General features: G+C 37.6%; 39 protein-coding genes, 1 tRNA gene, 1 rRNA gene and 1 pseudogene. 30 read left to right on the top strand and 12 right to left on the bottom strand.

Translation table 11 applies throughout. The annotated features are described in order from the left end of the window. Nucleotides 1-11: 11 nt before the first annotated feature. Nucleotides 12-127: ribosomal RNA gene (gene rrf, locus GHI93_RS10305) — 5S ribosomal RNA — on the top strand. Nucleotides 128-201: 74 nt separating this feature from the next. Here the strand turns inward: rrf and GHI93_RS10300 are convergent. Beyond that, nucleotides 202-1125, bottom strand: a complete 924-nt coding sequence (locus GHI93_RS10300; RefSeq protein ID WP_153496975.1) for a LacI family DNA-binding transcriptional regulator — start codon at nucleotides 1123-1125, stop codon at nucleotides 202-204. Beyond that, nucleotides 1125-1934: a Cof-type HAD-IIB family hydrolase gene (locus GHI93_RS10295; protein ID WP_153496974.1), complete on the bottom strand. Its 810-nt coding sequence runs from the start codon at nucleotides 1932-1934 to the stop codon at nucleotides 1125-1127. Before GHI93_RS10295 ends, GHI93_RS10300 begins: the two co-directional genes overlap by 1 nt. A 245-nt stretch (nucleotides 1935-2179) precedes the next feature. Here GHI93_RS10295 and polA point away from each other — a divergent pair, with 245 nt between their 5' ends. Beyond that, nucleotides 2180-4813, top strand: a complete 2634-nt coding sequence (gene polA, locus GHI93_RS10290) for a DNA polymerase I (RefSeq protein WP_153496973.1) — start codon at nucleotides 2180-2182, stop codon at nucleotides 4811-4813. A gap of 84 nt (nucleotides 4814-4897) precedes the next feature. Here the strand turns inward: polA and GHI93_RS10285 are convergent, their stop codons facing one another. The 3 genes from GHI93_RS10285 to GHI93_RS10275 all read right to left on the bottom strand — a co-directional run bounded on the left by GHI93_RS10285 (nucleotide 4898) and on the right by GHI93_RS10275 (nucleotide 6349). Further along, nucleotides 4898-5128 carry a hypothetical protein gene (locus tag GHI93_RS10285; protein WP_153496972.1) on the bottom strand — a complete coding sequence of 77 codons (231 nt, stop codon included), beginning with the start codon at nucleotides 5126-5128 and terminating at the stop codon, nucleotides 4898-4900. Between the two features lie 11 nt (nucleotides 5129-5139). Beyond that, a complete protein-coding gene (locus GHI93_RS10280; RefSeq protein WP_153496971.1) occupies nucleotides 5140-5355 on the bottom strand; it encodes a hypothetical protein in 216 nt (71 codons plus the stop codon). Between the two features lie 214 nt (nucleotides 5356-5569). Beyond that, nucleotides 5570-6349 carry a DNA/RNA non-specific endonuclease gene (locus GHI93_RS10275; protein WP_246177083.1) on the bottom strand — a complete coding sequence of 260 codons (780 nt, stop codon included), beginning with the start codon at nucleotides 6347-6349 and terminating at the stop codon, nucleotides 5570-5572. 61 nt (nucleotides 6350-6410) lie between these two features. Here GHI93_RS10275 and GHI93_RS10270 point away from each other — a divergent pair, with 61 nt between their 5' ends. The 7 genes from GHI93_RS10270 to GHI93_RS10240 all read left to right on the top strand — a co-directional run bounded on the left by GHI93_RS10270 (nucleotide 6411) and on the right by GHI93_RS10240 (nucleotide 12783). After that, nucleotides 6411-6851, top strand: a complete 441-nt coding sequence (locus GHI93_RS10270; RefSeq protein WP_153496969.1) for a CoA-binding protein — start codon at nucleotides 6411-6413, stop codon at nucleotides 6849-6851. 123 nt (nucleotides 6852-6974) lie between these two features. Then, on the top strand, nucleotides 6975-8123 hold the full coding sequence (gene tgt, locus GHI93_RS10265; protein ID WP_153496968.1) for a tRNA guanosine(34) transglycosylase Tgt: 1149 nt from the start codon (nucleotides 6975-6977) through the stop codon (nucleotides 8121-8123). A 192-nt stretch (nucleotides 8124-8315) separates the two neighbouring features. Continuing rightward, nucleotides 8316-9296, top strand: coding sequence for a bile acid:sodium symporter family protein (locus GHI93_RS10260; RefSeq protein ID WP_153496967.1), 981 nt, complete (start codon nucleotides 8316-8318; stop codon nucleotides 9294-9296). 59 nt (nucleotides 9297-9355) lie between these two features. Beyond that, nucleotides 9356-9428, top strand: a tRNA-Thr gene (locus tag GHI93_RS10255). Nucleotides 9429-9549: 121 nt separating this feature from the next. Further along, a complete protein-coding gene (locus tag GHI93_RS10250) occupies nucleotides 9550-9900 on the top strand; it encodes a hypothetical protein (protein WP_153496966.1) in 351 nt (116 codons plus the stop codon). 99 nt (nucleotides 9901-9999) lie between these two features. Continuing rightward, nucleotides 10000-11943 carry an alpha-amylase family glycosyl hydrolase gene (locus GHI93_RS10245; RefSeq protein WP_153496965.1) on the top strand — a complete coding sequence of 648 codons (1944 nt, stop codon included), beginning with the start codon at nucleotides 10000-10002 and terminating at the stop codon, nucleotides 11941-11943. A 90-nt stretch (nucleotides 11944-12033) separates the two neighbouring features. Further along, the gene (locus tag GHI93_RS10240; protein WP_153496964.1) at nucleotides 12034-12783 is read left to right on the top strand and encodes a tRNA1(Val) (adenine(37)-N6)-methyltransferase; all 750 of its coding nucleotides are present in this window, start codon (nucleotides 12034-12036) and stop codon (nucleotides 12781-12783) included. Between the two features lie 69 nt (nucleotides 12784-12852). Here GHI93_RS10240 and GHI93_RS10235 read toward each other — a convergent pair whose 3' ends face one another. The 4 genes from GHI93_RS10235 to GHI93_RS10220 all read right to left on the bottom strand — a co-directional run bounded on the left by GHI93_RS10235 (nucleotide 12853) and on the right by GHI93_RS10220 (nucleotide 17312). Then, nucleotides 12853-13086, bottom strand: a complete 234-nt coding sequence (locus GHI93_RS10235; protein ID WP_054639182.1) for a DUF1797 family protein — start codon at nucleotides 13084-13086, stop codon at nucleotides 12853-12855. 33 nt (nucleotides 13087-13119) lie between these two features. After that, complete coding sequence (locus tag GHI93_RS10230) at nucleotides 13120-14454, bottom strand: glycosyltransferase family 4 protein (protein WP_153496963.1); 1335 nt, start codon at nucleotides 14452-14454, stop codon at nucleotides 13120-13122. Nucleotides 14455-14483: 29 nt separating this feature from the next. Continuing rightward, nucleotides 14484-15482, bottom strand: coding sequence for an LTA glycolipid anchor biosynthesis glycosyltransferase, IagA/BgsA family (locus GHI93_RS10225; RefSeq protein ID WP_153496962.1), 999 nt, complete (start codon nucleotides 15480-15482; stop codon nucleotides 14484-14486). Between the two features lie 612 nt (nucleotides 15483-16094). Then, entirely contained in the window at nucleotides 16095-17312 is a 1218-nt protein-coding gene (locus tag GHI93_RS10220; protein WP_153496961.1) for a S1C family serine protease, read from the bottom strand. 348 nt (nucleotides 17313-17660) lie between these two features. On the opposite strand from GHI93_RS10220, the gene rlmH reads away from it, so the two are divergent. From rlmH to comGB, 12 genes are all read left to right on the top strand, one after another. After that, complete coding sequence (gene rlmH, locus GHI93_RS10215; RefSeq protein WP_153496960.1) at nucleotides 17661-18140, top strand: 23S rRNA (pseudouridine(1915)-N(3))-methyltransferase RlmH; 480 nt, start codon at nucleotides 17661-17663, stop codon at nucleotides 18138-18140. A 125-nt stretch (nucleotides 18141-18265) separates the two neighbouring features. Continuing rightward, nucleotides 18266-19129: an ABC transporter ATP-binding protein gene (locus tag GHI93_RS10210; protein WP_153496959.1), complete on the top strand. Its 864-nt coding sequence runs from the start codon at nucleotides 18266-18268 to the stop codon at nucleotides 19127-19129. A 28-nt stretch (nucleotides 19130-19157) separates the two neighbouring features. Then, entirely contained in the window at nucleotides 19158-19910 is a 753-nt protein-coding gene (locus tag GHI93_RS10205) for an ABC transporter permease (protein ID WP_153496958.1), read from the top strand. Nucleotides 19911-20018: 108 nt separating this feature from the next. Then, nucleotides 20019-20342: a preprotein translocase subunit YajC gene (gene yajC, locus GHI93_RS10200; protein WP_153496957.1), complete on the top strand. Its 324-nt coding sequence runs from the start codon at nucleotides 20019-20021 to the stop codon at nucleotides 20340-20342. Between the two features lie 162 nt (nucleotides 20343-20504). Beyond that, nucleotides 20505-21245 (top strand): undecaprenyl pyrophosphate synthase, encoded by a 741-nt coding sequence (gene uppS / locus GHI93_RS10195; RefSeq protein WP_153496956.1) that lies wholly within the window; start codon nucleotides 20505-20507, stop codon nucleotides 21243-21245. Nucleotides 21246-21271: 26 nt separating this feature from the next. Next, nucleotides 21272-22069 (top strand): phosphatidate cytidylyltransferase, encoded by a 798-nt coding sequence (locus GHI93_RS10190; protein WP_153496955.1) that lies wholly within the window; start codon nucleotides 21272-21274, stop codon nucleotides 22067-22069. A gap of 22 nt (nucleotides 22070-22091) precedes the next feature. After that, complete coding sequence (rseP, locus tag GHI93_RS10185; protein WP_153496954.1) at nucleotides 22092-23351, top strand: RIP metalloprotease RseP; 1260 nt, start codon at nucleotides 22092-22094, stop codon at nucleotides 23349-23351. 34 nt (nucleotides 23352-23385) lie between these two features. Next, complete coding sequence (locus GHI93_RS10180; protein WP_153496953.1) at nucleotides 23386-25236, top strand: proline--tRNA ligase; 1851 nt, start codon at nucleotides 23386-23388, stop codon at nucleotides 25234-25236. Between the two features lie 123 nt (nucleotides 25237-25359). Continuing rightward, a complete protein-coding gene (locus GHI93_RS10175) occupies nucleotides 25360-30255 on the top strand; it encodes a PolC-type DNA polymerase III (RefSeq protein ID WP_153496976.1) in 4896 nt (1631 codons plus the stop codon). Between the two features lie 219 nt (nucleotides 30256-30474). Then, the gene (locus GHI93_RS10170) at nucleotides 30475-31392 is read left to right on the top strand and encodes a DMT family transporter (RefSeq protein WP_153496952.1); all 918 of its coding nucleotides are present in this window, start codon (nucleotides 30475-30477) and stop codon (nucleotides 31390-31392) included. A 100-nt stretch (nucleotides 31393-31492) separates the two neighbouring features. Next, entirely contained in the window at nucleotides 31493-32443 is a 951-nt protein-coding gene (gene comGA, locus GHI93_RS10165; RefSeq protein ID WP_153496951.1) for a competence type IV pilus ATPase ComGA, read from the top strand. Then, entirely contained in the window at nucleotides 32343-33404 is a 1062-nt protein-coding gene (gene comGB, locus GHI93_RS10160; RefSeq protein ID WP_153496950.1) for a competence type IV pilus assembly protein ComGB, read from the top strand. Before comGA ends, comGB begins: the two co-directional genes overlap by 101 nt. A 94-nt stretch (nucleotides 33405-33498) precedes the next feature. Here the strand turns inward: comGB and GHI93_RS10155 are convergent, their stop codons facing one another. The 3 genes from GHI93_RS10155 to GHI93_RS10145 all read right to left on the bottom strand — a co-directional run bounded on the left by GHI93_RS10155 (nucleotide 33499) and on the right by GHI93_RS10145 (nucleotide 36545). After that, nucleotides 33499-34956 carry a recombinase family protein gene (locus GHI93_RS10155; protein WP_153496949.1) on the bottom strand — a complete coding sequence of 486 codons (1458 nt, stop codon included), beginning with the start codon at nucleotides 34954-34956 and terminating at the stop codon, nucleotides 33499-33501. 124 nt (nucleotides 34957-35080) lie between these two features. Next, on the bottom strand, nucleotides 35081-35698 hold the full coding sequence (locus tag GHI93_RS10150) for an OB-fold protein (protein WP_153496948.1): 618 nt from the start codon (nucleotides 35696-35698) through the stop codon (nucleotides 35081-35083). Nucleotides 35699-35753: 55 nt separating this feature from the next. After that, nucleotides 35754-36545 carry a LexA family transcriptional regulator gene (locus GHI93_RS10145; RefSeq protein ID WP_153496947.1) on the bottom strand — a complete coding sequence of 264 codons (792 nt, stop codon included), beginning with the start codon at nucleotides 36543-36545 and terminating at the stop codon, nucleotides 35754-35756. A 316-nt stretch (nucleotides 36546-36861) separates the two neighbouring features. On the opposite strand from GHI93_RS10145, the gene GHI93_RS10140 reads away from it, so the two are divergent. The 9 genes and pseudogenes from GHI93_RS10140 to GHI93_RS13300 all read left to right on the top strand — a co-directional run. Next, nucleotides 36862-37092: a helix-turn-helix domain-containing protein gene (locus GHI93_RS10140; RefSeq protein ID WP_153496946.1), complete on the top strand. Its 231-nt coding sequence runs from the start codon at nucleotides 36862-36864 to the stop codon at nucleotides 37090-37092. Between the two features lie 16 nt (nucleotides 37093-37108). Beyond that, the gene (locus tag GHI93_RS10135) at nucleotides 37109-37297 is read left to right on the top strand and encodes a hypothetical protein (RefSeq protein ID WP_153496945.1); all 189 of its coding nucleotides are present in this window, start codon (nucleotides 37109-37111) and stop codon (nucleotides 37295-37297) included. Nucleotides 37298-37311: 14 nt separating this feature from the next. Then, nucleotides 37312-38061, top strand: coding sequence for a phage antirepressor KilAC domain-containing protein (locus GHI93_RS10130; protein WP_153496944.1), 750 nt, complete (start codon nucleotides 37312-37314; stop codon nucleotides 38059-38061). Nucleotides 38062-38089: 28 nt separating this feature from the next. Continuing rightward, entirely contained in the window at nucleotides 38090-38362 is a 273-nt protein-coding gene (locus GHI93_RS10125) for a hypothetical protein (RefSeq protein WP_153496943.1), read from the top strand. 83 nt (nucleotides 38363-38445) lie between these two features. After that, complete coding sequence (bet, locus tag GHI93_RS10120; RefSeq protein WP_153496942.1) at nucleotides 38446-39198, top strand: phage recombination protein Bet; 753 nt, start codon at nucleotides 38446-38448, stop codon at nucleotides 39196-39198. A 1-nt stretch (nucleotide 39199) separates the two neighbouring features. After that, complete coding sequence (locus GHI93_RS10115; RefSeq protein WP_153496941.1) at nucleotides 39200-40192, top strand: DUF1351 domain-containing protein; 993 nt, start codon at nucleotides 39200-39202, stop codon at nucleotides 40190-40192. A 189-nt stretch (nucleotides 40193-40381) separates the two neighbouring features. Further along, the gene (locus GHI93_RS10110; RefSeq protein ID WP_153496940.1) at nucleotides 40382-41173 is read left to right on the top strand and encodes a phage replisome organizer protein; all 792 of its coding nucleotides are present in this window, start codon (nucleotides 40382-40384) and stop codon (nucleotides 41171-41173) included. A 3-nt stretch (nucleotides 41174-41176) separates the two neighbouring features. Further along, entirely contained in the window at nucleotides 41177-41860 is a 684-nt protein-coding gene (locus tag GHI93_RS10105; RefSeq protein WP_153496939.1) for a hypothetical protein, read from the top strand. After that, nucleotides 41850-41927, top strand: a pseudogene (locus GHI93_RS13300) (RusA family crossover junction endodeoxyribonuclease); the annotation flags it as partial. The gene GHI93_RS10105 and the pseudogene GHI93_RS13300, both read left to right, overlap by 11 nt.

Below are 41927 nucleotides of genomic sequence, written 5' to 3'. Positions count from 1 at the left end.
TTCGAGAATGATTTAGTGCCCATAGCGTTGGAGATACACCTGTTCCCATGCCGAACACAGTAGTTAAGTCCTTCTGCGCCGGAAGTAGTTGGGGGTCGCCCCCTGCAAGATAGGGTCGGTGCTAAGTTGAATTAAAGGAGCTATGGCTTCTTTTTTTTGTGCTGTTTTTGTGTGAAGATAAAAAGCCCCAAAGGGACTTTTTTATCGGTGAAGAATGAATTCTGATTTTATAGCAAGTTGTTTTATCTCTTTTGAAATGGCGAGTTCAAATGCTAAGCGTCCAATTTGTAAAAAGTGATTATCAACGCTGGGGAGTTTTAATAGTTTTCCTGCAATCAAAGCTTCTTGACCAATAATAATTGGTTTAGGTAGTTTATTTTCTTCAAACCAGCACCATACATTTGCAGCAATATCATCTGAATTGGCAAAAATACTGTCAAATTGAGTGAGTTCAGGTCCTAACTTGTAACCGTCTGTTGAAAAAACCGCTCCGGTTTTTATTTGTTCAGGTCTAACCATTTGTTGATAGGTTTCAGTATAAGTTTGGAGTGTGACGGAAGTAGTTGGACTTTTATAGCGCGAAAAAAGAAAACCTACATTTGTACAATTTTGTTTTTTAAGCCATTGAAAAGCATCACGATAACCGATTTCTCTTTCTGCATAGCTGGCTGAAATTGTTTTGGATTTGGGATTGTGGCATAAGATAATTGGTCCATATTTTTGATAGTTAAGGACTGTTTCTTCAGATATCTTTCTGGAAGTAAAGATCAGGGCTTCAAATGCTTTTTTACGGAGTTGCTCTAAGTATTGAAGTTCTAAATTTTGATCGTAATTTGAAGGAAGAATGACAATTTTATAGCCAGTTTCAAAGCTTTTATCAAGAATTCCTTCTAAAATCTGGCTGAAAAATGGGTGTTTAACATAGGGGAGAACAACTCCGATGTTTTTGGTCGTTCCGAAAGCAAGTTCTTGAGCAATCGCATTAGGCGTATAATCCAATTCATTTGCCAAATCTTGTATAATTTTTCGAGCTTCAAAAGAAACATAACCATTTCCAGAGAGGGCACGTGAAACGGTAGCTTTGGAAAAGCCACTGAGTTTTGCTAAATCGGTTAGTGAGGTCATTAAATTACCTGTTCATTAAATGTATTGATGGCTGATATGGCTTTTGCCACACCATGTTCTGTATTCTTTGCTACTACCATTTTAACATGTTTTTTTACTTCTGAGTCAGCGTTATCTACTGCGATAGCTAAACCTGCGACTTTAAGGAGCGGAATATCGTTTTGGTCATCACCAATTGCAGCAATTTGTGTAAAATCTAAATCTTCATCGTCAAGGATGGACTGGACTGCAGTGGCCTTTGTTCTCTTATTAGAAGTAATTTCTAAATAGTGCTGAGCGCTTTGTTGAATGGAGAGATTTGGGATTTCCAGCTGATTAAGTTGGTTTTGAAGTTGAAAAAGATCGTTTTGGTCAAAGCCAATGATCATTATTTTGTAGATTTCTGATTGTCCATCGAATGGTTTGATTCTTGGCGCGATGCCTGTCAGTGCTTTTTGAATGAACGTTCCTTTATCTTGTTTGTTGGTGTACCAGTGAGCAAGACTATACCAGTTTAGGCTTAGTTTTGGGAATTCTTTTGAAACGTAAGCTAAAATTTGGAAGACTGCTTCTGAGTTTAGGGGGAATTTATCTAAGATTTGGATGCCGAATTGATTTTGTGTGAATGTTAAATTTCCATTGAATGCAATTTGAGGGGTGGAAAGTTGTAGTGTGTCTAATACGTCATTCATTTCTATCGGGCTGCGCGCTGAAACTAAGGTAATTGGAAGCGTACTATAATGGATGGCCCAATGATTTGTATCGGATAAAACTCCGTGTGAGTCTAGCAATGTGCCATCCATATCTGTAAAAATGTGTTTAATTTTCATTTTGTGAAGCTCCTTTTCTTTGATACTTCTATTCTAATTTATGAAACGCGTTCCATGTCAAGGAATATTGTTTTTATTTTTGCTGATGGAAGTGTTTTTCATAAAATTGGTGAAAGTTGAGCAATTCCAAAAGGAGTGTTTAAAATGTTATAATTTAGTAAAGTTCAATTTTTTATGATTTGAGAGAGAAATTGATTTGAATGAATAGGAAAACAGAACAAGCGTAGAAAAAAGGGAGAATAGAGATGGAAAATAAAAATAAATTATTATTGATTGATGGGTCGTCGGTGGCTTTTAGAGCGTTTTTTGCATTATATCAACAGATTGATCGGTTTATCGCTCCTTCTGGATTGCATACGAATGCGATTTATGGTTTTCATTTGATGTTGACCAATTTGATGGAGCGAATTCAACCGACGCATGTGTTGATTGCTTTTGATGCGGGGAAAACGACGTTTCGGACGGCGATGTTTGAAGATTATAAGGGGGGAAGATCTAAAACTCCAGATGAATTTAGGGAACAGATTCCGTTTATTAAGGAAATGATTGATAAGCTTGGATTGGCTCATTATCAATTGGTTGATTATGAGGCAGATGATATTATTGGAACTTTGGATAAAATGGCTGAAGCACCAGATGTTTCGTTTGATGTGACCATCGTCACTGGAGATAAGGATATGATCCAGTTGGTAGATGGAAATACGACTGTTGAGATTTCAAAAAAGGGTGTAGCGGAATTTGAAGCGTGGACGCCAGAGTATTTGAAGGATAAAATGGGGCTGACACCCACTCAATTCATTGATTTAAAAGCTTTAATGGGAGATGCGTCGGATAATTATCCTGGCGTGACGAAGGTTGGGGAAAAAACAGCTCTGAATTTATTACATGAATGGGGCTCTTTGGAGCAATTGTATGACCATGTTGATGAACTGAAAAAGTCGAAGATGAAGGAACATTTGATTGCAGATCGAAAAATGGCATTTTTATCTCAAAAATTGGCCACGATCAATGTGTCATCGCCAATTGAAATTGGGCTTGAGGATACGATTTATCGTGGACCAAAAGTGGAAGAACTCTTGGCGTTTTATGATGAAATGGGATTTGCGCAATTTAAGCAAAAATTAGGAGGACAATTAGAAAAAAGTGGTGATGATCATCCTGTTGCGGTGAAAAAGGTAGCGTATCAGGTCGTTGTCAGTGCTGACGAAATAAAAGTGAAGCCAGATGATTTCTTTTATCTTGAAATTCTTGGGGGAAATTATCATAAAGAAGAGGTGATTGGTTTTGCTTGGGGAAATGAAAACGAGCATTTTGTTTCAAAAAATCTGTCATTACTGACAGCATTTGATTTTCCTGAAAACACGTATGATTTCAAGAAAAATCGGGTATTATTGAATCGTTTGGGGATTAAACTTCCGCTTGCAAAATTTGATGCAATGCTTGCAAAGTACTTGATTTCGACAACTGAGGATAATAGAATTTCAACAATTTCAAAACTTTATGCAGATGCAAGCTTGAAGTCTGACGAGGAAATTTATGGGAAAGGGGCAAAATTGGCAGTACCAGATGACGCGGAATTGTTTGGTACACTTGCTCAAAAAATTCATACTTTAGCGGTTTCAAAAGAAAAAATGATTGCGGCACTAGAAGAAAACGAGCAGTTGTCATTACTGACAGCAATGGAATTGCCTCTTTCTGAGGTACTTGCAAAAATGGAAATAACGGGAATTGCGGTCAATAAAGCAACGCTTGAAACGATTGGGCGTGAAAATGAAACCCGTCTGTCAGCACTGACAGAAGAAATTTATGCGCTTGCAGGTGAGGAATTTAACATCAATTCGCCTAAACAGTTGGGAGTCATTTTGTTTGAAAAGTTAAATTTGCCCCATGGAAAAAAGACGAAAACGGGTTATTCGACAGCCGTGGATGTGTTGGAAAATCTCGCAGTGACTTCTGATGTTGTGGCAAAAATTTTGGAATATCGTCAAGTTTCAAAAGTGCAATCGACTTATGTGAAGGGCTTGATTCCACAAATCGCATCGGATGGAAAAATTCATACGCGTTACGTGCAAGATTTGACACAAACGGGCCGGTTATCATCAGTAGAGCCAAATCTTCAAAATATTCCTGTGCGTCTCAATGAGGGAAGAAAAATCCGTAAAGCATTTATTCCAAGTGAACATGCGACATTATTGAGCTCGGATTATTCACAAGTTGAGCTCAGAGTGCTTGCACACGTTGCGAAAGATCCGAATTTGATTGCTGCGTTCAAAGCGGACGCGGACATCCACACAAGTACGGCCATGCGTGTTTTCAATATTGCATCAGCAAATGAGGTGAGTGCAAATGATCGGCGTCAAGCAAAAGCGGTCAATTTTGGGATTTCTTATGGAGAGACAGAGTATGGGCTTGCAAAACGACTCGGAATTCCAAATAAAGAAGCAGCTGAGATTATCTCAACTTATTTTGAACGCTATCCAGAAGTCGCGCATTATATTGAAAATACGAAGCGTGAAGCCAAAGATAAAGGGTATGTCAGTACGATGTTCAATCGCAGACGGAAACTTTTGGATATTAATTCAAGGAATTTCAATATCCGAAATGCCGCAGAACGTCAAGCCATTAATGCACCAATTCAAGGGTCTGCAGGTGATATTTTAAAAATCGCCATGATTAATTTGGATCGTGCTTTAGAAACGCAACATCTAAACGCAAAACTTTTATTGCAAGTGCATGATGAAATCATTCTTGATGTCCCCAATGATGAATTGGATCAGGTAAAAGCTTTGGTCCGTGAAACAATGGAACAAGCCGTTGAATTGACTGTTCCGCTTAAAGTCGATGAAAACATCGGCGCTACGTGGTATGAAGCAAAATAGGAGATTTTGTCAGTACTGACAAGGCTAAATAGGAATCAAAAAAACGCTGTCAGTGCTGACAACGTTTTTTCATGGAGCGATTGTTTAGCGTTTTAAAGGATTCATCCACCAAATGACGCCGGCAATCACGAGAATCAAAAGCCAAAAATAGGGATTAAAGAGCAGGAGAATCCCGCTAATCACAAGGCGAATGACAAATAATACGAGAAGAATTGGAAGGATAAACCGCCAAAAAATATGAAACGCAAGGATCCCAAAATGAACGAAAAAAAGTGATAGAATCAAGGCAAACAGAATGAATGAACCAAAAAACATGACTTACCTCCTTAATAGTTTCTCTTTTGAGAGGAAACTGTGACAATCAACCAAGTGAAAAATCCAACACTCAATAGCAACATCCAAAAATGCAAGTTAAAAAGCAAAAGAATGCTTGAAAAGATGAGTTTGAGTGCAATAATGGCGATAACAAGTGGAAGGATGAACTTGAAAAAACCTCTCAGCACTGCAAAAACAAGTAAAAATAAGATGAAAAGAATCAACATCGTTTTTCTCCAGTAATGGCCGTATTGGCTTGATAATTTTTTTATAACAAGATGTCAGCATAAATGTGGTAAAAAATGTCAAAAAAGAAGGATTTTTTTGCTTTTGTGCAAGCCGGTTCAAAAATTCAGACTTTTTGATTACTTTTTATTTGTGCTGACTCAATTATAACAAGAAAAAAGACTGTTTTTTTCAGTCTTTTGTATGATTTTTTATTCAGTAAGCTTTCTTGACGGTATTTATCGCAGTTCCAGTATCGTAATTTATTTTTGCATTCGGAGATTGATTTTGTAAAATCACTTCTGTCGTGCCATTTTTACCCTTCTTTTCAAGCGGACCACCAAGTGTGATGGAAAGAAGCTGCCCTTTTTGATCCATGCCGACATAAGACAGGCGGATTTGACGAGGCACAAGTTCATTGCCATGATAAAGCGGTGTGACTTGATAATCAAGGTAATAATGTGGATGATTGGCAAGCCAACTGTCTAAACGATTTTCATAATATAGCATGCTTGTGCTGTTTGAATCATTCATGCCAGAGTAGTTTCCACCATTAAAGCACATGGTTTCTGGCACAAGATTTTTTGGCTCATTATTCAAACCAGAAAATTGATAACCCACGAGATGTCCTCGACTCATCAACCATGCTTTTTGGGTCTGTCCATCACTCGTTTTGTAATAGAAATGATAATTATGCCAACCGACAGGATTGTAAGTCAACGGCTCACGTTTGAGGTGTGGTTCTTGCGCATTTTTAAGTTGAATATGCGCATTTGTCGCACGAGAAAGAGAATCAAGTCTTCCAAGTACCATCTGACGTTGATTTTTAAAAGGCAGTGGTTTTTCTTCAATCGCACTTGAAAGAGCTTCTGTAGCAGCAGGTGAAGCCGAGTGTGGCGTCGTGAGTATTTGCGTTGCAAAATAACCCAAAGTCGCAAGGAGCAAAATAATGAGCGGGTAAAGCACACTTTTTTGGTTTTTTCTAAGTTTATTCATATCCATATTATAGCAAATGCGATATAATATTACTTATAAAATACAATAAAAGGAGAAAAAGATGAGTGACGCATTTGAAAATCCATCACAAGAACAAATTTTTCAGTATTTGAAGGAGGCGAAAACCATTGCTGTGGTTGGAATTTCTGACAAAATAGATCGCACTTCTTATCTCATCGCACAAGGTCTGCAAAAAAATGGGTATCGTTTAGCATTGGTAAATCCAATTTTGGCAGGAAAAACAGTGCTTGGTGAAAAAGTATATGAAAAACTTCAGGACATTCCATTTCATATTGACATTGTCGATGTGTTTAGACGCAGTGAATTTTTAGCAGATGTTGCAAGAGATTTTATTGAGACAGATGCAGGAGTTTTTTGGGCGCAATTGGGTCTTGAATCTCAAGAAGCTGAGCAGATACTTCGAGCTGCCAGAAGAAATAAAATCGTCATGAATCGTTGCATTAAAATCGAGTATGCTTATTCAGGTCTTGGAAAAAAATAAAATGTGATCTGAGCATTTTATTCTGTCAGTACTGACAGAATTTTTTTTGTGGCGTAAAATAGCATTACCGCAAGATTTTTGATATACTTGTAAGAGCTATTATTATATTTTAAGGAAAATTCGATGACAAATCATGCGATAAAATATCGTTTAATAAAAAAAGAAAAACACACTGGCGCACGGCTTGGTGAAATTATCACTCCGCACGGCACATTTCCAACACCTATGTTTATGCCTGTCGGTACGCAAGCGACAGTCAAAACTCAGTCCCCTGAGGAATTAAAAGAAATTGGTTCTGGAATTATTCTCTCCAATACCTATCATTTATGGAATCGTCCTGGAGATGAATTGATTGCTCAAGCAGGAGGACTGCACAAATTTATGAACTGGGATCAGCCGATTTTGACGGACTCTGGTGGATTTCAAGTCTATTCTTTAGTTGAAAATAAAAAAAACATTACAGAAGAAGGGGTGAAATTTAAGAGTCATTTGGATGGACGTGCGTTATTTATGTCTCCTGAAACGTCAATTGGCATTCAAAATAATCTTGGTTCTGATATCATGATGAGTTTTGATGAGTGTCCGCAGTTTTATCAACCTTATGATTATGTGAAAAATTCGATTGAGCGCACATCACGCTGGGCAGAACGCGGCTTACGCGCTCATCAACGCTGGCATGATCAAGGTCTCTTTGGTATTGTTCAAGGCGCTGGATTCAAGGATTTGCGTGAGCAGTCTGCACGGGATTTGACGAGTATGGATTTTTCAGGGTATTCGATTGGTGGACTTGCGGTTGGGGAGTCGCATAAAGAAATGAATGCGGTGCTTGATTATACGACAGTGTTGCTGCCAGAAGATAAACCACGTTATTTGATGGGTGTCGGTGCGCCAGATAGTTTAATTGATGGCGTCATTCGCGGGGTGGACATGTTTGATTGTGTTTTGCCGACCAGAATCGCACGCAATGGCACGTTGATGACCCACTTTGGGCGCGTGAATATCAAGAATGCCAAGTATGAATATGATTTTACCACGCTTGATCCCATGTGCGATTGTTATACCTGCAAAAACTACACGAGAGCTTACTTACGACACTTAATCAAAGCAGATGAAACGTTTGGACTTCGCTTGTGTTCTTATCACAATCTGTATTTCTTAGTTCATTTGATGATGGAGGTGCGTCAAGCCATTATTAATGATAATTTATTGGAATTCCGTGAAGCGTTCTGTGAGCGCTATGGCTATAATTTACCAAATGCAAAAGATTTTTAAAAATTAAAAAAGCAGCAAAAGATGCTTCAGATTAAAGTCAATCCTTCCGTTTGTCTTTTTCTGAAGTTTTTTTGATAAAACTACGCTTATTTTTGACTTTATATTTTATAATGATATAATATATTTTATTGAATTCAAAATAAATATACTGAATTCGGAATTGTTCAAATATTTATATCAAAGGAGTTTATAATGAGCGGTATTGTTAAAACCAGTCGATTAATCAGTAAATGGTTTACACTTTTAGTTATTTTATGGGCAGCATTCAATTACTTTTTTCCAAAAACCAGTCTTTGGTTTGCTCCTAATGTCTCTTATTTATTGAGTGTGATTCTCTTTAGAATGGGACTGACACTCACAAAAGAAGATTTTGCACGGATTGCAAAACAACCCATCGCAGTTATTCTAGGAACCGTCGCGCATTATGTGATTATGCCGCTTATTGCTTTTATTTTAGTTCAAATTTTTCATTTGACAGGATCAGCAGCAGTTGGTGTCATCTTAGTAGGATCTTGTCCTTCGGGGACTTCATCTGGCGTCATGGCGTTTCTTGCGAAAGGAGATGTCGCACTAGATGTCTCGATTGAAACCCTCTCAACACTTTTAGCACCCGTGATGATTCCATTTTTACTTACTGTTTATGCTGGAAAATATGTTCATATCCCTACAACGGATTTATTTATTAGTACATTAGAAATCGTTGTTGCACCGATTATTTTAGGAGTTTTGGTGCATACTTTTCTTAGAAAACCCGTTGAAAAAGTTACTCCAGTGATGCCACTCATCTCACAGGTCGCGATTTTAGCGATTATTGGTGTCGTTTTTTCAGCCAATCATGCTCATCTTTTTACCACAGAAACAGCGATTATCATTCCTGTTGTCATGCTGCATAATTTATCAGGCTATGGCCTTGGCTACTTGTTTAGTAAAGTCATTCATCTCAATAAATCACAGCAAAAAGCCATTACATTTGAAGTTGGGATGCAAGATTCAAGTTTAGGTGCGACACTTGCAATGAAGTATTTTGTCCCTGCTGCAGCGATTCCGTCCACGCTTTTTTCAATCTGGCATAATATTTCAGGCTCTGTTTTATCCTCTTATTGGCGCACTCAGAGTGAGAAAAAAGAAAAGAGGACTCAACCAAAAACGCTCATTCATCCTCTTGCGCATTGAACCTTGCAAATAAAATAAAAATTTGCTATAATAAAAAAGTTGTTGATCAACAAATTTGTGCCGACTTAGCTCAGTCGGTAGAGCACTTCACTCGTAACGAAGGGGTCGTAGGTTCGATTCCTATAGTCGGCATCACATTTGCTTTCACGCAATTTGAAAACACGTTTACAGACGTGTTTTTTTCTTTTTGTCAGTACTGACAAAAATTTTAAGGTATAATAAAACTAAGAAATTAATTTGAACGGAGTGGAAAATGAATTACGATGTATTTTTGAAAAGTAAACGCATTGCACAGCAGTGGGGAGAAGCACAAGCGATATTTAAAACGAGTGAACATTTAGAGGAAATAACTTATTATTTTTCTCTATTATCAGAGTTTTATAATTATATTCAGCTGCTAGAAAAAGAAACATTTGAAAATAAGGAGAATTTAATTGATCATTCTTTTGAGGCATTAGAAAAACATCCGTCACAGCCAAATGCGTACAGTGAAATTCCACAGCTCAAGAGTTCTAAAATTATGCCAGACACTTATGATTCGCATTTGAAACAGCAGGCTGTCAGTACTGACGAAGAAGATCCTTGGTTTGGTTTTTCAGATTAATTGAAAAAAAGGACATAAAAATTATGAAAACCTTTCCAAAAGTGATAAAATGGTGCTAAGAACTAAGAAGTAAGAAGTAAGAAATAAAAGGAGAAGCTTATGCCACTAAATATTTTAGATTATGATCCTTATCTTGAACCCTTTAAAGAAGATCTTTCCTTGCGCTTATTTGAGTATGCGCGGACAAAAAAGAGGTTACTTGGGGTGAATGGTAGTTTATCTGATTTCGCGAACGGCTACAAATATTTCGGATTTCAGCAAGAAGAAAATCGCTGGACCTTTAGAGAATGGGCGCCTGCTGCCAAACGTGCTTTTTTGGTCGGGGATTTCAATAATTGGGAAAATGATTTTGAACTCAAAGCAGCTTATGGTGGAGTTTGGGAGATTTCAAGTCCTGGGACGTTACCTGTAGGATCAAAAGTCAAAGTGAAACTGATTTTGGAAAATGGTCAGACGGTTTATCGGGTGCCTTCTTATGCGATGTATGCCATACCAAACGAGACTGCACAGCTGGATGGTGTGATTGTGAATCCACAGTACCATTTTAAAAATAAAACTCCTCAAATAAAAGAGGCCCCCCTGATTTATGAAGCTCATATCGGCATCTCAACAGAGGAATATCGTATCAATACTTACAAAGCATTTACGCGCGACGTTCTACCAAGAATCAAAAAAGCGGGATACAATACGATTCAGCTCATGGCAATTATGGAGCATCCACTTTATGCAAGTTTTGGTTATCAAGTGTCTAATTTCTTTGCGATTTCAAGTCGTTTTGGTCAACCAGAAGATCTGATGGAGTTGATTGATGTGGCGCATGGTTTGGGAATGCGCGTGTTGCTTGACGTTGTACATTCGCATGCCGTAAAAAATGTGGGAGACGGACTTAATCTTTTTGATGGCACAACAGCTCAGTACTTTCATGAAGGAGCGCGCGGGGAACATTCGGCTTGGAATACGAAATTATTTAATTATGGAAAAGATGAAGTGATTCATTTCTTACTGTCTAATCTGAAGTTTTGGATGGAAACGTATCATTTCGATGGTTTTAGATTCGATGGAGTGACTTCAATGCTCTATCATGATCATGGTTTAGGAACAGCTTTCACGGATTATAGCAAATATTTTTCACTAAATACAGATGTTGAAGCGGTGACTTATCTGATGCTCGCACAAGAGTTGATTCATCAGATTAATCCACAAGCGCTGACGATTGCTGAGGATATGTCTGCAATGCCAGGAATGGCGTTACCAATTTCATCGGGCGGAATTGGTTTTGATTATCGTTTGTCAATGGGGATTCCAGATTTTTGGATCAAACAACTCAAAGAAAAAACAGATGATACGCTCGATTTGATGGGGCTGTGGTGGGAATTAACAACGCGGCGCCCAGGGGAGAAAAATATCGGGTATGCTGAAAGTCATGACCAAGCGCTCGTCGGAGATAAAACAATCATGATGTGGCTTGCCAATGATGAAATTTACTGGAAAATGGACATCAACAGCCCTTCTTTAATCATTGATCGCGCCATTGCACTGCATAAATTAATTCGACTCGTGACGTTTAGTTTAGCTGGTGAGGGCTACTTAAATTTCATGGGAAATGAATTTGGCCACCCAGAATGGCTCGATTTTCCACGTCCAGGCAATGGAGACGATTATCAGCACGCACGAAGACAATGGTCATTATCAGAAGATCCACAGTTACGCTTCAAGTATTTATTGGCCTTTGATCAGGATATGATTGATTTAGAGCATCGCTTTAAATTTCTCAATCAAACGGATCAATTATCACAAAAATGGATCAAAAACGAAGATAAGCTTCTGGCTTACCAAAAAGGAGACTTACTTTTTGTCTTTAATTTTCATCCAAGCTATGAGCAAACCTTGTCATTACTGACAAAAGAAAAACCTGAGCTGATTTTTGATACGGATGACAATAAATACGGCGGCTTTGGCCCTCGCAGCAGTTTTGGATGGTCAAAAGGGGAGCTTCACCTCGTCCTTGCTCCACGAACCGCAATGGTCTTCAAAATCAAATAAAACAAAGAATAAAAAAGCTGTTTACAGTTTTTTTATTCTTTGTTGATACTGTTTCCCGCATTTGTGCAAACATCTTGGTATAATAAAATCATGGAAAAAATTGAATTAAATTCAGATGAGCGCATTGATGAAATTGCCGCTTCTGGTGTGAAAATTATACAGAGTAAAGAAGTCTTTAGTTTCAGTATTGACGCAATTTTATTGGCAAGATTTCCGCGCTTACCCAAACAGGGGCAAATTGTTGATTTGTGTGCTGGTAATGGAGCGGTCGGACTTTTTGCAAGTCATAAAACAAAAGCGCAGATTATTGAATTAGAGCTTCAAGCACGTTTAGCAGACATGGCAGCGCGCTCAATCAAGCTGAATCAATTGGCCACACAAATGTCTGTCATTAATGACAATCTTAATCAAGCGCTCACTTATTTGAGCCATTCAAGTACAGATCTTATTTTTTGTAATCCTCCTTATTTTAAAGTGGATCACGCAAGTCATCTCAATGACAGTAAGCACTATACACTTGCTCGACATGAACTTGCAACAAATTTGGACGAAATTTTTGAAATTTCAAAACAACTTCTCAAATCAAACGGACATCTGGCAATGGTTCATCGTCCAGAGCGTTTTTTTGAAATCGTCGATAAAATGCGTGCTCACAACTTACAGCCAAAATGGATTCAATTTGTTTACCCCAAAGCAGATACACCCGCAAATATCTTATTAATTGATGCCATCAAAGATGGAAAACCTGGGGGAGAAATTTTTTTACCTCCTCTCATTGTTCATCATGATGATGGGACATACACAGACGCCATCAACGAAATTTATTATGGCACACACTAAAAGCGTAGCACAGTTGCTACGTTTTTTTGTCAGTACTGACAAAAATAAAAAAACGGCGATGGCCGTTTATTAATAAATCATATCGTAAATTTCGATTGCTACAAGGTCGATGTCATCAAATAAAGCGGCATCTTTTTGCTTGGGATAACGAATAGAGAAAACACCGTTTCCTTCTTCGTCAGTCGCAAAACTAACGGTAGCCATAATTTCGCCTTCGCGCTCAAAGTTATATGTTTCCTTTGGATCACCACTTTCAACCAGACGATTTAAGCGATTCATAATCGCTAATAAATGTGATTTCATTTTTTCATTTCCTTTCAAATCAGCGAGTTGACCTCACTCTTTGTCCTTATCTATTTTAACATAAGTCTGCCAATTTTTTGCAAGTTTACTCGCTTTTCTAGCAAAATATTTTGCACGAATTTGTTCGCGTTTAATGCTTCGTGTCACATGGAGTGGCATTTGGCGAACTACATCTTCCATTTTAGCAGGAAGTCGATTTTCTTCCAAGTGTTTTCGTGTTTTGTATTCAATGATGACATCAAGATAGAAAAGATAGACCTGTTTTGCAAAATTTTCTGCAGAGATCTCATAAAGCTTGTCATTAAAGCGATCCAACTGAATCGGTGTCCATTCGCTCAAAGCTGTGCATATCGTTTTTCCGATTTCTGTTTCATTTGCAAATAAACGCCCAAACTCAGGGTCATCAATTAATCCTTCCAAATAAGGATTGTCACAAGCTAAAACGCGTGTTCCAGCAGCAATGGCTTCAAGATAAGTCAACCCTTGCGTTTCAGAAGTTGAAGCAGAAATAAAGAAGTCTGCCATTTTATAATAATAAGCTGTTTGTTCATTAGGAACTTGTCCAGTAAAAATTACAGACTGATTTAAGTTTAAATCATCCACTAACGTCTTTAGTGCGCTCTCATAAGGACCATGTCCAACAATCACCAACTTCACAGGAAAAGATTCAAGCACCTCAGGTAAAGCACGAATGACTGCTTGAATATTTTTTTCAGCAGCGATGCGTGAAAGTGAGAGTAAAATCATTTCGTCAGGTTTAATTCCCAATGCTTCACGTCGTGTTGCAACGTCAAGATCTGTGATGTCAGGACGTTTAAATCGATTGATTTCAATTCCTGTTGGAATCACACGTTTTGGAATTGTTACACCATAACTATTGACTGTATCAAGAACCATCTCACTTGGACAAATAATTCCTTCTGTGCCCCGCAAGAAGTTTCGGATGATGTATTTGACCATGCTTGGCCGAATCAACCGTCCTTTTGCAATGTAATGAACATAATCTTCGTATTTCGTGTGCAAGGTGTGAATGACAGGGATTCGAAGCTGTTGAGCGACCATTTTTCCAAGTAAGCCCATCCCAAACTCTGTTTGTGTATGGATGATGTCTAAATGATATTCTTGTGCAATCAAATAAGCTGCAAAAACACCTTTAACGACTATTTTACGCTCCGCAAGAGAAACAAAAGGAATGGACTGCAGCCGGATGATATTGTGCTCATGATCTACATCCGCATTTTCGTCTGTGGTTGTAAAAATATAAACTTCATGTCCAAGTTTTTCTAGTTCTAGTGTTAGTGTTTGAATACTTGTCGCTACACCGCTCACTTGCGGAAGATAGCTGTCTGTAAATAAACCGACTCTCATAAAAGTCACCGCTCCTCATTTAATATTCATTATTGATTATAAACGTGTTGATACGCTTTGAGCAGCTGTTGGGCAGAGCGTTCAATACTTCTTGCTTGAGCGACTTGATAGCCATGCTCAGTCTTATCAACAGTGCCGTTTAGGACTTCTGTGATGGCTTTGGTAAACCCATCCACATCCGTTGCCATGCTGCTTGATGCTTCATCCAACCATCCTTTATAGACTGGAATATCACGTACGACGACGTTTTGATGACTCGCCAGTGCTTCAAGCACAACAATTCCTTCGGTCTCTTCACGAGAAGGGAAAAAGAAACAATCGGCTGCTGTCATGGCTCCTTCAAAAACATCGCCTGAGATATATCCTGGGAATTCGACATTTTTTGGATGATTTTTTTTCACAATGCGTCTGACCCAGCCTGGAATGGTCCAAAGATTTTGATAACCAAACCAAATGAAACGGACATTTGGCATTTTTTGGGCTACTTTTACGAAATCATCAATTCCTTTACGCTTGAAATAAAGCGCTGCAGTAATCACCACTTTTTCACCAGGTTGAATATTGAAATGGGAAATAAATGCCGCTTCTTTTTGAGCGGAGCGCTCATATTTTTGTAAATTAATGCCGTTTGAGATTGGTATAATCGGACACGTCACGCCATAAGATTGAATCAAATGCTTGGAGTATTCCGTTGGTGTGATGATCAAATCTGCTGCATTATAAAAATGCATCAAATAGCGTTTAAAAAGTGGTGCGACCAAATTTGAAAAAAGAAAAGAATCTTGAAAATCTTCTTTGGTTGAATGACCGTGAAAAATTACTTTTTTTCCTGCTTTTTTTGCGTCTTTAAGGATTTTCCAACTTTTAAAACCATACGTATTCAAGTGTAAAATATCATAGTCATCTTCTGGATTTTTTGTCCAATCGATGTGCATTAAATCAAGTGCACGTTGTTGATGCTTCATTGCTCGACCGATTCCTGAATGACTCAAAAAATCTTCGGCTTCTAAATATAATAAAATTTTCATGCTTACTTTCTATTCTACCACAAAATCACTAAGAATTGATAAGAGATTTTAAGACTTAAGTATGAAAATAAAAAATTTTTTAAGAAAGTCGTGCGATAAAGTAAAGCGGAGATAAGAAAGTTCCAAACTGAAAAAAAGTTGCGTGCGTTATACTAAAACGAAAAATGACCTGTTGCGCTTTGGGAGTTTATATGTTTCATTTCATTCATTGGTCTTGATTTTATTGTATCTTGTGTTTCATGTGTTTCATGTGTTTTATTTTAAAGTGGGCGGGGTGAAGGGTGAGAAGAAGTGAATGATTATAAGAAAGTTAACGCAAGCATGTCTCCTAAAGTAATTTTAAACAGTTCTGAAAACGAGCATCATCTTTACTCCATAGTCTGTTTTTTGGCGCTGGGATTGCGATAAGGATTTTCATTGACACTTATCGTACATTTTATGCACGGACGTACACGCACTTACTGATATGCGCTGGATTTTTAATTCCGTTTCTCTTTTCATTAATTTCAAATCGTATTTGATCCTAAACATTCCACATTTTTTTATTTTTGTTTGTTCTTTATTTTTGACTGCACTTTGAGATTAAAAAAACGCTCTGATGAGAGCATTTTTTTATGGATTGCTAGAGGATTTAGTGGGGTTCTTTAAATCACTACTTGATTTATTCAATTTGAGTGAAGCGGTGTGTGCTTTGCCGTCACGATAATAGGTGATAGAAAGCGTATCTCCAACGCTATATTTATAAAGCGCGCTTTGGAGATCTGTTGATGAGGTAATCGTCGTATCTCCGATTTTGGTGATGACATCTCCTTGTTTTAGACCTCCCTCAGCTGCAGGCATACCTGATTGGACACTATTAACAACAACTCCACCAGTGACACTTTCTGGTAGTTTGAGTTTTGCAAGATCATCAGTGTTAAAGTTTGCAAGATCATACATGGTAATGCCAAGTGCTGGACGAATTACTTTTCCGTCTTTTTCCAATTTTGCAATGATATTAACAACATCATTGGATGGGATAGCAAACCCCATCCCTTCGACTGTGGTGCTGCCATCTTCTGTGGTGGTTAATTTACTTTGAGTGATGCCGATGACTTGTCCTTCGATATTAATCAAAGCCCCTCCAGAATTCCCTGGATTAATGGAAGCATCAGTTTGGATGGCATTGATATTGACATTTTGATTTTCAGAATTGGTCATTGACACTTGCCGGTTGATTGCTGAAACGATCCCTTCGGTCGCTGTATTTGCAAACTGACTTCCAAGAGGGGAACCCACAGCAATTGTAGGTTCTCCAATCGTCAATTTGCTTGAATCAGCGAAAGTGGCTACTGTTTTGACGTATTTTGCGTCTATTTTGAGGACAGCAAGATCGGTATAGGAATCTGCTCCAACAACGGTTGCTTTGACGCGCTGTCCACCAGCCATAAGGACTTCAAGAGAAGTATTGCCTTCAATGACGTGATTGTTCGTGACGATATAGGCTGTATTGCCATCTTTTTTGTAAATGACGCCTGAGCCTTCACTGGCAGGACCAGAAGAGGCTTGCGATTGGCTATTGTTGCTGTTGCCAAAAATGGAGTCATAAATATCCCCTGAATTGCTAGATTGTTGATAATTGAGGACAGAAACGACTGCATTGGATACTTTTTTGACTGCTTGAGTGGTACTCGTCGAAACGCTGGTTTTTACAGTTTGGACGTGTGCGGTGTTGGTGCTATTTGTGATTGGGTTGCCTTGTGTTTGTTGATAAATCATACTTCCACCAAGTGCGACAGCACCGCCGACGACACCAGTCAAGATAAATTTTGTAAGTTCACCTTTTGCCATAATGGAAATTCCCTTCTTCGTGTTTGTATTTTTTTAATTGCTTAGCTTATGAGACTCATTTTATCCTCACACACTTAATAGTACCTTAATTGTTGGTAAAAAGGAAATAATATCAGGATTATGCACAATTTTGTGGATAAGTTGCATTTTTTTGTGAACAAGTGGAATAAAACGATAAGTTTTCCACAGAAAAGTGGAAAAACAGGGATAATTGTTGATAAATTCAAGCTTTCATTCTTTTTTCATAAGGGGAAAAGCGGAAAATGTTGAAAAAATGAGGATAAATTGTTTTAAAATTCATCATTTTTTGGTAAATTAAGTAGAGAAAAATAAATAAAGCGAGTAATCATGAAAATTAAGTTGATTGTGGTCGGGAAATTGAAGGAAAAGTATTTAAAAGAAGGGATTTCAGAATATCAAAAAAGGTTATCCACAATGATACCTGTGGAAATCATTGAATTAAGTGATGAAAAAATTCCAGATCGTGCGTCAAAAAAAGTGATGGAACAGATCAAAAATCAAGAAGGAAAACGAATTTTGGGACGTTTGACGCCAGAGGATCAGGTGATCATTTTGGCGATTCAAGGGAAATTGATAAGGTCTGAGGACCTTTCAGATCTGGTGAAAAATGCAGAAATTTATGGAACGAAAAATCTTGTTTTTATTATTGGAGGATCGCTCGGGCTTTGCGATGAAGTAATTCAGCGCGCAAATGTTCAGATTTCCTTTGGACGGATGACTCTTCCACATCAGCTGATGCGGTTGGTCATGATGGAGCAGATTTATCGGGCACAAATGATCAATCGTCATTCAGCTTATCACAAATAAACGAATGGTGTAAGAAAAAAATCCTGTCAGTACTGACAGAAAAATTCAAGAGAAATGCTTTTGTTTGAGATTTTTTGAAATTTTTCTTTAAAGTCGTGGTATAATGGGAGAAAAGGAGGTTTGCGATGAAAATTAAAGTTGAAGATTTAAAATTTGCTTATGGAATGAGAAAAGTGCTCAATGGGGTTACTGCGAGCTTTGACGAAGGAAAAATCTATGGCATCGTTGGAAAAAATGGTGCTGGGAAAACAACATTTTTTAAAGCCTTGACCAATATCATCACGAATTATTCTGGTACGGTGAGTTATAATGACGAAAACGTCCTAAAAAATTCGTCAGTACTGACAAAAACAGGGATCTTATTGGACGACATCGAACTTTACAAATCTTATACGGGATGGTTTAATCTGCGTTATTTTGGCGGATTGCGCGGCAATTTTGATGAAGATTTGGCAAGAAAATTAGCCGATGAATTAGATCTATTAGCGTCTTTGGATTTGAAAGTGAGTGCTTATTCATTAGGAATGGGTAAAAAGTTGTTGCTTTTGATTTCGCTCATGAATGAGGCTGAGGTGCTGATTTTTGATGAACCTTTGCGCGGCATTGATGCAAAATCTGTGTTGTGGTTCAGACAATATCTGCTTAATCTTAAACAAACAGGAAAAACGATTTTGATTTCAAGTCATGTTCAAGAAGATATTGAAGCACTTTGTGATGAGGTTTTCGTGCTTGCGGATGGCACATTCACAGAAGCATTTGATTTGACAGATACACGTCAAATGTTGCGCTATAAAGTCGTTGTTAGCGATCCGTCAGTACTGACAGAGGTATTAAAAAATGAAGGACACGCTTATGAGCAGCGCGAAGAATCGATTATTTTTGAAGCAACGCCAGAGCAATTCCAAACGATTTTCCAAGCCTGTGTCAGTCGAGATTTGATGTTTGAAGAAATCAAAAAAGAATCAAAATTCGCAGAGTTTGTAAAATAACAACAAGTGGACGAAAAAAGGAGAACGTATGACGAAATCAAATATTTTTAAAATGGAATTGTATCGAAATTTCAGGGATAAAGCTTATCTGATTGTGATTGGAAGCTTGACGGCTTTATTTGCAATCGCGTCAGGAATTGGCGTTTATCTGCTTAACACTCAAAGAGATGTTTCAACCCCTTCTTCCCTTGTTTTCTTTGAGATTCCCTTTGTGTTGGCCTTGTTTTTTGGCTTTCTGGCCTTTTCTATCATTTATCCGTGGCACTTGTTGAGCACGGATTACAATAATAAAGTCCTGAGTTTGGTGATCGCAAGTGGAGTGAAACGGAGTAACTTTTATTTCATCAAAATTTTAGCGACGATTTTATCGAATATCATTGCTTATTTAGTCATCGGAGTGATTCCTGTGATTTTATTGCTTGGATTTTTCAGCTCAGAATTCATCAATTTTATTCAATCCATCATCACATCATTTACCAGTTCAGATGCGTGGTTATTCTTATTTAATGCCGTGTTATCTGGTATTGCGTCCATCGTGTTATTGTACTTCGTTGTAATCATTACGCGTGGGAAATTCTGGGGAGTGTTTGTTTATCTGGGGATTAGTTTTGCTGTTGGAATTATCACAAGTACCTTTTCTTTGTCTATTTCTGCTGCGAGTGGTGGAATGGCGAGCGGGATTATGGGACAACAAAGTTGGATTGGTTTAACCTTATCAGTGGTCGAAATTATCGCGTTTGGCTTAGCAGGTTATTTTAATCTGATCAGACAAGATTTGTGAGTACTGACGCGTATAAACAATCGCATTTGACAGGGCTCTCATCCTGTGATACAATGGACATAATGTTCAAAAAAATGAGCTAAGAAATGAAATAAAGAGGATATAAACATGGGTAGTCCAATCTCACTAATTTTAATTGTCATTGTTTTTGGTGGAATGATGTTCTTTATGAACCGTCAACAAAAAAAACAACAACAACAACGTCAAAACCAACTTAATGCAATGCAAACAGGTTCAGAAATCACAACTATTGGTGGCTTGCACGGGATTCTTTCGAGTATTGATGAGGCCAAAGGAACCATCGAATTAGATTGTGAAGGTGTGATTTTAACGTTTGATCGTGCCGCTGTAAAAACAGTAAAAAATCCAGCTGCACCTGAAACAGTCGGAAAAGTTGAATCCGTCGTTGAAAGTCCAATTGAAGAAAACTAAATTTTGAAATTCTGTCAGTACTGACAGCGCGTTTTTCTTAAAAATGAAAGGCGGCTCAGTGCTGACAGCTTTTTTTATTCTTAAACATACGACAATTAATCATTGCAGGCTACAAAAAGACAGCAAAGTGTGGTAAAATAGGAATACTAACTGTGAGGTATTATGAACAACTATTCAAACAACTTGCAAGAAGAAATTCCGCTGCCAAAACACGTGGGAATCATTATGGATGGGAACGGTCGTTGGGCCAAATCTCAAGGAAAACCGCGTATTTTTGGACACAAAGCTGGAATGGATGCACTCAAAAAGATTGCGATTCACGGACAAAAACGCGGCCTCAAAGTGATGACTGTTTATGCTTTCTCGACTGAAAACTGGACAAGACCGCTTGATGAAGTCAAATTTATTATGAGTTTGCCGATTGATTTTTACAGCAAATATGTGCCGATTTTGAACAAAGAAAACATTCAGATTCGCTGGATGGGCGAGCTGGAAGGCCTTCCAAAAGCAACGCTTGCTTCAATTGATCGTGCTGCAAAAGACACTGAAAATAACACGGGAATGATTCTTAATTTCGCCATGAATTATGGCGGACGTCGAGAAATTATTTTGGCGATCCAAGCCATGGCAAAGGCAGGACAAGATCTGTCAGTACTGACAGAACAAGATTTGGCTGCACAACTCCAAACCAACGTCCTTCCAAGCGCTTATCAAGAACCTGATTTGGTCATTCGGACATCAGGTGAGCAGCGCTTATCAAACTTTTTAGCTTGGCAATCTGCATATAGCGAGCTTTATTTCACAGCAGTTTTATGGCCTGATTTTGACGAAACCGCACTCGATCTTGCGCTTTTAGAGTATCAAAAGCGAGATCGTCGTTTTGGCGGAGTAAAAAATAAATAAAGATTTGAACTCAAAACGGAGGAATAATGAAACAACGAATCATCACAGGAGTAATTGCTGGCGCAGTTTTTCTGGGATTGCTCCTACTTAATAATCCCATTTATTTTGAACTTTTAGTGGCAGTCCTTGTGATTATTGCCATGCAAGAGATGTTCAAAATGGCAAAATTACATTTGCTCTCATTTGAAGGCATTTTATCGACGTTAGCGGCTTTGAGCCTGGCCCTCCCTTTTGGACAAAGCTGGCTGGGCATTAATATCGATCGTGGGTTTGGCTTATTTACACTCTTTTTATTTATCATGTTGACAGGAATGGTGCTCTCAAAAGGAAGTTACAGTTTTGAAGATGTTGGCTTTCCATTTTTATCTGCTTTTTATGTCGGAATTGGTTTTCAAAATCTTTTGTCCGCTAAAAACGCAGGCATTGCAATCGTATTCTTAGCACTGTTCATCGTTTGGACAACAGACATCGGCGCTTATTTTATTGGTAAAAATTTTGGGAAAAATAAACTTTTACCTGCTGTTTCTCCAAATAAGACCATTGAAGGATCTTTAGGAGGAATTCTTTGCGCAGTGCTTGTCGCTCTTATAATGTACTTCCTATATAACAAAGAATTGCCAGATCTCGGCTATCTCAAGCTGATTCTCTTTACAATCATTTTTTCTATCGTAGGCCAAATTGGAGATCTGGTAGAATCTAGCATCAAGCGTCACTTTGGCGTTAAAGATTCAGGAAAACTTTTGCCAGGACATGGTGGAATTTTAGATCGCTTTGATAGCTTGATTTTCGTTTTTCCAATCATGCACATACTTGGGTTATTCTAAAAATTGACAGAGGAGATTTTTATTGATTAAAACGCTCATAACATTCATCATCGTTTTTGGTGTCATTGTCGTGGTTCACGAATATGGTCATCTGTGGTGGGCCAAACGTGCGGGAATCCTCGTTAGAGAATTCTCAATTGGTATGGGACCAAAAATTTTTGCTCATCAAGCCAAAGACGGAACCGTCTATACCATTCGGATTTTACCTGTTGGAGGTTATGTCCGCATGGCAGGCTGGGGAGAAGATAAAACAGAAATCAAAAAAGGACAACCTGCCGCGCTTGTTTTAGAAATGCAACAGGAGCGTCCTAAAGTTAAACGCATCAATCTTTCAGATCGTGTCGAACTTGATGGTGCTGTTCCGATACTTGTGACGGCATACGATTTTGAAAAATCGCTCACGATTGAAGGGGAGGTTTTTGGAGAACATCAAACGTATGATGTGGATCATGACGCGACCATCATTGAAGAAGATGGGACAGAAGTTCGGATTGCACCATTGGATGTTCAATATCAATCCGCAAGTGTGATAGGAAAAATTTTAACGAACTTTGCTGGTCCTTTGAACAACTTTATTTTAGGCTTGGTTGCTTTTATCGTCGTAACATTTATGCAAGGCGGAGTTCCAAATCCAATCAACCAGGTTGGGACAGTCGAAAAAGGATTACCTGCTTATGTTGCAGGCGTAAAAACGAATGATGAAATCACCTCCGTCAATGGTGTGAAAACGAACACTTGGGATGCCGTTGTTGCCCAAATTCAAAAGTCGCAAGGAAAAAAAATTGAGCTCGATATTGTGCGCTCAGGCAGTAAAAAACAACTCGCGATTCAACCTAAAAAAATAGACGGTGCTTATCGTGTTGGTATTACAACTCCCCTAAAAACAGGATTTTGGGATAAAGTGACAGGCGGATTCCAACAAACGGCATACATGTTTACTGCGATTACTAGAGCCTTGCAACAGCTCTTTGTACGACCAAATCTCAATGATTTAGGTGGACCTGTTGCGATTTATCAAATGAGCGGTCAAGCTGCAAAGGGTGGATTAATCACAATCATTAGCTTTATTGGCATGCTTTCCATCAATCTCGGCTTAGTCAATCTCATCCCCATTCCTGTGCTTGATGGAGGAAAAATCGTCCTCAACCTCATTGAAGCAATCCGGCGCAAACCACTTTCGCAAGAAAAAGAATCGTTCATCACGATGATTGGTGTGGTTTTCATGTTTGCGTTATTTCTTGCCGTCACATGGAATGACATCATGCGCTTATTTATCAGATAAAATTAAGATTATTATTTAAAAAGGGAAAAATAAAATGAAACAATCAAAAATGCTTATTCCTACACTTCGTGAAATGCCTTCCGATGCGCAGGTCATTAGTCATGCACTTCTTGTTCGAGCGGGATATGTTCGCCAAATCTCAGCAGGGATATATGCTTATTTGCCACTGGCCAACCGTGTTTTGGAAAAATTAAAAACGATCATGCGTGAAGAATTTGATGAAATTGGTGCGGTAGAATTGCTTGCGCCAACCTTACTCACAGCAGATTTGTGGCGCGAATCAGGACGGTATGACACTTACGGCGCAGACTTATACAAGCTAAAAAATCGAGATGATTCAGATTTTATTCTTGGCCCTACTCATGAAGAAACGATGACGGCTCTTGTGCGTGATGAAATCACGTCATACAAAAAATTGCCCTTAAATGTCTATCAAATTGCAACCAAATATCGTGACGAAAAACGCCCACGTTATGGACTTTTGCGTGGTCGTGAGTTCATCATGAAAGACGGATATAGTTTTCATGCGGATTATGATAGTCTTGATGAGACTTATGAAGCCTATAAACATGCTTACGAACGCATTTTTGCGCGTGCTGGGCTTGAATTTAGAGGGATCATTGGGGACGGAGGTGCGATGGGAGGAAAAGATAGTCAAGAGTTTATGGCTGTCACTGCCGATCGGACAGATTTGAGTCAATGGGTTGTTTTGAGTAAAAATATTGAGTCAATGGATGAAATTCCTGAAACGACACTCGAAGATATTCAAGCAGAACTTGCAGCGTGGCTGACAGCAGGTGAGGATACGATTGTTTATGCTGAGGGCGGTGATTATGCCGCAAATATTGAAATGGCCTCAAGCTGGTTTGAAAAAAAAGCCAGCTATACAGAAGAATTGGACCTTCAAAAAGTTGAAACACCGGGCGCAAAAACCATTGATGAAGTCGCAGAATTATTGAATATCAATCCCAATACAACGATCAAAACGTTGGTGTACCGAGCAGATGATGAATTAGTTGTGGTATTATTGCGGGGCAATGATCAGCTCAATGAAGTAAAATTAACGAATTTCTTGCATGCTGATTTTCTTGAAGCAGCTAACCCAGACGATGTTGAACAACTTGTGGGAGCGCATTTTGGCTCACTTGGACCAGTCGGCTTAAAAGGTGTAAAAATTGTCGCAGACCGTGAAGTGGAAGTGGTGAAAAATGCAGTCGTTGGCGCAAATGAAGATGGGTATCACTATCTGAATGCTAATATTGGACGTGATTTTGAAGTTTCAGAATACGTGGATTTACGCACGGTCAGTGAAGGAGAACTCTCACCAGATGGTCGTGGAACATTAAAATTTGCAAAAGGGATTGAAATTGGTCATATTTTCAAACTCGGGACACGCTATACAGAAGCGATGCATGCAATAGTGTTGGATCAAAATGGGAAAGCGATGCCAATGATTATGGGCTGTTATGGGATTGGTGTCAGCCGGCTCTTGTCCGCTGTTTTGGAACAATTCGCTCGAATTTACGTTGAAAAAACACCAAAGGGTGAATTCAAATTTAGCTGGAGCATCAATTTCCCTAAAGCACTCGCGCCTTATGACATCCATCTTGTGCCTGTCAACATCAAAGATGAAGAAACGATGCGCTTGACGAATGAACTTGAAGAAAAACTTCATGCAAAAGGCTATCAAGTTTTGGTAGATGATCGCAATGAACGCGCTGGAGTGAAGTTTGCAGATAGCGATTTGATTGGACTTCCTGTTCGTGTCACGATCGGAAAAAAAGCAACAGAAGGCATTGTCGAAGTTAAGATTCGTACGACAGGTGAAGTGATCGAAATTAACAAAGATGAGCTGGTGAATACGATTGAAATCTTGAATCAGTAAGCAGAAAGATTCAATCAATGGAAAATCAAACACAAATCACCTGTCAGTACTGACAGGTGTTTCACATTGAAAAACGTCTCAGCGCATCAGGCGTCAAAGACATCAGAAGGAATAAGTTAAATGATGGAAAATCTTTTTGAAAAATTGATGGATCAGATCAAACTTCCGCGAGAATGGCGCGAACACGTGCTTTTTCAGACGGCTGAGATTGATGAAGTTCAAGTGCATACAGAACGTCGCTTTTGGCTTTTTCAGTTAAAATTTTCGGAAATTTTACCTGTCAGCGCCTATCAAATTCTGTCAGCACTGACAGAATCTGCTTTTCAAACCATTGCACAAACTCAAATCAAGATTATCGCAAAAGATGCGACCTATGACGAAGCACTCATTAACGCATACTATCAGTACATCTTGACGCTGCCAGAATTTTCTGATCCTGCATTTTCAAGCATTTTTAAAAAATATCGGATTCAATTGAGCGGTGTTAGGGTCAATCTTATGGTTGAGGATAATCCACAACTGGATCGTTTCGTGAAAAATTATTTTCCTGCTTTAGAAGAAAAGTTTGCTGATCTTGGTTTTGGAAAAATAACCCTACGTCCTATGATTGATGAACAACTTACCGAGCAAATTCAAGCAGCGCATGAAGAAAAAATTCAACACAGCGTTGCAAAAGCAGCAGTGGAGCAACAACAAGCTGAAAATCAAAAGCAGCAGCGTGCCAAAAAACACGAAAGTGACGCTGTCAGTACTGACAAACCAGAATTTGTAGAGACAGCACTTTCAGATGGCGTGTCACTTGGCAGAAAAATCAGTGGTCAAAGTCCTATCACTTCAATGGCTTTCATTTCTGGAGAAGGTTTAGGGGTGATTTTTGAAGGATATGTATTTCAAGCACATCACAGAACGTTCCAAAGTAAGGACGGGAGCAAAACAAATCATATTTTAGAGCTCAAGATGGCAGATGAAACCTCAACGTTTCAAATTTCAAAATGGGGCAGAAAAGAAGAAGAAATTGCGCAATTTGACCACATCGTCAATCAAGTCAATCAGGCGAATGAAGAAAAAAATCCTGTCAGTACTGACGGATTATGGCTGCGCGTCCAAGGCAATATCGAGCATGACAAATACAAAGATGAACTTGTTATGACGGCAAACGCTCTTGTCCAAATCAAAACTAAAACAACGGCAGATCGCGTTGCGCTCCAAGTGAAAGCGGTCAACTCTGACAAACTCCAAATGGGACGTGAAATCAAAAATAATGAACCCATTACGCCAATGCGCTCAGTCAGTGAGTTTTCAACGAACGGTCCCGTAGTGTTTGAAGGATACGTATTTAAAAGTGAACTTCGCACCATCAAATCTCGAAAAACAGGAAACATCAATTATTTACTCGAATTTGAAATGACAGATTACTCCTCAAGTTTTTACATCCAAAAATGGGTTCGCACAGATCAAGAAATTGCTCTCGCAAAACAAATCAAAGCAGGACTATGGTGTCGTGTGCGTGGCAATATTCAACGTGATAATTTCAAAAATGATCTCATTTTGCAGCTCAATGATCTCATTGAAATTCCCACTCAGTATGTGCGAGAAGACAAAGCTCCTGAAAAACGGGTAGAATTTCATGCACACACGCACATGAGTCAAATGGATGCAATTGAGACACCAGAAGCACTTGTACAATTAGCGCATCAATTTGGACACAAAGCAGTCGCCATTACAGATCACGGAGGGCTTCAATCTTTTCCTCACGCTCACCAAATGGGAAAAAAACTAGGGGTAAAAATCCTCTATGGTGTAGAAGCTAATCTCGTTGAAGACAAAATTCCAATCGTACTCAATGAACAAGATGTGAACATGTTTGATGCAACTTATGTTGTTTTTGACGTAGAAACCACAGGACTTTCCGCTGTTCACAATGACCTCATTCAAATCGCTGCGGTGAAAATGCACAAGGGAAATCCGATTGCAGAATTTAATGAATTTTTAAATCCTGGTTATCACTTAAGCGAATTTACAACGGAACTCACACGGATCACCGATGAGGATGTTAAGAATGCTCGTCCACTTTATGATGTGTTAGTTGATTTTCAAAAATTCTGCGAAGGAACGATTTTATGTGGACACAATGTGAATGGTTTTGACGTTGGATTTATGAACATGAATTACGTGCGTAACCATTTACCACGAATTACACAGCCCGTCGTTGATACGTATCCCCTCGCTCAAAATTTATTTCCTGAAATGAAAAGATTTGGTCTTGGACAACTCACCAAAAAATTTCAAATTAATCTTGGAGAAAACCATCACCGAGCAGATTCAGATGCGATGGCGACAGCGATGCTCTTTTATCGTCTTTTAGAAGAAATTCGCCACATTCGACAAATGGAATGGACCAATTTACTTGATTTGAATGCCAAGCTCGTCTCAAAAGACAGCTTTAAGCGGATTCGTCCAAAACACATGACCTTATATGCCAAAACACAAGAGGGATTAAAAAATTTATTTAAATTGGTGAGCTACTCGAACGTCAAGTACTTTTCAGGTGTTCCACGGATTCCACGCACGGTGCTTCAAGAAAATCGAGGCGGAATCATCGTTGGCTCGGCTTGCGAAGTGGGGGAAGTTTTTGATGCCATTATGAATAAAACCTTTGAAGAAACCGTAGAAATTGCAAAATTTTATGATTTCATTGAAGTCATGCCACCAGCACTGTATCGCTCACTTGTCGTAGGTGGAAATTTCAAAAATGAAAAAGAAGTCGAACAAACCATTAAGGACTTGATTAAAGTTGGAAAAACACTGGGAAAACCTGTCCTTGCTACTGGAAATGTACATTATCTAAATCCTGAGGATGCAATTTATCGTGAAATCATTGTGCGCTCGCTTGGCTTAGGTGCTGAAATCAACTGGACACAAGGACACGGGGAACATGCAAAACCTCTTCCTTTACCTGAAGCGCATTTTCGCACAACAGATGAGATGCTTGATGCGTTTCACTTTCTTGATGAAAAAACAGCGCATGACATTGTCATCAAAAATCCCAATGAAATGGCAGACAGCTTTGATCTGCTCATTCCTGTGAGAGATGATCTTTACACGCCGATTATGACGTTTGAAGGAGGAGAAGGTTCTGAGGAGAGAATTGTTCGATTAGCGTATGAAAAAGCCCATGAACTTTATGGAAATCCACTTCCTGATTTGATTGATGCACGGCTTGAGCGCGAGCTCCGCTCAATTGTCGGAAATGGGTTTTCTGTGATTTATATTATTGCTCAAGAGCTTGTTTTTCGCTCAAACAAAAGAGGTTATATTGTTGGCTCACGGGGGTCTGTCGGAAGTTCGCTGGTTGCCACGATGATCGGAATTACAGAGGTCAATCCACTTCCTCCGCACTACACGTGTCCGTCGTGCCGTTATTTTGAGGAACACGATGATGGTTCTGTCGGTTCAGGCTATGATATGCCAGATAAGAAGTGCCCGCAATGCGGACATCAACTTAAAAAAGATGGACACAACATCCCATTTGAAACTTTCCTTGGATTTAAAGCAGATAAGGTTCCTGATATCGACTTGAATTTTTCAGGAGATGATCAACCTTTTGCCCATTTAGATGTTCGTGATATTTTCGGAGAAGATTATGCCTTTCGTGCAGGAACAATCGGAACTGTTGCAGATAAGACTGCTTTTGGTTTTGTTAAAGGGTACGCGCGTGATTATGATCAATATTACAGTAATGCTGAGATTGATCGTTTAGCGATGGGGGCGACAGGAGTAAAACGAACGACAGGACAACACGCAGGTGGGATTATTGTTATCCCATCCTATATGGACGTTTATGATTTCTCCCCTGTTCAATTTCCTGCTGACGATGTGAATGCCACATGGAAAACAACCCACTTTGATTTCCATGCGATTCATGATAATATTTTGAAACTCGATATTTTAGGCCATGATGATCCGACGATGATTCGAAAACTTCAAAGCTTATCTGGAATCGTGCCACAAGACATTCCAATGGATGATCCAGAAGTGTATAAGATATTTACCAGTACCGAGAGTCTCGGGGTGACGCCAGAACAACTTAACGGGGTTACTTTAGGAACGCTTGGGATTCCAGAAATGGGGACTTTCACCTCGATGAACATGATTGCTGAGGCAAAACCTAAGAATTTTGCAGATCTTCTTCAAATTTCAGGATTGTCACATGGGACAGACGTTTGGTCTGGAAATGCCCAAGAAATCATTCGTGCTGGGATAGCAGATTTATCAACGGTAATTGGCTGTCGGGATGACATCATGGTTTATCTCATTCACAAAGGGCTTGAAAATGGCATGGCATTTACGATTATGGAGCGCGTGAGAAAAGGAATGTGGTTCAAAATTCCAACTGATGAACGTGAAAAATACATTGAAGAAATGCGGGCACATGATGTTCCTGAGTGGTATATTGAATCTTGCTCAAAAATCAAATACATGTTTCCTAAAGCTCACGCAGCAGCTTATATCATGATGGCACTGCGCATCGCTTGGTTTAAAGTGCACCAGCCAATTCAATACTATTGTGCCTGGTTTTCCATCCGTGCGACTGCTTTTGATTTAAGTGTGATGGGAGCTGGCCTTGAGGCAGTCAAAGCTAAAATGAAAGAAATCAAAGAAAAAGGATTTGACGCAACCAATGTTGAAACAGCATTAAACACCACACTAGAACTCACAAATGAAATGCTAGAACGCGGCTATAAATTCAGTAAAATTGACCTTTATCGCTCTGATGCGCTGGACTTCATTATTGATGGGGAGACGCTCATTCCGCCATTTATTACGATGGATGGTCTTGGAGAAAATGTAGCGAAACAAATTGTTGAAGCAAGAAAAGAGGGAGAATTTCTCAGTAAGATGGAGCTTAGAAAACGCGGCGGAGTATCACAAACCATCATTGAAGTACTCGATAATATGGGGGTGCTAAAAGGAATGCCAGAGGATAACCAGCTCAGCTTATTTGATGATTTATTTTGATTGCTCAAAAATGAACCATATAAAATTAAAATCTGCTTGTGAGCAGATTTTTTTGTGCCGTTGGTCATCAAAAAACGGATCGAAAAAATCTTTTTTGGTATAACGATATATAAATTTTTGACATATTTTCTATTTTATTCTATAATCTACATTAGATATATTTTTTATCCTTAATATCTGCGTTGAGAGATTTATTTACAGAAGATCATGGAGAATATAATGAAAAAAGAAAAAACAACACAACCCATTTTTTTAACTTGTATAATTTTGACGACAGTCTTTATGGGATCAAGCTTTCCAACAGGGAAATATTTGATTTCAATTGAACATATCCCTCCTTTTTTGCTTGGAGGGTGGCGATTCTTGTGTGCTGGTTTTATAATGATTTTATGGACAGTAATGAGACGAGGAAAAAGATCAATTTTGCCAACCAGCCAAGGAAGTTTGAAAAAAGGATTTTTCTTGGTTACACTTATTGGCTTACTTCAAACGACAGGGACCATGGGATTTTTGAATTTAGCAATGTCAGTAGGGCTTTCAAGTTCAATGTCTTCTATCATTTTATTTACAAACCCGCTTTGGTTGGCACTGTTAGCACATTTTTTATTGAATGAAAAACTCAATATTTTTAAAATTTTTTCACTTATTTTAGGGATTAGTGGTGTTATCACCTGTCTTGGACTGGATCGCTCAGCATTGGGCATTGGCGCAGCTTTTGCTTTGATTGGTGCATTCTGTTGGGCCATTAACACAGTGGTCACAAAGAAAATTCCGTTTGACCAAGGGGCATTTATTTTTACAGGATGGCAACTTTTAATTGGAGGCGCAATAATGCTGGTAATCTCTCTTTTTCTGCATGAAAATTATCATTTTGAACGGTTGAGTGCGTTAGGATGGTTATGGTTTGTTTGGCTAATTGTCCCAGCTAGTGTGGGTTCTTTTGGACTTTGGTTTTCAAGTTTAAATCAACGCGGGGCAACACTTGCAAGTAGTTTTTTATTTCTTGTTCCTTTATTTTCGACACTTTTTTCTCTTATAGGATTGCATGAAAAATTTTCAATTGGTTTACTTTTTGGTGGATTATTAATCGTTTTATCACTCATTTTTGTTAATAAAAATCCCAATAAGAGCAGATGAAATCGCCGAAATAAAACCATCTAATATTTAAAAAAATCTGATCCTAAAAAAAGATCAGATTTTTTTGTGACGTTCGCCATCAAAAAACGTATAGAGAGGTATGATACAAGAAAAAGCTAAAAAAATCATTGATGAAGCCAGTCAAAATGCTGTTTCTGACATTTATTTTCAAATTCATGGAGAGCGCTATGGGATATTTTTTAAAACGCCCTTCAGTCGATCGCTTCAAGAATATGTTGATAAAACAGTGGGACAGGCATTGATTGCGCATTTTAAGTTTGTTGCTGGGATGAATGTGGGTGAAAAACGTCGTGTTCAGCTGGGCAGTTGTTGGTATGATAGTAGTTTAGGGGTACGACGAATCCGTCTATCTTGTGTGGGCGATTTTGAAGGGAATGAATCGCTAGTGATTCGATTGTTACATGAGAAAAATCAGCCCTTAAAATTCTGGTTTAATGTTGAAGAAAAATTGAAAGCTCTTCCTTTGGGACGGGGATTGCATTTATTTGCTGGACCGGTAGGTTCTGGAAAGACGTCTTTAATGTTTGATTTAGCGCTACGGGAATTTTTTGGACAGGAAATTTTGACAGTTGAAGATCCTTTGGAATTGATTCATGAAGCTTTTGTACAACTACAAGTCAATGAAGTGATTGGAAATGATTATGAGGAATTAATTAAACTTTCATTAAGACATCGCCCAGACTTACTTATTGTAGGAGAAATCCGAGATAAAAAGACAGCACGTGCAGTTTTGCAAGCAAGTTTAACTGGGTACACAGTATTCTCAACGGTACATGCCAGTTCGATTTCTGGGGTTTGGAGTCGGCTTTTGGAATTGGGGATACTTGAAAACGAATTAAAAAATTGTTTGCAAACTGTATTTTATCAGCGCTTAATCGAAGGAAAAGGAGTGGTTGAAATTGCTGAAAGTGGATTTAAAAACTGGAATAATGAAAATTGGAACAAAAAAATGGATCAACTTTTTAAAGCAGGACATCTCTCTGCTCAAAAATCGAAAAGGGAAAAAATTAAGTCTTTCCAAGCAGGCTAAACTTCTTCAATTGATGGGAAATTTGCTTTCAAATGGATTTCATTTGGGGGAAGTGGTTGATTTTTTATCTCATTCGGATTTAGTGGAGCAGACATTCGTTGAAAAAATGAGAAATGGATTAGCTTCTGGTAAAAATTTAGGTGGAATTCTTCAAGAATTAAATTTTTCTAAGAATGTGATTACACAAATTGAGCTGGCACAAAAACATGGGGATTTGGCAGGAACCTTACGACTTACGGAATTAAATATTCGAAAAAATTTAGCAGTACAAAAAAAGTTGGTGAGTGTATCCCTTTATCCGATTGTTCTAATCAGTTTTTTAATTGGAATTGTGCTGAGTTTGAAGAATTATTTGCTGCCGCAAATTTCTGAAGGGCACTCTAATTTTGCAACGGCATTGATTAACCATCTTCCAGCCTTATTTATTACTTCTTTGATTTTAAATGTGGTGATTTTTTTATTTTTTAGGATAAAAATGAAAAAAAAATCAGCTTTTGATAAGGCGAATCTCATGTTGAAAATTCCCGTGTTAAAACACTATGGGAAACTGTATTTGACGGCATATTTTGCACGGGAGTGGGGGAATTTGATTGCTCAAGGCATCGATTTGCAAGAGATGTTTCATTTGATGATGGCTCAAAAAAGTTTAATTTTTAATGAAATGGGACAATATCTCATAAAAAATTTAAATTCTGGTGTTACATTTGAAAAATCTGTGAAAGAAATTAGATTTTTTAAACGAGAACTGGCATTAATGATTGAATATGGCGAGATCAAAGACAAATTAGGATTGGAACTTGAAATTTACTCGGATGAGTGTTGGACGCAATTTTTTTCAAAAATTGATCAAGCCATTCAAGTGATTCAACCCGTTGTATTTATTTTTGTAGCGTTGATGATTGTACTTTTATATGCTGCAATGTTGCTTCCAATTTATTCAAATATGGGTAAAATGATATAAAAATAGAAAGATGATAAGAAAGTGAGAAGGAAATGAAAAAAAGAGTTGTAAAAGCGTTTACATTGATAGAGATTAATGAAATTAAAACATGCAATTATTCAAGCTCAAATTTAAAGCTGACATCAACACTATCTTCCTTAACTGAAACCCTATCTATTAAGCCGTTCACGATCCGTTTAGTTTCATCATAAGATAGCTCATTTATCGGTATTTCCCCTATCTGATTCTTGACTTCTTTCAAAATTTTTTCACTATCACTATTTTCAGATGATTCTATTTTTGCTTGTATTATTTTTTTCTCATTTTTTAATGATGTGGTTCTTTCCTTCAACTGCTCCATAGTTATGAAGTCGTTCAAATATAAGTCGGAGTTCTTTTGTATCTTCTTATCGATCGCATTAATTTGCTTTTTAAAATCTGATGAATTAACAACGGGCTTATTGTTTTTATAAATCACGCTCTCTAATAGTCCTTTGTTATTTTGGAATCCCGATATACTATCAAGTACTTTCTTTTCCAAATCTATCATATCGTAGTATTTGGAATCACATTTTTTGTTACCGTTATAAGTAGTGACACCTTTTGTATTTCTAGGAAATCTGTTTGTACATTGATACCTAATAGTACGGCTTCCGTCTTTTCGCTTATGCCCCATAATAACAGTCAAAGGAGCACCGCAATATCCACATTTCACTATCCCAGAAAGCATGTATTTTGCTTGAAAAGGTCTAGGGTTGTTATTTCTCTCATAGGTTTGCTGTTGTCTTTTATCAAGCTCTATCTGTACTTTGTCAAATATTTCTTTTGATATAATAGGCTTATGAAGTCCGTCAAATAAATAGTCGTTATATTTTACTAATCCACAATACACGGGATTACCAAGAAGCACCCTAATTGTTCTGTAAGACCAAGGCTTATCTTTCCCTACATGACCGTTTTCATTCATTTTATCTCTTAGTTTTGTGATAGACATGCCATCAAGGTATGTATTGAAAACATCCTCGACAATTGAAGCCTGCAATGGTTCAATTTCTAGTATTCCAGTTTCTTTATTATTTACGTAACCGAACGCACACTTTGACCACATCATTGATTTTCCAGACTTAGCACGTCCTAATTTACCCATCGTCATGCGTTCTTTTATATTTTCACGTTCGAACTCATTAATCGCTGATAGAATTGTTAAAAATAGGCTTCCCATTGCTGAAGAAGTATCAATGCTTTCATTTAGAGATATGAAGTCTATTTTATTTTTCGTGAAAACATCTTTAACTAAATATAAAGTATCTCTTACGTTGCGTGATAGACGGTCTAGTTTATAAACGATAACAGTATCAAATTTCTTAAATTTAATATCACTCATGAGCCTTTGAATGGCTGGTCTGTCAAGCTTAGCTCCAGAAAATCCAGCATCCGTGTAAATGTCAGCAACTTTGAAATTCATCGCTTTTGAATAAGCTTCTAGCTTTGCTATTTGTTCATCAATTGAGTATCCTTCCTCTGCTTGGTTAGTTGTTGAAACTCTGACATATATTGCTACTTTTTTATTCATTTGCTTTTTACTCCTTTTCTTGATAAAATGAGTGTAGTAAAAAACTCTATTCATAGCTAGAGATTTTACTAATACTATATCTTAAGCCAACCCCCTAACTCATAACCCCCTGGGTGGTCTTTTTTTATTTTATAGTGCCCTTACTAAAGCTCAAATTTTGTACCCAACCGCTATCCATAATAGTTGCATCGTTTAATTTCGCTTGAAAAGTATATGTTTGTCCAGAAGTTAATTTTTTAGCTTCATCATTTGGCATATTTATTGTAGCTGTGGTATTCATGAATTGGTTTTCTGTGAAATTACCTGCATCGAGTGTAACATCACTTCCCGTGAAAACAGCTTTAGTTACTTTAGTTACTTTTCCTTGAAATTCTAACATCTTTCCCTTATAAGAGTCGTCTGCTGAAGCTCCATTTGCTTTGTACGCATTAACTAATTGCTCGAATGTAACTTGCTTAACTTGCGTTGTATTGCTAGATTGTTTAGGTTTGCTGGTCTTTGGAGTAGATGCTTCTTTTTTACTAGAAGATGATGAAGATGAAACAGACGTGCTGGTATTATCTTTTGCTTCTTTGTTCTGATTATTACTTGGGATAGATACGCCAACAACAAACAGTATAAATCCAGCAACTATCAAAATCAAAGATTTTTTCTTTGGTTTTTTTCTAAATAAATTAATTAGTAGCATAATTATACCAATAAAAAACGCTAAAAACCCAATTATTCCAATAAACGCACTCATAATAAACCTCCTACCTAGCTTTTCATGAGAATCAAGGTTTGCTCATTATTTTTTATTATATAATTTCTGGCGTGAACCAGTCAACAACTTCTCCGACAATATTCCAGTACTCCCCATCTTCTGGAGGAACTGGCAGGAACCTATCACGGTATTTTTCATTAATTGAATGAAGAATCATTTCATTATCATTAATTCTTACTTCCTTAACCCATGCTGTCCCATCATAGTCAACTACAAATATTCCACCGTTTGGAGTATTATAGCTTTGCCTTATTAAAATAACATCTCCATCGTGAAGCATGGGCTCCATCGAGTCACCAGTTACGACCGTTGCAAAGTCAAAGCGTGGTAAGTCAGTGCGCAAAGTATAATAGATTGTTTTCTCATTTTCTCCATAATGAAAGCCAAATCCAGCGGATACTTGTTCTATTGTTTCAACGGCTGTCAAATTAGAAGTTTTATTAGAATTTATACTAATGACTTTATTTTCTTCTAGTTTTTGCTCATCCAATTGTGCAGTAGCAAAAGTTAAAACTTTTTCTTGGCGTGGTTCTTCAAGCTGTTTAGAAATATTGACTATGTTAGATAATAATAAGCTAGAACTAGAATATTCTTCAACTAGTTCAGATTTATCAACTCCAAAATATCTTGACATTAATTCTATCTTATCTATTCTAGGATATGTGCTTGCGCTCATCCAATTCATTACAGTAGTATACTTGAAGTTCATTATTTCAGAAAATTGATGAGGATTTAATCCTTTTCTATCAAGCATTCTTTTTAAATTTCGAGCCATGGTTTCCTTGTTCCCAAGGTTTCCAATTCGTCCATCTATTTTTTTATTCATGATATTATTATACCTTTTATAGGTACAAAAAGCAACAAAATAAAAGAAAAAAACTTTTAAAAGGTATTTTTATGTTTTTTTGTTGACATATACCGTTAAAAGGTATATAATTAATTCATAAAGTTAAACGAGCGAACAATCATGGAGCATTCAGTACGGCGGACGGAACGATGTTCAAATGACGGTACACGACGTATCAACCGCGACGTAAGTAGTGAGTTTAGCAAATAAAAAGTCCCAGTGGGGCGAACAGGTTCGATTCCTGATCTTCTCTTACTGCGAAAGCAGAAATTTAATTAATCAGAAAGGAGCCAATATGGCCGAAGAAATTATGACATTAAAAAAATATCGTTTACTAAACGATTTAACCCAAGAAGAAGCTGCTGAAAAAATAGGAGTTTCTAAAGGAGCTTTATCAAAATGGGAAAGAGGAGTTACATATCCAACTACTCCAAATATTGATAAATTATGTGAGCTGTACAGAACAAACTATATGCTCATTAATTTTTACCCTAATATACCGTTTAAAGGTATGGGAGTTAGTTAACAGAAAGGAAAACAAAATGGCAAAAGAAAAGAAAGAAAGTCAATTCACTACCGTTCGTTATTGGTCGCAAGACGGCTCAGTTTGCATGAATGAAGAAGAATTTGCTGAATTCAAATCAAGAACGGTATGGCCAAACGGCGTTGACGAAATGCTTATCAAAATTCATTACGACAGAGTCATGAAAAAAATGGCTAATGAACATTGAAAGGAAAAATAAAAATGAACGAATTAATTAAAATTTCGTCAAATGAAAATAACGAACAGGTAGTAAGCGCAAGAGACTTACACAAAGGATTAGGTCTCAAGAAACAATTTAGTGACTGGTGGAAGCAAAACTCAAAACTTCTTATTGAGCATGAAGATTTTATGGGTACACCTCAAAGTTACCCCATAAAAAACGGGAATGGGCGTATTCAACTTCTTGATGACTATGCTTTAACGATTGATACAGCAAAACATTTAGCAATGCAAAGCCAAACCGAAAAAGGTCGTGAGTACCGAAAGTATTTCATCCAAGTCGAAAAAGCGTGGAATAGCCCAGACATGGTCATGAAGCGAGCCTTAGAAATTGCTAACAAGCGAGTTATTGCGCTTCAAATTGAAAATAACCACCTTAACATAGAGCTTGCTGAAGCAAATAAAAAATTGCCGTTTCTTGAATGGGCATTGCAAACAAAGGGGTTAGTAACTCCGACAATAATTGCTAAAAAGTATGGTAAAACAGCGATTTGGCTTAATAATTGGTTGCATAAACAAGGAGTTCAGTTTAAACAAGGAAAATGTTGGGTACTATATAAAAAATATGATGACAAAGGGTACTCAGATACAATTTTCAGCCCAACTGACATAGACCATTTACATCCTAGTATGAAATGGACGGTTAAAGGAATGAAGTTTATTTATGAACTTCTGAAAGAAAATGGACATTTGCCTATTTCTGAGCAAGATGACTTAGCCAGCTATGCTTGAACGAATTTAAAGAAAAGGAAAAATAAAAATGAGAAGACTAATCACTACACGACTATTTGAAGAAGAACAAAAACTTGCCGATTACGACAAGTTAGCTAGTGAATATAAAGAGTTGCAAGATGAGTTAAACAAAGTGGCTGAAAGCCGTGATGACTTCAAAGAGTGCTATGAAATCATGTTGGACAAGTTCGCAGCGCTTGAAGAGTTCAATGCAGTGTTGATGCAAGAGCTTGAAATCAGATGCAAAAATGACGTTTCACGCAAGAAAATGAATAATGCAATGGAAATTATTTCACGGTAAAAGGAAAACCCCATGGAAGTGGGGTTAATATATGAAGCGTGCCTATATTATAGCATAAACAGAATGAAAAAGGAAGAAGTAAAATGGCAAATGAATTAGGAATTTTTAGCGTAGACAAATTGAATATGGCAACTATTAAAGGATACTTAAAAGGAGGAGGACAAGCAAGTGATGAAGAGCTGATTTTACTGATAAACCTTTGTAAACAGAATAATATGAATCCGTTCATGAAAGAAGTTTACTTTATAAAATATGGAAATCAAGCAGCGCAAATCGTGGTATCCCGTGACTTTTACAGAAAACGTGCTTTTCAAAACCCAAACTTTGATGGAGTTGAAGTAGGTGTAATTGTCCTTAACAAAGAAGGAATTCTAGAACATAACGAAGGAACTTTCAAAACGAAAGACCAAGAATTAGTTGGCGCATGGGCTAGAGTTCATTTAAAAAATACCGAAATTCCAATATATGTCGCTGTTTCTTATGATGAGTACGTCCAAATGAAAGACGGACACCCAAATAAGATGTGGACAGACAAGCCTTGTACAATGCTTGGAAAAGTAGCAGAAAGTCAAGCTTTGAGAATGGCTTTTCCAGCTGAATTTTCTGGAACATATGGAGAAGAAGAATTTCCAGAACCAGAAAGAAGCCCTCGAGAAGTAAACGGGGTAACAGAGCCTACTCGTGAGCAAATTGAGTCTTTCAATAAAGAAGAATACGCAAATAAAAAGATTGAGCAGTTAAAAGCTAAAGCTAATGAGCACAATCAGGAAAATGAATCGCAAGATGATACAAAACAAGGAAAAATAATCAATGACGTAACAATGGAGGATTTCTAAGATGGAAGATGCTATTACTGCAAAATTTACACCAGCAAAAATCGAAATCATAGACAGAGAAGCTTTTGAAAAAAATATCAACGATATTGCATTAGCAAATAAAAATAGAATCGTTACTGCAGAAAGCGTAAAAGATGATAAAGCGACTAGAGCAAAACTTAATAAGCTTTCCAAATCACTTAATGATGAAAAAATACGCATCAAAAATGAATATAATGCACCGCTTACAGAATTTGAAAATTGGTTCAAGAAATCTACTGGAGTTCTAAAAAAAGCAATCCAACAAATTGATGAAGGAATCAAAGAAGTTGAAGCGAAACAGTTAGAAGTTAGGCGTGGTATTGTTCGAGCTGAAATCGAAGGAATTTGTAAAAAATCAGAAATTGACTATAGAATTTTTGAAAGCTTCGTTACTGATTGGGCTAAATCATCTAACTTTAACAGTGCTATGAAGCTTAAAAATACAACGCTTGACAGTATTTCTTATGCCGTTGAGCAGGAACGATTGAAGCAAGAAGAAGTCAAGAAGAATAAAAACTCTATCACTAATTTCGCTTTTATGAGTAATATTAGCGATACACCATATATCAGAATGATCGATGAAGGGCGGGAAATATCTGACATTCTAGAAATAATGAACGAGGATATTCTAAAGGAAAAGGCACGTAAGGAAGCTGACGAAAAGCGCAAAGCAGAAGACGATGCAAAAGCTGAACAAGAGCGTCAAGATTTAGCTACACAGCAACTTGAAGAAAACTTTGGAATTGGTGAAAGTACTAAACAGATTGAGCGAGAAGAAGCTCATGAAGCAGTGACACAAAATACTCATAGTGATGAAACTGAAAAAGTACCAGAAGTTGATTTTGTTTGGAAAGTAAGCATTGACATTGAATTCAAAAACACCGCTGAAAAAGAACGATGGAAAGAAGTCATGGAAACATACGGCTTTGAAAATTACACCGTAACCAGTGGAAAGAGATATGAAATCAAGTAAAACCATGAGCAAGCTTAATCCTCGTTAAACTTAAGCTAGGTCAGAGGAAGCACATTCCACTACTTTTTGGACGAGGTAGAGACCGTATTTAGTCAGGGGCGCTGATGTAATGAGCTTAATACAGCGGTAGCCGTAAGTCAGAAGAGTGCAGGAACACCGCAACCCCGTTATTATGAAAGGAATATTTTTTTGGCAGATAATAAGAAATACTATTACATGAGACTGAAAGAAAACTTCTTTGATTCTGATGAAATGATTATCTTAGAAAATATGGACAATGGAGATGGCATTATTTACAGCAATATCTTGCTTAAACTATATCTAAGAAGCTTGAAGTATGAAGGACGGTTAATGTTCAATGAAAGGATACCGTTCAACCCTCAAATGCTTTCTACAATAGTTCGCCATCCAGTTGGAGTTGTAGAAAAAGCAATTAAAGCATTTATTGATTTAGGGCTTGTTGAAGTAATGGACAATGGAGCAATATATATGCTTGACATTCAAAATTTCATCGGTAAAACATCTACAGAAGCCGAACGGAAAAAGATATATAGAGATCGTATCTCAAAAGAAAAGATTCTAAGTTCTGGACAAATGTCTGGACAATTGTCGGACGTTCGTACACCAGAGATAGAGTTAGAATCAGAGTTAGAAAAAGAAAAAGAAAAAGAAAAAGAGAAAGAACCAGATATCAATGAAAAATTTACTCGATTTTTTTCTACTTTTACTAATTTTACAAAGAAAAACCAAAATAGAAGAGCAATGTCGTTGCAAACATTTCTTGAACTCCCTTCTTTTCAGCAAGAACAAGCAATAATTGGTGCTAAAAATTACGTTGAATGGTATCCAAAAGAAAATCCAGGAGATGTAACTTATCAATTTAGCGTAAATGCTTTTGAATTTTTAAGAAACATGGTTTTTATGGATTATCAAGAAATGCCAGAAGTTAAAAAAGTAGCTAAAAAGAAGAAGTGGATTTAATTAATGGAAGTTAAAGTTAATGGAGAAGTGATCACTCCTATTGAGCTTGAAGAAGTATGCTCAGAGCATGGATGCCACTTGCTTGGAAGAAATGAGCCAGTATGGTCTTATGATGGACATGATTCAAACGGGAAAGGAATTGGCGGGCATTGGTATACTCCTAGAGTTTGCCCGCAATGTTTCGGAAGAAATCCAGAAGAATCAGTAAGAGTGAGTTCAATTGCTGAATTCAAGCATAAAAAGGGGATTGACCTTAAAAAAGACGTTATTGTCAAGTACTCATTTAACGACGAGTTGAGCGTTGTTGCAGCCGATAACATGAAATCGTGGATTATCCAAAATGTTGGAAGAGAAATCAAGGTTAAAATCGTAAATACTCGAAAATACTGCGAACAAATGACACACCGTTTCATGAGTGACGAGGAAAAGCAAAAGTTTTTGAAACTAAAGCATGAGATTGAAATTGCGGACTTAGTCATCATTGATTCACTTGCTGACTTTTCAGAAAGCCAAGAGGAATCGGTATATAACATGATGCTAACTTGCAAAGATAATGCATCATTCATGATTCTTACTATTCCAGAAAGTGAAAGCAGACTTGATGATATGCCTATAAAGCTTAAATACAGGCTAAAATCTGCGCAAATAATGGGGTTAGATAGTAAAGGAAGAAGAAATGAAGTTTGAATTTGAACTGGAAAAGATGCCAACTACACAACAGCAAAAAGGCATTAAAAAAGTGAATGGTAAACTT

It is taken from the genome of Lactococcus hircilactis (assembly GCF_009601015.1).
GTDB lineage: Bacteria > Bacillota > Bacilli > Lactobacillales > Streptococcaceae > Lactococcus > Lactococcus hircilactis.
This window is presented reverse-complemented; position numbering and strand designations above follow the sequence as displayed.

Coding starts and splice junctions, on each gene's coding strand:
- GHI93_RS10300 (WP_153496975.1), bottom strand. CDS start 1,125: ATGACCTCACTAACCGATTTAGCAAAACTCAGTGGCTTTTCCAAAGCT.
- GHI93_RS10295 (WP_153496974.1), bottom strand. CDS start 1,934: ATGAAAATTAAACACATTTTTACAGATATGGATGGCACATTGCTAGAC.
- polA (WP_153496973.1), top strand. CDS start 2,180: ATGGAAAATAAAAATAAATTATTATTGATTGATGGGTCGTCGGTGGCT.
- GHI93_RS10285 (WP_153496972.1), bottom strand. CDS start 5,128: ATGTTTTTTGGTTCATTCATTCTGTTTGCCTTGATTCTATCACTTTTT.
- GHI93_RS10280 (WP_153496971.1), bottom strand. CDS start 5,355: ATGTTGATTCTTTTCATCTTATTTTTACTTGTTTTTGCAGTGCTGAGA.
- GHI93_RS10275 (WP_246177083.1), bottom strand. CDS start 6,349: ATGAATAAACTTAGAAAAAACCAAAAAAGTGTGCTTTACCCGCTCATT.
- GHI93_RS10270 (WP_153496969.1), top strand. CDS start 6,411: ATGAGTGACGCATTTGAAAATCCATCACAAGAACAAATTTTTCAGTAT.
- tgt (WP_153496968.1), top strand. CDS start 6,975: ATGACAAATCATGCGATAAAATATCGTTTAATAAAAAAAGAAAAACAC.
- GHI93_RS10260 (WP_153496967.1), top strand. CDS start 8,316: ATGAGCGGTATTGTTAAAACCAGTCGATTAATCAGTAAATGGTTTACA.
- GHI93_RS10250 (WP_153496966.1), top strand. CDS start 9,550: ATGAATTACGATGTATTTTTGAAAAGTAAACGCATTGCACAGCAGTGG.
- GHI93_RS10245 (WP_153496965.1), top strand. CDS start 10,000: ATGCCACTAAATATTTTAGATTATGATCCTTATCTTGAACCCTTTAAA.
- GHI93_RS10240 (WP_153496964.1), top strand. CDS start 12,034: ATGGAAAAAATTGAATTAAATTCAGATGAGCGCATTGATGAAATTGCC.
- GHI93_RS10235 (WP_054639182.1), bottom strand. CDS start 13,086: ATGAAATCACATTTATTAGCGATTATGAATCGCTTAAATCGTCTGGTT.
- GHI93_RS10230 (WP_153496963.1), bottom strand. CDS start 14,454: ATGAGAGTCGGTTTATTTACAGACAGCTATCTTCCGCAAGTGAGCGGT.
- GHI93_RS10225 (WP_153496962.1), bottom strand. CDS start 15,482: ATGAAAATTTTATTATATTTAGAAGCCGAAGATTTTTTGAGTCATTCA.
- GHI93_RS10220 (WP_153496961.1), bottom strand. CDS start 17,312: ATGGCAAAAGGTGAACTTACAAAATTTATCTTGACTGGTGTCGTCGGC.
- rlmH (WP_153496960.1), top strand. CDS start 17,661: ATGAAAATTAAGTTGATTGTGGTCGGGAAATTGAAGGAAAAGTATTTA.
- GHI93_RS10210 (WP_153496959.1), top strand. CDS start 18,266: ATGAAAATTAAAGTTGAAGATTTAAAATTTGCTTATGGAATGAGAAAA.
- GHI93_RS10205 (WP_153496958.1), top strand. CDS start 19,158: ATGACGAAATCAAATATTTTTAAAATGGAATTGTATCGAAATTTCAGG.
- yajC (WP_153496957.1), top strand. CDS start 20,019: ATGGGTAGTCCAATCTCACTAATTTTAATTGTCATTGTTTTTGGTGGA.
- uppS (WP_153496956.1), top strand. CDS start 20,505: ATGAACAACTATTCAAACAACTTGCAAGAAGAAATTCCGCTGCCAAAA.
- GHI93_RS10190 (WP_153496955.1), top strand. CDS start 21,272: ATGAAACAACGAATCATCACAGGAGTAATTGCTGGCGCAGTTTTTCTG.
- GHI93_RS10180 (WP_153496953.1), top strand. CDS start 23,386: ATGAAACAATCAAAAATGCTTATTCCTACACTTCGTGAAATGCCTTCC.
- GHI93_RS10175 (WP_153496976.1), top strand. CDS start 25,360: ATGGAAAATCTTTTTGAAAAATTGATGGATCAGATCAAACTTCCGCGA.
- GHI93_RS10170 (WP_153496952.1), top strand. CDS start 30,475: ATGAAAAAAGAAAAAACAACACAACCCATTTTTTTAACTTGTATAATT.
- comGA (WP_153496951.1), top strand. CDS start 31,493: ATGATACAAGAAAAAGCTAAAAAAATCATTGATGAAGCCAGTCAAAAT.
- comGB (WP_153496950.1), top strand. CDS start 32,343: ATGAAAATTGGAACAAAAAAATGGATCAACTTTTTAAAGCAGGACATC.
- GHI93_RS10155 (WP_153496949.1), bottom strand. CDS start 34,956: ATGAATAAAAAAGTAGCAATATATGTCAGAGTTTCAACAACTAACCAA.
- GHI93_RS10150 (WP_153496948.1), bottom strand. CDS start 35,698: ATGAGTGCGTTTATTGGAATAATTGGGTTTTTAGCGTTTTTTATTGGT.
- GHI93_RS10145 (WP_153496947.1), bottom strand. CDS start 36,545: ATGAATAAAAAAATAGATGGACGAATTGGAAACCTTGGGAACAAGGAA.
- GHI93_RS10140 (WP_153496946.1), top strand. CDS start 36,862: ATGGCCGAAGAAATTATGACATTAAAAAAATATCGTTTACTAAACGAT.
- GHI93_RS10135 (WP_153496945.1), top strand. CDS start 37,109: ATGGCAAAAGAAAAGAAAGAAAGTCAATTCACTACCGTTCGTTATTGG.
- GHI93_RS10130 (WP_153496944.1), top strand. CDS start 37,312: ATGAACGAATTAATTAAAATTTCGTCAAATGAAAATAACGAACAGGTA.
- GHI93_RS10125 (WP_153496943.1), top strand. CDS start 38,090: ATGAGAAGACTAATCACTACACGACTATTTGAAGAAGAACAAAAACTT.
- bet (WP_153496942.1), top strand. CDS start 38,446: ATGGCAAATGAATTAGGAATTTTTAGCGTAGACAAATTGAATATGGCA.
- GHI93_RS10115 (WP_153496941.1), top strand. CDS start 39,200: ATGGAAGATGCTATTACTGCAAAATTTACACCAGCAAAAATCGAAATC.
- GHI93_RS10105 (WP_153496939.1), top strand. CDS start 41,177: ATGGAAGTTAAAGTTAATGGAGAAGTGATCACTCCTATTGAGCTTGAA.